The sequence below is a fragment of the Rhizobium aureum genome (genome assembly GCF_030182495.1).
GTDB lineage: Bacteria > Pseudomonadota > Alphaproteobacteria > Rhizobiales > Rhizobiaceae > Rhizobium > Rhizobium tropici_C.
The window spans coordinates 54,835-110,702 of record NZ_JAQJCI010000007.1 but is presented as its reverse complement, the minus strand read 5'-3'; the positions used below and the strand labels follow the sequence as shown (position 1 = coordinate 110,702).

Sequence of the window (55,868 nt, the reverse complement as noted above, 5' to 3'; positions counted from 1 at the left end):
GGCGAAGGCAAGAAGTCCATCGCCATCGAAGTGCAGATCCAGCCGGCCGAGCGTACGCTGACCGACGAGGATTTCGAGGCTTTGACCCAGAAGATCGTGTCGAACGTCACGAAGTCGACGGGTGGGGTGCTGAGAGGGTAATCGCCGGCTTTCGAGTTCGCGGAGGGTGCGGCCACCCCCCCTCTGTCCCTGTCGGGACATCTCCCCCACAAGGGGGGAGATTGGTAACTCGCGGAATCCTTCCTGCCTCAATCAAATATCGAAGCTGCAGACGCTGAAGCTTTTTAGGTTTGAATGAGCGTGCGACAAACTCCCAACAATCTCCCCCCTTGTGGGGGAGATGTCACGAAGTGACAGAGGGGGGTATCAGAGGCTCGGCATAGATGGAGCCGCCTCGAAACACATCATCGATGCAGATGATACACCTTGTTCACCACACTCCAGCGCCCATCGATCTTCACCAGCGATAGATAGTCCGAAAACCGCATCCCGGCGAATTCGTCGACGACCTTGACGCTGGCTGCATCGCCTTCGATATCGATCAGTTCGATTTCCATCAGCGGTATGGTTCCGGGCGGCGCACTGCCTTCCTCGACGATCGCGGCGATGAATTCATCCCGCGTCATCCATTCCACAGCGCCCTGGTAATTGCCGATGATCGCTGCTCGCGGATGGAAGGCCTTGCGCAGTGCCGGCTCGTTCGCGAATGCCATTCCATCGACATAGAGATGAACGACCGCACGGATTGCCTGCTCTTCCGACATCTCGTCATTCCTCGTTTGAGTTATGCCTAAGATATCATAGACGCCCGCGGCTGACAAAAATGCTGGCGGCGTGATCGCAATGATTTGACAGATATCACTCGACAAAAACCCGCACGCTTGCCGCGCGACCCGCGGCATCGATGACGGTCAGCGTCGAATAGCCGGCGCCATCGGGTGTCCATTGATTGGTGCGGCGGCGAGACATGTCGGGCAGCGGCTTGCCGTTGGCGAGCCAGCGGAACGGCGCCCGTCCACCCTGCAGCTTCAGCGCCAGCGGCATGATCTGGTCGTTGCCGCTGCTGGCGCCGAGATCGACGCGCGCGCCTTCCGGCGGGTAGACGATCTGCGGCGCAGGTTCGCGGCTGGAGGCGGCCAGCAGCCCGGCGGCGGTCACGGAAAAGCGCCGCTGGCTGATCGGCAGCTCGGTCGGCGCGATGCGCACGGCGCCCATGGGAGCGGCAGGGAAGGGAGTAATGGCAACGCCGGATTTCGCAAAGGCCTCGAACAGGATGGGTGCGGCGGAAACATAGCCCGCCAGCCCCGGCACGGCGCCATTGTCCGGACGGCCGACCCAGACGCCGAGCACGTGCGCACCGTCATAGCCGATCGACCAGGCATCGCGGTTGCCGTAGCTGGTGCCGGTCTTGTAGGCGATACCGAGCTGCTTGCTGCCGCGCGGCGCGATGATGTCGGAGAGGATGTCGGTGATGTTCCACACCGCGATCGGCTCCATCAGCGGCTCGCCGTCTATCGACCCCGGCTCGTCCTGAACGCCGTCGCCAATCCGCATCGCCTTGCCGCGATTGGCAAGCGCGGCATAAAGCTGCACGAGATCCTTCAGCGTCACGCCGACGCCGCCAAGCCCGATCGCAAGGCCGGGCGCCTCGTTCGGCGGCAGCTTCGGCTTTACTTCGGCGCGGCGGAAGCGCACCAGCAGCCGCGTGGGACCTACGGCATCGAGCAGCCGCACGGCCGGCACATTCAACGACAGCTGCAGCGCCTGGCGCACGCTGACATCGCCCTGGTAGCTCATGTCAAAATTGCGGGGGCGATAGCCATAGAAATCGGCGGGGCGATCCTCGATGATCGTTTCCTGCGCCACATAGCCCTGCTCGAAGGCAAGGCCGTAGATGAAGGGCTTCAATGTCGAGCCGGGCGAGCGCAGCACGCGGGTCATATCGACCCAGCCGGCGCGCGAGGAATCGAAGTAGTTGGCCGAGCCGACTTCGCCGATGATCTCGCCGGTCTTGGCATCGGCCATGATCATGGCGACCGATACCTTTGGCCCGAGCCGCTTCGCCGCTGCATCGGCAACCGCTTCGAGGCCCTGCTGCACATCACGCCGCAGCGTCGTCTTGTGCTTGATGATGCCGGGCTGCTTGCGCAGTGCCAATTCGGCGATGTGGGCGGCATAGGCCGGCAGCTGTCGCCGCACGGCTGGAATAGGGGAAAGCGAAGCCCGCTCCGCTTCGCCTTCACCGATCACTGTCGCCACGGCGGCGCGCTCGAGCACGCGATGGCGGGCAGCCTGCGCTGCGGCAAGATTGCGGTCCGGCCGGCGCTTTTCCGGCAACTGCGGCAGCGCCACAAGCAGGCCAGCCTGGGCGACTGTCAGGTGTCGGGGCTCCTTGCCGAAATAGGCAAGGCTCGCCGCGCGCACGCCTTCCAGGTTGCCGCCATAGGGTGCATGCGTCAGATAGAGATCGAGGATCTGTTCCTTGCTCAGCCGCCGCTCGATCTGGATGGCACGGACGACCTGCAGGAGCTTCGCCGTCATCGAGCGCTCGGTGCGTGGCTCGATCAGGCGCGCCACCTGCATGGAGAGCGTCGAGCCGCCAGAGACGATGCGGCCATGGGTGAGGAGCTGCAGGAAGGCACGGCCGATCGCCATCGGGTCGACGCCGTGGTGGTCGTAGAAGCGCCGGTCTTCATAGGCGACCAGCACGCGCAGATATTGCGGATCGACATCGGCAACGCCGGTCTTCAGCCGCCAGCGTCCCTCGGGCGTGGCGAAGGCGCGCAGGAGATCGCCATTGGCATCGAGCACCTCGGCCGAGACCACGCGGGCATTGTCCAGCGGCGGCGGATAGGCGCGGTCCGCGGCTTCCAGGCCGAAGACCAGAGCCACCACTGTTGCGGCAGTGGCTCCAAAGCCGATCGCAATCTTCCAACGCGCCTTCATGGCTGCTTCTTACTGCTGGGCGCCCAGCACCTCCATGCGGCCCATCGCCGTGCGGGCCGAGAACTGCGGACGATACATGTCCTCGACGCTTGCGGCCGGATGATCGTAGACGCCTGGGGTCACGGCGCGCACGACGTAGGCAAAGGTCATGTCACGGTCCGCTCCGGAGCCCTGGTCGAAGGCGGCGACAAAGCGATCGTTGCGGAATTCGACATGGGCGGGCTGAATGTCGCTGAGCCAGTCGAAGTTCGACAACTGGGCGCTGTTGACGATGCTCGGATTGTCGATCTCGAAGCCTGCCGGCAGGAGATCGGTCACGAGGATGCGCTGTGGCCAGTCATTGTCCTCGGTCACATGCAGCACGACGACGTAGCGTTCGTTCTGCTGTGCCTGGCTGACATTCGCCTCTTCGCCATCGAGCGTGTAGTACTTGCGCTCGATCTTGAAGCCGTTGCCACCGGCCGGCAATTGCGCGACCGGAGCGGCGACCGTGGTCACGGCAGCCGAGAGCGGCTGGCGCGTCGTGTTGGTCACGGTCAGCGGATGGCCCATCAGCGCATCGCCCGACATCTGCGCCATATAGGTTCCGCTATGGGCGGCGCCGTTGACGTCGAGCGTCAGGCCGTCATCGCCGTTCTGCAGGGCGCGGGCTGCCAGCAGCATCCAGGTCTGTTCCTGGGTGCTGGTATATTTCCGGCTCTGCCAATCCTTGGCGACGACGCTTGCGAGTTCCGGAATGATCGGCGGCACGGGACGGCTTTCGGCGGCCAGCGCCAGCACGGCGGCGCCGTCGCGCAACGACGAGCCGTAATCCGAGCGGACGAAGCTAACCTTGGTGACGGCCGCCTTCTGCGACATCTGCAGCGAGTCCACGAAGATGTTGCGCGAGCGCTGAGCATCCCCATAGAGCGCGAGAGCAGCGGCAAGATGCGCCTTGGAGAGCGGCGTCGGGAAGTCGTTCAGCATCGTGTCCGCATAGTAGCGCAGATCGCTGATCGAGGCCTTCTTGTTGCGCGCCAGCACGTAGAGCGCATAGGCGATCTCGTTGCCGTTATCCTTGACGTTGGTGTTGGCGCTCAGCGCATTCTGGAGGTTTTCGAGCCCCTGCACCATCGCCTGATCCGGCACGTTGTACTTCTGCTCGCGGGCGCGGGTCAGGAAGTCCATGACATAGGCGTCGAGCCAGAGATCGCCCGAGCCCGGGCTCCAGAGACCGAAGCTGCCGGTCGAGGACTGGTAGGACAGTTCGCGATAAATCGAGTCCTGCACGCGCTTCTGGATCTCGGCGTCATCGGCAAGGCCGTTCTTGACCGCCATGTCGCTGAAGTAGAGCAAGGGCATGGCGCTGCTCGCCGTCTGTTCCGCGCAGCCATAGGGGTAACGGCTGAGGCTCATCAGAAGCGCCGGCACATCGAAGGCGCTGGAGCGGCTGACATTGACGCTGACCGAGGCGCCGGGCAGCACACTATCGGCGAGAAGATCGGCATTGACTGTCAGGCTCTTGCCGGGTGCCAGCGCGATGACGCGCCGTTCGGTGACCGGCAGCTGCGACGGGCGAACCGGGATATCGACCGATTGATCGAGCGACATGCCCGAAGCATTCGAGAGCTTGATCGAAACGGTGCCGTCGCCCGGCTGTCCGCCGGTCAGCGGCAGCGTGATGGCATATTTGCCGCCCGTTTCGAGCTTGATCTTCTGCTGGTTGGCGCTTGCATCCACCGTCACGGCGTTATTGCCAGTCACGGCGAGCGTATATTCGCCGGCCGGCGCATCGGTGTTGGCGACATCGAGACGCAGGTTGGCCTTGTCTCCGGGCGCCAGGAACTTCGGCAGGCTGGCGGTGACGACGACGGGATCGCGGATGATGACATCCTGTGTCGCATGACCGACGCCGGCCTTCGACCAGGCGACCGCCATCAGCCGCGCCGTGCCGTTGAACTGCGGAATGTCGAAACTGACATTCGCCTTGCCATTGGCATCGAGCTTGATGGGACCGGAGAAGAAAGCGATCAGCTTTTCCTTTGGCGGGCTTGCTTGTAAAGCCGCCTGTCCGCCGTCGCCGCCGGTGCGCAGCTTGCCAGTCGCGCCGAGCGAGCCATCGATAAGGCGACCGTAGATATCGCGGATTTCGAGGCCGAGCTGGCGCTGGCCGTAATACCACTCATCCGGTGCCGGCGGCTGGTAGCGCGTGAGGTTGAGAATGCCGACATCGACGGCGGCGATCGTGACATAGGCGTCCTCATTGGCGCCCGCGCCGGCGACCTGAAGGCCGATATCAAGCGGCTGACGCGGCAGCGTCTTTTGCGGCGCGTCGATCTTGATCTGCAGCTTGCGCTCGCCCGGATCGACCGGTGCCCATTTGATACCGATGGCGCGCATCGGCATGCGGCTTTCCTGGGCGTCACCAGGGCGGAAGAGGGTAGCCGTCAGATAAGTGCCGGCACCCCAATCGGCCGTGACGGGAACGTCGACTTCGCCGCCCGTCGCGCCGATATCGGCATTGGTGACCGAGATCAGCGTTTCCGAACCGGCAGTCACCATCAGCTGGCCGGCATAGCGCGAGGTCACCTTCAGCTTGGCCGTATCGCCGACATGGTAACTTTCCTTGTCGAGCGCGATCTCGAGCGCGTCAGGCGTTTCCGTCGAGGTGGAAGCGACATACCAGCCGGCATTGAACTCGACGCTCGATTCCGGGCCGTTCGCATCGGCGGTGGAGACTTCGAGACGGTAGCGGCCCCAGGTGACGGGCATGGAAATCGCCGCGCCGTCGGTGGTGGTGTTGACCGTGCCGACTGCCACCTGCTTGGTGGACATGATCGGCTCGAACTTCCAGCTGCTGCCGTCGCGATACCATTGATAATTGCGCTCGACGCTCAGCAGCTTCCAGGTCAGGCCCTGCATGGCCTGCTTCTGGCCATCGGCGTCGACAACGATGACATGGAAGTTGCCGACGGAGTTTTCCCCCAGATCGCCGTCGAATTCCGGCTTGATGCCGATGCGCGGGCCGTCCGCCTTGACGGGCAGGGTCAGCGAGCGCTCGACGGCGCGGCCGCCGGCTTCCTGCATGCGCACGGTGATATTGGCGTTCAGGAGCTGCGTGGTCGAAGGCGTGTCGTTGATGGTGACGTTGAAGGTGGTTTTGCCGTTTTCGTCCAGCGCCTGCAGGTCTTCGAGCGGCACCTGCGTGCTCTCGGCCTTGCTGTCGCCGCCGCTGCTGTCCTCGTCGTCATTGTTGGCGTCTGCCTTGCCGGCACCTTCGTCGGCGAGGCCGAACTGATAGCCCTTGAAGGCATCGCTCTGGCGCGTCGGCTTCAGCGTCACTTCGCCTTCCAGATTGAGGCCGGCCGCCGGTGCGCCATAGAGATAGCGCCCATCGACATTGACGGGCGTCGGCTGGCCGACTTCGATCTCCTTGGCGTCGCTCTTCATGTCGAATTCGATGCGATCCGGCACGAAGTCGTCGACGAGGAAGGTCTGCGAGCCGATGGAGGAACCCTTCGGGTCGGTGTAGATGTTCATCGTCCAGGTGCCGCGCATCGAGGTCTGCTGCAGCGGCAGGTCGACATTATAGCCGCCGAGCTTGCCGCCGTCGGTGACGATGCGGCGGTCCTCGACGCCATCCGGGCGCAGGAAGACGAAGGTGAGCGGCAGGTTTTCGACCGCAGTCGAGCTGACGTCGCGGGCAAGTGCGGAGGCATGCACGGTCTCGCCGGCACGGTAGATGCCGCGCTCGGTCCAAGTCAGCAGATCGATCGCGCCCGGCGCTGTTCGGCCTGATACGCCGCGGTCGGAAAGATCGAAGCCGGCGCGCGTCATGTCGAGGAAGACATAATCCTGATCGCCATTCTCAGCGGTAATGACGGCCGGCGTCATGCCCGCCGTGCCGCGCATCAGGCCGGCGCTGAAGACGGCGCGGCCATTGTCGTCGGTCTTGGCGGTCCCGAGGATTTCATTGTTCTTGGCGAGCAGCTGCAGCTGGATGCCGGCCAGCGGCTTGGCGCTGCCGAGCGAGCGGGCAAAGACATTCAAGCCGTCGGTGCCGGCATAGGTGGTGACGCCGATGTCGGAAACGACGAACCATTGTGTCGCCTGCGGGTCCCATTCATGGCCGCCGCTCTCCGGTGCAACAGCCGTCAGCACATAGACGCCGGGCTTGCGCTTCGGCAGTGCCTCGTCCACAGGGAAGCTGGTCGCGACTTCCTTGTTGAGTTCCTGCTTGATCTCGATGGAGCCCTGCCAGACCAGCTCGCCATTGGTGTCCTGGATGGTCTGGGCGCTGTAGCTGTCCACCTGCGTCAGGAACTGCGAATTGTTCAGAAGCTGCGCGATATTGCGGTCGCCGATACGGTAGAGCTTGAGATTGGCCGTAGTGGCGTTGACCGAAACGATCGGGATGCCGCGGCGCGCGGTCGAAGGCAGGACGAAATTGTCGCCAGTGAAGCGCAGCGAAGCCGTGCGATCCTTGACGTAGATGTCGACATTGACCTGCGAGGCGAGGTTTTCATCCACCGAGGAGGGCAGGCCGGCGCGCAGCGAAATGCGGTAGTGCTGTCCGAATTCCAGACCTTCGACACAGATTTGGTTGTCCTTGGCATCGACACCCTTCGGCGCAGCGCCGTTGACAGTGACGAAGGGCGTATAGTCGGTGCCGCTCTTTACCAGCTTTTCGGAGAACTGCACGCAGGCGCGCGGCGATGCATTGTCGTTGTCGAGCGTATTGCCCGTCACGCGGAAGCCCTGGCGGGCCAGAAGATCGTTATAGGCTGCCTGGACGGCGGCCGAGCTAACGAGATTGAGGCTTGCCTTGTAGGCGCTGAGCGCCGGACGGTAGTTCTGCGCATTCTTCAGCGCTTCGGCGAGCACAGCCAGCGCATCGGCGCGGCTGCTCGTCGTGCGGGTCAGCTGGTAGCCGTTGAGCGCGGCATAGGCGGCCCGCGTGGCGACAGACGTGTCGTTCGTGATCGTATTGGCGGCGCGCGCCATTTCGATCCACAGATCGCCATTGTCGGGATTGATCGAGAGCGCGCCCTGGAAGGCGTTCAGGGCATCGTTGACATTGCCTGAGGTCAGCTCGATGCGGCCGAGCGCAATCAGGCTTTCGACGCCCTGGCCCTTCAGCTCGTTGCCGAGCGTCAGCGTGTTCTTTGCATCGCGCGCGCTCTGGACGAAATTGTCGGAAAGGAAGGAAAGGGCAGGGGCCGCGCCGATATCCGGCTCGCTGGTGGCGGCCGTTTCGACGATCTTGCCGGCGATCGCGCCGGGAAAGCTGTTGAGCTGGTTGAAGTCCGACTTCATGAAGCACCACTTCACCTTGGGATTGTAGGTGAAGGCCTTGCAGGACTTGTCGCCGATGCAGGAGGCGGAGCACTGATCCAGCGTCACATTCTGCTCGGTGCGCAGATCGAAGCCGAAGTAATCGCCATCCTTCGTGGTGACCACCTGGCGCTTGACGTCTGCGGCGGCCGAAGGGCTCAGAGATGCGAAAGTGGCGAGAAGAAAAGCAGAGAAGCCGATAAACGCGCGCTTAGACATAAGTCCCCCCAACGCTGCCCGTTTTTGATGGCGGCAATCTTCAAATTTCGGACCCGTTTGTCAACCGAGCGTGGAGCGTCAGCATGCGCTTTACGCCTATGACGTTTCGTCTAGATACTTGAAAGAGGCTGCAAATCAGGCGATTCGCATGTTCGGAGAGGCGTCGGTTGCGCTTCACTTTTCTTTTCAATTCCAAAATGACACTGGCCTCAACGGCCAGTGTCTTTGTGAAGGCGCCAGAAGCGGCTCGCTTGTCATATATTCGTCATCGCCAACGCGGCATCTGTATACCGCTTTCCGACGACGATCTCGGGCTTGATGATATCGCCGAGTTCCTTCACCTCTTGCGCGGAGAGGACGATATCGGCAGCCGCGGCGTTCTGCTCAAGATGGTGCAGCTTGCGTGCACCGGGGATCGGCACGATATCGTCGCCCTGATGCAGCACCCATGCGAGCGCCAGTTGTGCCGCAGTGACGTTCTTTTCTTCGGCAAGAGCTTGAAGCCTTGCGACCAGGGCGGCGTTGGCATCGAAATTCTCGCTCTGGAAGCGTGGCAGCGAGCGGCGGAAATCGTCGTCGGCGAGATCCTCCGTCTTGTGGATCGCTCCGGTCAGGAAGCCGCGGCCAAGCGGGCTGTAGGGCACGAAGCCGATGCCGAGTTCGCGGCAGGTGGCGAGCACGTCTTCCTCGGGATCGCGGCTCCAGAGCGAATATTCGCTCTGCACTGCAGCGATCGGATGTACCGCATGGGCGCGGCGGATGGTGGCAGAGCCGGCTTCGGATAGGCCGAGCGTGCGCACCTTGCCCTCTTTCACAAGCTCCGCCATGGCGCCGACCGTATCTTCGATCGGCACATTCGGGTCGACGCGATGCTGGTAGAAGAGGTCGATGACATCCGTGCCAAGTCGCTTGAGGGAAGCTTCGGCGACTTCCTTGACATGCTCGGGCCGGCTGTCGACGCCGATCATCGCCGCCGGGCCACTTTTCGTGAGATCGAGCTTGAAACCGAATTTGGTGGCGATGACAATGCGGTCACGCACGGACTTCAGCGTGCGGCCGAGCAGCTCTTCATTGGTGAAGGGGCCGTAGACCTCGGCGGTGTCGAAAAAGGTGACGCCGAGATCGACTGCGCGATGAAGCGTCTTGACGGATTCGGTCTCGTCGGTGGCGCCATAGGCAAAGCTCATGCCCATGCAGCCCAGCCCAACGGCGGAAACGGTGAGATCCTTACCTAGCCTGCGGGTTTTCATGATGTATTCCTTCTTGAGACGTATGGGAGCGACAGGGGCTCGTGTCCGCTGCCTACGAGTTCAAGTTAGGGTTCCGGACAATGAATGAAAATCCATGCAAATCCTTACAGGTTGTTCTATAATTTAGATCAATGAACAGAACACAACTCTCTCAGCTTGCGGTTTTTGCCGCCGTCGCCGCCCATCGCAGCTTCCGTGCTGCCGGCAAGGAATTGTCGATCGCGCCTTCGGCGGTTAGCCACGCCGTCTCCAGCCTTGAGGAAAGCCTCGGCGTGCGGCTGCTTGCCCGCACCACGCGCAGCGTGCTCCCGACCGAGGAGGGGCAGGCGCTATTGCAAAGGCTGGGGCCGGCACTGGAGGAAATCGATATCGCGCTGGAGGACACGCTTGCGACCCGCGGCCGTCCCGCGGGGACGCTGCGCATCACCGCCCCTCGCTTCGCTTCCGATCTGCTGATGGCCCCGCGTATCGGTGATTTCCTCAATACCTATCCCGATATCACGCTCGAAATCGCCAACGAGGACGGCTTCAGCAATATCGTCAAGGAAGGCTATGATGCCGGCATCCGGCTGGCGGAAAGCATCGAAGGCGACATGATCGCGGTGAAGATCTCGCCGGATATACGCACAGTCATTGCGGGGTCGCCTGCCTATTTCGAGAAGCATCCGAAGCCGCTGCATCCGCGCGATCTCGTCCATCACCGCTGCATCAAGCGGCGATTTACCGATGGCTCGATTTATCGCTGGGAGTTCGAGAAGGATGGGCGCGAGCTGGTCGTTGCCGTTGACGGTCCCCTGATCGTGATCGAGGATCGGCTCGGCGTTTTGGCTGCCCTCAATGGCGCCGGCCTTGCCTATCTCTTCGATATTCGCGTGCAGCAGGAACTGGCCGAAGGCAAGCTCATCCGCGTGCTCGAAGACTGGTGCCCGCCCTATCCGGGCTTCTGCATCTATTATCCGAGCCGCCGCCAGATGCGTCCGGCCCTCAGAGCCTTCATCGATTTCTTCAAATATACCGGGCCTTAGAGCGACTTCAGGAAAAGTGCGCAGCGGTTTTTCGTCCGGAATCGCGCAAAGCAAGGGAACGAAGCGACTGCTGACAGAAATCGGGTGGCGGCAATGCCATAACTCGTCTCGAGTGAATGATGATTTGAGAAGGGAAAAGCAGCGATGAGAAAACCGGGATCGATGAAGGGGCTTGAGGATCTCGGCCGCGTCAGGCTGTCGAAGAACTTCTTCTTTCGCGATTTCCTGCATTCGGAAATATCAGATTTCTATCGTATTCCCAACATTCCCGAGGATCCGGATCTCGCGATCGAGGCCGGTCGCCGGCTCTGCGAGGAATTGCTGGAGCCGCTGGAGGCGACCTTTGGCCGGCTACATATCCGTTCCGGCTATCGCTCACCCGAGGTCAATGCCTTCGGCAACAGGAATGGGTTGAACTGCTCGACCAATCCCCATACCGCCGCGCATCACATCTGGGATATGCGCGATCTCGACGGCTGCATGGGCGCGGCCGTCTGCATCGTCGTGCCTTGGCTGATCGATCATCACAGTCATGAGGGCGATTGGCAGAGGCTCGCCTGGTGGATCCACGACCATCTACCCTATGCATCGCTCTGCTTCTTCCCGAAGCTCTGGGCCTTCAACATCCAGTGGCACGAGCGGCCCAAGCGGACCATTCAGAGCTTTGTCAGCCCGCGCGGCATGCTGACCAAACCGGGCATGGCCAACTGGGAGGGCGACCATTCCGCCCATTACGAAGGCTTTCCGAAGCTTAGAAGCTGATGCGGTAGCGAATATGCCCGTCGCTCTCGACATAGCTGTCGTAAAGCTTGCGGGCGGTCGTATTGCCTTCTTCCGTGTGCCAATAGAGCCGCGCCCAGCCGTTTTTCTTGCAGAGCGCGACGAGATCGTCGAGCAGCGCCCGGCCGACGCCGTGGCCTCTGGCACTTTCATCGACGAACAGGTCTTCCAGATAGCAGTCGGGCGCGCGCACCCATGTGCCCTCATGCGTGAGGCTGAGGGTAAAGCCCTTCACTTCGCCATCGACCTCGGCCACGCGCATGAAGATCGCCGACGCCGGATCGAAGACCCGGCGCCACGTCGCATCGGTGATGTCTGGCGCGACGCTGACGCCGTAGAAGGCCAGATAGCCGTCCCACAGCGCACGCCAGCGCGCTTCGTCGTCGGGTCTGGCGTCTCGGATCGTCACGGTCATCGGCCAGCCTCCGTTTACTTGCCGGCTTCGTCGAGCAGGCGCATGGCATCATCGGAAAGCGAGAGCTTCGCCGAATTGATGAGCGCGTCAAGCTGGCTGAGGCTAGTGGCGCTGGCGATCGGAGCGGTGACGCCGCGTTTGCGCAAGAGCCAGGCAAGCGCGATCTCGGCGGGCTTGGCGCCGGTTTCAGCCGCGATCTTGTCGAGCGCTGCGAGAATCCGCAGGCCCTTGTCGTCGAGATAGGCGGCAACCCGATTCTCGCGTGCCCGTCCCTCCGTATCCGCCTTGGTGCGGTACTTGCCGGTCAGGAAGCCGGCCGCAAGGCTGAAATAGGTGATGACGCCGATCTCTTCCTTGAGGCAGAGATCCGCCAGCGGTCCTTCGAAACTGTCACGAGCGTAGAGATTATATTCGGGCTGCAGCACGTCGTAGCGCGGCAGGCCGGCCTTTGCAGCAGCACTGAGCGAAGCCTGGAGCTGCGTTGCATCAAGGTTCGAGCAGCCGACATGGCGGATCTTGCCCTGTTCCTTCAGCTTGGCATAGGCGGCGAGCGACTCCTCATGCGGCGTCTCGGGGTCCGGCCAGTGCGAGAGATAAAGGTCGATGTGATCGGTCTGCAGCCGCTTCAGCGAAGCCTCGGCCGCCTCGATGATATAGCCGGCCTTGAGGCCCTTCTTGCCTGGCCCCATCTCCGATCCGACCTTGGTGATGATGATGGCCTTGTCGCGCGAAACGCGGCCCTGCTTCAGCCACTTGCCGATAATCTCTTCGGAATCGCCGCCCTTATTGCCCGGAACCCAGCGGGAATAGACGTCGGCCGTGTCGATCGTGTTGAAGCCGGCGTCGAAGAAGGCGTCGAGCAGTGCATAGGAGGTTTTCTCATCGGCCGTCCAGCCGAACACGTTGCCGCCGAAAACGATTGGGGCGACAAACAGATCGGTTCGTCCAAGCTTGCGCGTGTCCATGCTATTTCTCCAGGTCATTTGAAAGATAGACCGGCGAGCGGACGCCGGAGGAAGGGACAAGGCAGGCTATCGGCCTTTCGCGGCGAAGACCACACACAATTTCTTTATTCCGCCGTTGAGCGCCGATAGTGGCTGGGCGGCAGCGCGTTGTATTTCGACCAGACGCGCCGCATATGCCGCGGCGAGGCGAAGCCGGATTTTTCCGCCACGCGCTCCATATCCAGCCGCGAATTGGCAAGCACGTCGCGCGCCAGCGTCACGCGCATCAGATTGACATAGGCCGTCACCGACAGGCCGGCATGCTCCTGGAACAGCCGCGAAATATGTCGTGCACTCATTGCGCCGATGCCGGTAAGCTCGGCAAGCGACCAGCCATGGGCCGGATCGGCCATGATCGCATCCTGAACGCGATGGATGGCAGGGTGAACATGGTTGCGGCCGCTGAGCCAGGGCGAAAGCTGCGGCTCGGCGCCGGTCCTGCGCATATAGACGACCATGTGCCGGGCAATGGTCAGAGCGGTCATCGGTGAAGTCAGCTTGGAGGCGAGGTGCAGCATCAGGTCGGTGCCTGTGGTGATGCCGGCGCTCGAATAGCGATCGCGGTCTTCGACGTAGAGCCGGTTGTCGAGAACCCTGGCCGTCGGAGCAAATTCCCTGACTTCGTCGAGACAGGCGGCATGTGTGGTGCAGGCATAGCCGTCCATCAGCCCGGCGCGGGCGGCGAGCACGGCTCCGGAGCAGATGGTGACGAGGGTGATGCCCGGACGGATCGCCCCGTTCAGCCAGGTCGCGAGCGTGGCGAGTTCCGGCTCTATATCCTCGGCATCGTCGGGCGGCGTGACGCTGCCGGACAGGATGACATAGGCGCCATCGGGAATGTGATCCGGCAATGGTTTGAGATCGGCAAGCGTCAGCCCGACCGAAGTCGTCTGCGATGGCTGGGCAGCGATGAATTGATAGTCGAACAGGACGTCGTCCTGTTCGATATTGGCACGGCGCAGCACCTCCACCGGTCCGGCTACGTCCATCAGCAGCGTATAGGGCGGCAGGAGGACGTAGACGGGAATGATCCGCCGATGGAGGTGCCGGTCGCTTTGGGTCATGCGGCATTCCGGATCGTTGCATCGGCGAGCGCCTCTTCGACCGTTGCGATACGGGCGAAACGGCCCGATAGCACCAGCTCGCTGCGCTTCTTGATATCGTCGGCGCTGAAGACCGTGCCCGAGGCATGCGTCATCGGAAAGGTCAGCGTCGCCTCGGTGACATAGTCGACCTCATAGCCGAGATCGGAGGCGTGCCGGGTCGTCGTCTCGCAGCACTGCTCGGTACGGATACCCGAGACGATCACCTTGCGGATGCCGTTTGCCACCAGCCAGACATCGAGGCCGGAGCCGACGAGTGCCGAATGGCGGCGTTTGTGGAAGACGGCATCGGCCTCGAGCGAGATCTCATCGAGCTTGCGCACATAGCCGCTGTTCAGGCTGAAATGCGCGTCGTTATCCTCGACATGGAAAATCTGGACGATGGGAATGCCTTTCGCCTTGGCGCCATTGATCAGCGCCTGCAGGCGGTCGGTAAAGACCGGCAGGTCGTCCGTTCTCCAGTAGGGACGCTGGCGAAAGGATTCCTGGACATCGATGACGAGCAGTGCGGTATCCGCATGGGACATTTTCGTATCTCCTGTGCTTGAAGGATAGCCGAGATTAGGCGTCGCTTGAAAGCTTCGAAAGCCATCTGGCAGACAGAAAAGGGACAAATACGGACACAGCCTGATGGTCCTTATGCCCTTGGGTTCGTGCCTGCGGGCCGCCTCGGGCGTTGCGCCTTTGGCAAGGGCCGAATAAGATTGGCGTCGATTTCGTCCAGAGCGGAATGCCCCGTTCCGCTTTACCCCACCGTGTTCACAAAGGATCCCGCCGGAAAGGCCGTGTTGCGATCATCGCCATGCGGCCGTCTGCTTCGGGACAATGCTTCAGGAGAGAGATCATGCTGCGTTTCGGAATTCTATCGACGGCCAAAATCGGCCGCGATCTGGTCGTCCCCGCCATTCAGGACGCGGAAAACTGCGTTGTGACGGCCATCGCCAGCCGTGATCTCGCCCGCGCCCGGCAGATGGCAGACCGCTTCTCCGTGCCGCATGCTTTCGGTTCCTATGAAGAGATGCTCGCCTCCGACACGATCGATGCCGTCTATATTCCCCTGCCGACTTCGCAACATGTCGAATGGACGGTCAAGGCTGCCGATGCCGGCAAGCATGTGCTGTGCGAAAAGCCGATCGCCCTCAAGGCGGATGAGATCGACAGCCTGATCGCCGCGCGTGATCGCAACAAGGTTCTGGTGACGGAAGCCTATATGGTCACCTATGCGCCGGTCTGGCGGAAGGTTCGCTCGCTGCTGGCGGACGGCGCCATCGGCCGGCTGCGTCACATCCAGGGCGCCTTCACCTATTTCAACCGCGATGCCGGCAACATGCGCAATATCCCCGCGCTTGGCGGCGGTGGCCTGCCGGATATCGGCGTCTATCCGACGATCAGCACCCGTTTCGTCACCGGCCGCGAACCGCTGCGCATCCAGGCGGTGACGGAGCGCGACCCTGAATTCGGCACTGACATCTACTCCAGCGTCAAGGCAGACTTCGGCGATTTCGAACTGACCTTCTATATCTCGACGCAGATGGCCAACCGGCAGGTCATGGTCTTCCACGGGACCGAGGGCTTCATCGAGGTGAAATCACCCTTCAATGCCGATCGTTACGGCGCGGAAGAGCTGGAGCTGACCAATCGCGGCCATTCGGAATCGCAGATTTTCCGTTTCCCAGACAGCCGCCAGTACAGGCGCGAGGCGGAGGCCTTCGCTTCTGCTGCGCTTGGTCAAGGCGCAGAGGTCGTGTCACTGGAAAGTTCGAAGCTCAACCAGAAGGTCATCGACGCCATCTACCGCGCCAGCGAGAAGGATGGCTGGGAGCCGATCTGAGGGCGGTCCTCATTTTCTGACGCAATTCCGCACGGAAAACCGCTGCGCACTTTTCCTGGAATTGCTTCAGGAATTTTGCCGGTGGCGGAAGACGAAGCGTGAATAGCCGAAGAAGCTGAACGCCGTTGCCGCCGCCGATGCCAGCGTCAGGGCGATGATCGGCCGCAGCGCCGGCTCTGCCATCAGCAACGAGCTGAACAGGGCATAGTTCAAGAGTGCCGAGGTCAGGCCGACCGAACCATAGCGGAAGCCTTCGGCTGCCAGCGACCGGTCGGACCGGCCGAAGGTGAAGTTGCGGTTGATAAACCAGGTGGCAAGCAGCGCACTCGGGATCGAAATGGCACGGCCGACGAAGGGGCCGAAGGGCGTGAACCACAGCAGCAGATGCAGCACGCCGGCGTCGACGATGAAGCCGACGCTGCCGGCGATCAGGAAGCGAAAGAGCTTCTTCATGCAGCCTTGGCCCTTTTCTTCCGGCTTGCCGGTTTTTCAAGCTCCGCCATATAGACCGTCCGGTCGTCGCCGTTTTCACGCGCGGCGGGCTTGGCGAGGCTCATATAGTGGATGCGCAGCTGCTCGGCGCGGGCGCGGGCGACCGAATCGAGGATCAGACCGGCCGTGAACAGCATGAAGGCGATCATTGTCAGTACCATGGAGAGTATCCAGGTCGGCACGCGCAATACCTGTCCGGTATCGAAATACTCGATGAAGACCGGTATGGAGAAGCCGATGCTGAGCTCCATGGCAACGGCGCTCAGGATGCCGAAGAAGGCGAATGGCCGCGTTTCCTTCATCAGCATCGCGAACATCCAGAGGATTTTCCAGCCGTCGCGGAAGGTGGAAAGCTTCGAATGCGAGCCTTCCGGCCGCCGGCCGTAGTCGAGCTCCAGTTCGCTGACGGGCAGCTTCAGCCGCGAGGCATGGACAGACATTTCGGTCTCGATCTCGAAACCGCCCGACACGGCCGGGAAACTCTTGATAAAGCGGCGCGAGAAGGCGCGGTAGCCGGAGAAAATATCGGTGAAGTCGGCACCGAAAATGCTGCGATAGAGCCAGTTGAAGATGCGGTTGCCGAAGGCATGGCCTTGACGCCCGGCATCGCTCTGAACGTTGCGACGGGTACCGACGACCATATCGGAGCCTTCCGTCAGCAGCGTGCGGATCAGCTCTTCGGCGTCCTCGGGCGCATAGGTGCCGTCGCCATCGGCCATGACATAGATGTCGGCCTCGATATCGGCGAACATGCGCCGCACCACATGTCCCTTGCCCTGGCGGCGCTCGCGCACGACGGTCGCGCCTGCGAGCATCGCATGCAATGCGGTGCCATCGGTCGAATTGTTGTCGTAGACGTAGACCGTCGCCTGCGGCAGCGCCTTGCGGAAACCGCGCACGACGTCGCCGATCGTCGCGGCCTCGTTATAGCAGGGCAGAAGAACAGCGATGCTCAGCTTCTCATTCCACATGGTCTTGGCCGGTTGTTCCTACGCGTAAAGTCAAGTTGAGGCCTGATGGACGATCCGGACGAGAGCTTATCCCGCTGGCTGTTAATAAGACCCTATGGTTGCGTAATAAAAATGGCGGCATCCCAGCTCTGCGAAAAACATTATCGTGATGAATTCGGCGGCTCACCGGCGCTTTACTGTTTTTTGATGTGCAGCCGCTAGCGTATCGCCTCGACTATAATTCCAGCATGGGGTTCATCGAGATGGCGCAGAGCTTGGCAATGCCGCCCGAAGCAGCCGGAGCGGCAGGGAAGGCGGTGCCACGGCACTGGTCCCATCCTGCCCTGGTTGCGCTCATCTATGCCGTCGTCGTCATCATCGCGCAGCTCGTCGTTCATCGTCACCTCACGGACTACGTCGGTCCCGACAACGACGATGCGATGCGCCTTGTCGAAGTGCGGGATTTCCTCGCCGGTCAGGGCTGGTTCGACATGATGCAATATCGTCTCGGCCTCGAAGGCGGGACACTGATGCACTGGTCGCGCTTCATCGACCTGCCGATTGCAAGCCTGATCCTCTTCTTCCGGATGTTCTTCTCTCCGGAAGGAGCCGAAGCGGCGGCGCTGACCGTCTGGCCGCTTGTGCTGATCCTGCCGCTGATGTTCTTCATGGGCCTTGCAGGCCGCCGCATCGCCGGCGTGGAAGGCATGCATTTCTCGCTGATCCTGACCTCGCTGTCCGTGCTCATCTCGCCGCGCTTCGTGCCGGGCTCCATCGATCACGACAATGTCCAGCTCGGCCTTGTCGCCCTCACGGTCGCCATGCTCACCGATGAGAGCTATCGGCCACGCAACTTCGCCATCGCCGCCATCGCTCTTGCGATCCAGCTCGGCATCGGTGCGGAAACCACACCCTTCGTCGCAGTCGCCTGCATGTCGGTCGCCTGCCTGTGGGCTTGGAAGGGCGAAGACTTCGCTCCTGCTGCCAAGGCCTTTGCTTTGACGCTGACGATTGCCGTCAGCGCCGCCTTTTTCTCGCTGGTGTCGCCGCGCCTCTATTCGACGATTACCTGCGACAATCTCTCGCTTGGCTTCTATGCCATCACCAGTGCCGGCTGCGTGGGGCTCCTCCTGTCGGCGCTCTTTGCCAGCCGTCTGCCCCGGCCATGGCGCATCGCGGTTTTGCTCGCCAACGGCGCGTTCGTGTTTGCCACCGCCATCGCGCTGGCGCCGCAATGCCTGCGCAATCCGCTTGCCGATCTGGACCCGATGCTGGTGGATCTCTGGCTCAGCAGGGTGACCGAAGCGCAATCGATCTTTTCGATGGCCCGCATTGAGCCGGATACGCTCGGCGTCTTCTATGCGACGGGCTTCCTGGCGATACTCGTGTGTGCATTCCGCATCTTGCGAGGCGACCGATCGGCTCTGCACGTGGTGCTGATGGCTCTGGTCGCCATCAACTGGGTGATTACGCTGGTACAGGTGCGGGGAGCCGAATTCGCCAATCTGCTCGCCATTCCGCCGCTCGTCCTTCTGCTTGCAGAATTGCGACAAAACTACATGGCCGACACAAGAAGCCTGCGTTCGGCGCTGCTTTATGTGATGGCGGTGTTGGCTTCGGTTCCGGCGGTCTGGGCCGTTGGCGGCGCCTTGGCAGGCAAGGGGGGCGTCCATGGTTTTACCGTCACTCAACCCACCAAAGCGGAGGAGACCGCCAACTGCGCCTCGAAGGAAGCGCTGGCGCCGATTGCCCATCTCGAGCCCGGTGTGATTGCCGCCGCCTCCAATATGGGCGCGCCGCTTCTGCGCTTCACGCCTCATCGCACCCTCTCCGGCCCCTATCATCGCGATCCCGACGGAATGCTGACCGAACTACATATCGGACTGGCGGAGCCACAGCAGGCGGAAGCGCTTCTGCGCAACGCAAAGGTAACGATCGTTGCCTTCTGCAAGGGTGATCCGCAGGTGGAGCTTGTGAGTGAGCGTGCTCCCAAGGGCCTCTATGCCCAGCTAAGCGCAGGTGATGTGCCGACCTATCTGGAACCCATTCCGGCACCAGCCAATTCCGACGTTAAGTTCTTTCGCGTCAAGCCGCAGAGCTGAGTGAAATTGAGAAATAGCCACGCGCTTCAGGCGCGGCGATGTTCCACCATGTCGATGGTGACGAGATAGCCGATGAAGCCGAGATTGTAGCCGCCGAGTGCGATGAACAGCGTCGTCAGCGGCGGCGGAACGATCGATGTGGCGACGGCGACCATGAAGGCGATGCTCACCAGTGCCACGCCGAGCAGCGCGCCGATCGTCGAGCGCTGCAGGCCGGCGGCTATTCCGATGATCGTGGCGGTCGCGAATATCATCGCTCCATATCCTCTTTACCAAGAACCAGTTTGCACAGGTTTACGCATGGATGGCTAAGAAAGCCTTTGCCAGTAAGGTTAACGCTTGATGAAGCGATAGGCTCCGCGACCTTTATGGGACACGCAAAGGCGGCGGCAACACCTCAAGTATGCGCACAATCCTGTCTTTCGATCGATTCAGACTTAAGCAGTACGCAGCAGGCTCCGCATTTACCGCGACATCGGGTAGAAGGAGGACATGAGCAGCTTTTTTGAGAATGATTCGCCTTCGAACCTGACGGAATACTCCGTCTCGGAACTATCCGGATCGATCAAACGCACGGTCGAGAATGCGTTCGACCAGGTGCGCGTGCGTGGAGAAATCTCCGGCTATCGCGGCCCGCATTCCTCTGGGCACGCCTATTTCTCCCTGAAGGATGACCGGGCGCGCATCGATGCCGTGATCTGGAAAGGCACATTTTCCAAGCTCAAATTCCGCCCCGAGGAGGGGATGGAAGTCATTGCGACCGGCAAGGTGACGACCTTCCCGGGCTCGTCGAAATACCAGATCGTCATCGAGACATTGGAGCCGGCCGGTGCGGGCGCACTGATGGCGCTTTTGGAAGAGCGCAAGCGCAAGCTGGGCGCCGAAGGCCTCTTCGATCCCGCGCGCAAGCGCAGGTTGCCCTTCCTGCCCAAGGTGATCGGCGTCGTCACCTCGCCGACGGGCGCGGTCATTCGCGATATTCTGCATCGCATCTCCGATCGCTTCCCCGTGCATGTGCTGGTCTGGCCGGTGAAGGTGCAGGGGGATGGCTCGGGCGACGAGGTGGCGAACGCCATTCGCGGCTTCAACGAGTTTGCGCCCGGTGGCCCGATCCCGCGTCCTGACGTGCTGATCGTTGCGCGCGGGGGCGGCAGTCTCGAGGATCTCTGGAGCTTCAACGACGAGGCTGTGGTGCGCGCCGCCGCCGCCAGCGATATCCCGCTGATCTCCGCCGTCGGCCACGAGACCGATTGGACGCTGATCGACTACGCCGCCGACGTGCGCGCTCCGACGCCGACGGGGGCTGCCGAAATGGCCGTTCCGGTCAAAGCCGAGCTGGACGCGCAGCTTGCCAGCCTTGCCGCCCGGCTGCAGGGCGGAATGACGAGACAGATGGACCAGCGACGGCAGGCCGTCCGCGCGCTGTTGCGCGCCCTGCCATCGCTCGACCAGATCCTGGCCCTGCCGCGCCGGCGCTTCGATGAGGCCGCCGCCGGCCTTGGCCGCGGATTGGAGTTGAACACGCTGAACAAGCGCCGCTCTTTCGAGCGCACGGCCTCGCACCTCCGCCCCGATATCCTGTCGAACCGGATCGCTGAGCGCCGCCAGCAATTGAGCGAACGAATGACCCGCGCGGAGCGGACCATCGAGCGCATGCTCGACCGTTCGCGTGCCCGTATCGAACGGGCCGATGCCGTCTTCGCCACGTTGCCATCGCGTCTCGAAGCGCAGACGGGCAGGGCTCGCGACCGCCTCGGCAATCTCGTTCGCCACGCCGATACCGCTATCCGCCATCAGCTGACCCGAGCGCGCAGCGAGCTTACGGCGCAGGAGCGGATCCTGCAGTCGCTCTCCTACAAGAATGTCCTGAAGCGCGGCTATGCCGTCGTGCGTGACGAAGATGACCGTCCGGTCTCGCTGGCGGCGGCCCTTTCGACGGGTGCAGCCATCTCGATCGAATTCGCGGATGGTCGCATCGCGGCGGTTACCGGCGATGATGCCTCCCCGCCGCTATCTTCATCAGCATCAGGCGCTCCGCCTGCGAAGAAGCGGGCGCCCAAGCCGACCGAGCCCGCTGTTCCGCCGAAACAGGGAAGCCTCTTCTGATGCGCATCCTGCTGGTGCTGGCCCATCCGCTGGAGGACAGCTTCGCCGCCGCCGTGGCGAAGGCTGCGCAGGAGACGCTTGCTGCCGGCGGGCACGAGGTCGATCTGCTCGATCTCTATCGCGAGGGCTTCGATCCGCGTCTGTCCGAAGCCGAGCGGCGCGGTTATTTCGACCAGCCCTATGATACCACCGGCGTCGATGCCATCGTCGCGCGGCTGAGAGCGGCCGAGGGGCTGATCCTCGTATTTCCACAATGGTGGTTCAATTTTCCGGCGATCCTCAAGGGCTTCTTCGATCGCGCCTTTGCGCCCGGCGTTGCCTTCACCCATGATCCCGCCGGCGGGCGCATCGTGCCGAAGCTCACCAATATCCGCCTGTTCTGGGCGCTGACGACGACCGGCTCGCCTTGGTGGATCGTGCATCTCTACATGGGCAATCCGGTGCGGCGCCTATTGAAGCGGGGCATTGCCGCCTTCTGTGCCAAGCGGCTGAATTTCCGTATACTGGCCCTGCACGACATGGACCGCGTGAGCGAAGCCGCACGCAAGACGCATCTCGCCCGTATCAGGAAGGCGCTGGCCGCGATCTGATCCACGTTTCCAGCCAAAAAAGATGCCGCGGCAGGGATACCGCGGCACGATTGCATTCAGAGTGTCGGGACCTCGTCAGGCCCACTCGCCCTTGCGCATGACGGGCACGCGCGAGCCATCCGCATTGATGCCATCAATATCGACCTTGTCGGAGCCGATCATCCAATCGATATGGATAAGGCTGGAATTGCCGCCCTGTGCCTTGATCTGTTCAGGGCTGAGCTTGGCGCCGTCGATGAAGCACTTGGAATAGCACTGGCCGAGCGCGATGTGGCAGGAGGCATTTTCGTCGAAGAGCGTGTTGTAGAACAGGATGCCGCTCGCTGAAATCGGCGAGGAATGCGGCACCAGCGCCACTTCGCCGAGCCGGCGGGCGCCTTCGTCGGTGTCGAGCACCTTGTTCAGCACTTCCTCGCCACGCGTCGCCTTGGCTTCGATGATCCGGCCGCCTTCGAAGCGCACCTGGATATTGTCGATGAGCGTGCCCTGATGCGACAGCGGCTTGGTGGAGGAAACATGGCCTTCGACGCGCAGCGCATGCGGCGTGGTGAAGACCTCTTCCGTCGGGATATTCGGGTTGCAGGTGATGCCGTTCTTGGCGGTGGAAGCGCCGCCGTGCCATTCATGGCCATCCGCCAGGCCGACGGTCAGATCCGTGCCCGGTCCCTGGAAATGCAGGGCGGAAAAGCGCTGGCCGTTCATCCATGCCGAACGCTTGTGCAGATTGGCATTGTGCTCCGCCCATGCCGCGATCGGATCTTCGACGTCGACACGCGAGGCCGAGAAGATCGCCTTGGCGAGCTTGGCGACTGCGATCGCTTCCGGATCATTCGGGAAGACCAGCTTCGCCCAGGAGACGTTCGGATAGGAGACGATGTTCCAGTTGGTGTCGAAATTCGAGATCTTTTCCAGCGCCGGCTTGTAGGCGGCCGAATTGGCGCGGTTTGCGCGTGCCACCTTGTTCGGGTCCTGGTTGGAAAGCAGCATCGGATTGTCGCCGGCGATGGCGAGGCGGGCCGTATTGTTGGAGAAAGCCTTGGCCATGCCCTCGTAAAGCCATGTCGCTGCGCGGTCGAAGCTTGCATCCTGGCCGTATTCGTAACGGGCAAGCGTCGTCTCTTCGTCCGAATAGAAGGTGGAGACGAGACCAGCGCCGGCCTTGTAGGCCTCACGCGTGATCAGCCGCACCAGCGGCATCGCCGCCACCGGCGCCGTCATCAGCAGCTCCTGACCTGCCTGCAGCTGCAACCCGACCCTTACGGCTACTTCCGCAAGCTTTTCCAGCTTGGCGTGATCGACGGGATATTGGTGGGGGGAGGCTGATGTCATGGCAGAACCTGCTTGGCTGATATCGAAAGAATGGTCTGAAGACTTAGACCGGTTTGCGGCAAAATTGAAGGCGCTTTGTCCGACCTTGGGAGATCGTCAGGCGATCAGCGGCGCAGCTTTGGCCTTCAGAGCAGCCAATGCATCCTGCGGACTGAGACGCACCTGCAGCCCGCGCTGGCCGCCGTTGATATAGACGTAGGCTTCGGTCATAGCCTGCGCCTCTATGGCCGTCGGCACAAGCTTCTTCTGGCCGAAGGGGCTGATGCCGCCGACATGATAGCCCGTCAGACGCTCGGCATCGGCGGGCTTCATCATGGCCGCCGACTTGCCGCCGAAGGCCGCGGCGAGCTTCTTCATGCTGACTTCGTGATCCGAGGGCACGACGGCGCAGACAGGCTTGCCGTCCACCTCCGCCATCAGCGTCTTCAGCACGCGATGTGGCTCCTCGCCCAGCGCCTCCGCCGCCTGCAGGCCGACACGCTCCGCATTCGGATCGTAGTCATAGGCATGCACGGTGAAGGCGACTTTCGCCTGGGCCAGCACTTGCGTGGCGCGGGTGGTTTTCGACATGAGGCAATATTTCCCGGCGTCCGGTTTTAAGTGCGTTGGGAATGAGCACGATCGAGCTTTTCGAGAATGTCTAAACCGCGAGCTTTGTCACCTTTGGCTGCCCTGAGCCGAAACCGTGTCTCGGCATCGAACTCTGTAAGTGCTTTTGTGGTCAGTTCTTCGAAAAGCTTGTTGAGACTCGTGCCGCGAGATGCCGCAAGAGCCTTCAGCCGTTCGTGCTGATCGTTTGGAAGGCGAATTGTCAGCGTGCTCATGTCAAAGCTTCCTTCGAATAAGGAATTCACCTGCTGTATGAATTTCCAACTGCGGAAATAGCAATTCCGCTTGAGCGAAATCTTTCTTGTTTGCTGTTATCAGCGCTGAAGCGCCGCCACCAACCGCGAGTTCAACCAAATGATTGTCTCCTTCGTCGCGCAAGTTTGGACGCCATAAGTAATATATGGGAGTCCACACGCAGCTTGAAAGGAACGCATCGAGCAGCGTGATGCGCTCTTCTTTTGAGATGAACCGATCATCGAAAAGAACATCTCTTCCGCAAACATCTTCGTATTCGACAAACAAAGCGTTGCTGATCAGCGGAACCAGGCGTTCTTCAAGACAGAGGCGGATGACCTGTCGCGGCGCGCCATCAGCGTTCATGATCGCAGAAACGAAAATGTTAGTGTCAATGACAACCTTCATGGGAATTTGATAGCATATACGCTATCAAATTCAAGGATGTGGCGGCTGATTATGCCTTGCCGAATGCGGCCGCATAAACATCCGGCTTGAAGCCGATGAGCAATTTGCCGTCAACCTCCAGCACTGGACGCTTGATCATCGAGGGCTGCGCCATCATCAACTGAATGGCCTTGTCCTTCGAAAGATCGGTGCGATCTGCTTCCGGCAGGGCCTTGAATGTCGTGCCGGCGCGGTTGAGGACGACTTCCCAACCGGCTTCCTTCGTCCAGCGCTCCAGATGATCCCTGTCGATGCCGGCGGCCTTGTAGTCGTGGAAATCATAGGCAATGCCATGGCTTTCGAGCCAAGTCCGGGCCTTCTTCATCGTGTCGCAGTTCTTGATGCCGTAAATGGTGATCGTCATGGCGAATCCGTCTTTTGCTGTCTGATAGCGCATAGCATGCGGATAAAGGCGGATGAAAGCCGCTCGGATGGGGAAGCGGTTCTCTCGCCCGTTGCAGTTGCCAGCGATAATCGCATAAATATGCAGCATGCATATTTATGGTGCGGGTTGGAAGCATGGCGACGGACAGGGAAATATTGCGGCTGGAAAACCTCTTTGGCGCCACGAGCCTTGCTCTGGTGGACAAGATGGAGAAGGCTTTTGCCGATGAAACCGGCCTTGGCCCAAGCGCGACGGCCGCAATCGTTCAAATCGGCACCGAGCCGGGTCTGACGATCGAGAGCCTGCGGCGGATGATCGCGCTCTCCCATTCCGCCACGGTGCGCCTGGTCGATCAGCTGGTGGCGTCCGGCCTCGTACTGCGGGGCGGCGGCGTCGAGGGAGACAAGCGAGCCCGCGCGCTGGAACTGACAGAAAAAGGCCACCTGCTCTTTGATAGATGCCTCTCCGCCCGCCGGGCCGTCATTCATCGGGCTTTTGGCGTTCTCAGTCCGGAGGAGACGGCCGAGTTCGGCCGCTTGGTCGAAAAGCTGCTTCCGGCCTTGGTCGATCTCGGCGATGACCAGGATGTGGTCTGCCGCGTTTGTGATCAAGGCGTTTGCGACCAGGATCGTTGCCCGATTGCCTTCATGACATAGGCCTGGGATCGGGGCATTGACATTTTCATCATATATATGCAGACTGCATACATATATTTCGAAGGAAGATAGTTGCTGCCTTCGGTGATCTGAACATTGCCTGCATCAACTCGATCGGAGGCATGATCGTGATGGAAAATCGTTCAATGTTTGCCCGGCTAACGAATATGGTACGTGCGTTCCTTGCTGGCGCGCGGTGTCACATTCGCTATTTGGGTGCACTTCTGCGGGAATCAGCGGCGATCGCCTTCACCGTGCGCTGCAAAGTGATCGATCGTCGCTAAAGGAAATCAATCCTCGAGTGTTCCCGGCTTGCGGGTGACGGAGCTTGGTCTGTCCGAGCCGATCTTCATCAGATCGCCGCGCCGACGCACCAGCCGGTCCGAAACACGGGTCACGATCAGGCCTGCCTGTGGCGCGCGGACATCGATAGTCCCGTCCGGCATGCCGGGCTTGGTGATGATGGTCGCCAGCAGGTCACCCTCTTCGACCCGCTCGCCGATATTGCGATGGAAAAGCACGGTGCCGGCTTGTGGTGCACGGATCATCTCGACATTGTCGAGCGGCACGGCCGGGCCATCGAACCCGGCGAGCGTCACGCTTTCGTCCTGCACTGCGCCGCGCGCGGCCAGGAAGCGCCAGAGCCCTGCGGCATCTTCCTTTGCCATCTCGGGATAGACATCGCGGGTGCCGCGCAACTCGACCGTCACCGAAAGCTTGCCCGGCAGTTTCACCTTCTTTTCACCGGGTACTTCATATTTCCACGCGAAACTGACCGCCTCTTCGAAGGCCGAGCTTTCGCCATCCGACAGCAGCACGGCATCCGTTTTCAAGGCGGTTGCAAGGTCTGCCGCCTCCGGCCAGAAGGCCTCGTCAATATAGGCATATTGCAGGGATTCATCGTCGCAATGCAGATCGATCACCAGATCGGCACCCAGCGCCATGTGGATCAGCTGGCGCTTCAGCCGGTCGACAGCGGGATAGCGTTCCAGATTCTCGATGAGGAGATCGCGGTCGCGCAGCGAAATCAGCGGGAAGTCGCGGTTGAAATTGGTGCGCGAGCCCAGGTCGAAGCGGCCCTGCATCTCGCCGAAATGCGATTGGGCCGCGCCGATCGGATTGGCATGCGGCACGACGATGATATCGCTTAGAATGGCGCCTTCGGCTTCCGCTTTCCGAAGCCGCTCACAGAGGAAATGAACCAGCGCCGTGCCGGGCAGCTCCCCGGCATGCAATGCCGCCTGAATGTAGGTTTTCGGCGCATCGGTCTTGCTGCCGGCAAAATGCAGAACCGGCAGGCGCCAGGCAATTCCTGGAGTGTCGCCTTCGATGACAATTTCGGTAACGTTCATGGGCGGTCCTCCTGCGCATTATCATTATAATGAGAGACGCATACCAAGCCTCGACCGCAAGCCGCAACCATTTGTCGTTACGCACGGGAATAAGCATTGGGACGAGCGGCGAAAATGGCGTCAGAGATTGCGATTTCTGCGCAGGCAGGAACTCAGGATCAGGCTGAGCAGGACCGCGCCGACCCCGAAGGAGAAGGGGGCGGCATAGCCGAGATGATCGGCGAACAGGCCGGCGATCGGGCCGGTGCTCCCAAGCGACACGTCGAGGAAGATCGAATAGAGCCCGAGCGCGACGCCGCGGTTCTGTGGTGGGATACGTTCCATGGCCTCGTTGCCGAGCGCTGGAAAGACGGGCGCGAAGCCGGCGCCGGCGAGAGCCGCGCCGATGATGGCAACGGTTGGGGAGGGCGCAAGGGCAAGCGCCGCCAAGCCGATGATCTCGATGACAAGCGAGATGCGCACCAGCGGCAGACCGCCGAAGCGGGCGACTGCCTGCGCAAGGCCCAGGCGCACGCCCATGAAGGCGATGCCGAAAGCACTAAGGGCGAACGAGGCGCCGTCCCAGTTGCGGCTATGGAAAAACAGCGCGACGAAGGCCATGACGACGCCAAAGCCGCTGGAGGCGAGCGCAAGCGCGACGCCGTATGGCGCCACACGGCTCAAGACTTGGCCGGTGCCGATGCCCTTTTCCTTCACGCCAGGAACGGGTGGGCGGGTCTGCGCCAGCAAGAACCCGGCAACCGCAAGGATGATGGTGACGGCACCGATGGCGAAGAAGCCGTATTGCCCCTGTAGCCAGGCGCCGAACGGAGCTGCGAGTGCAATGCCGCCATAGGTGGCGATGCCGTTCCAGGAGATGATGCGGACTGTTTCGCGCGATCCCATCAGGCCGATCGCCCAGGTGATCGCCGCGGTGCTCACCCAGCTTTCGCCGATGCCGAGCGCCAGCCGGCCGGCCAGCAGAAGGGCAAGGCTCGCCGTCGGAACATGGACAGTAAACGTAGAGGCGATCGTCAGTGCGCCGGAAAGCCCATAAGCGAGGAACCCGAGAAAGACCGAGCGGCGCGGTCCATATTGATCGCAGAGCCGTCCGACCTGCGCCCGGCTGACGATGGTCGCGACATATTGCGTACTGACGGCGATGCCGGCCCAGACGACGCCGAAACCGAGGCCGCTGTCGACATAGGTGGGCAGAACCGCAAGCGGAAGACCGATGGCGGCATAGCCGAAGAATGTCAGCGCGACGATCGAGAGGAGGGATAGGGTGGAGGTGGACCGGATGGTCTCGGAGGCAGTGTTCACGGGATATCGCCTGCGGACATCGATGACGATGTCCATGCTGTTTGCCACGAAGGAACGGGTTTGGTATCGGATAGCCATGACGGTGGCGGCCGGAGGGCCATGCATCGCCACGGATCACCGGTATCAGGCAAAAGCAGCCGCGGTCAACGAATTGCTGCCTTGCAGCAAAAGCGATTGACGGGATGAATTGATTGTGCGTGCGAGCCGAAGCCAAGCATTGCGTAAGCGGGGCCGGTTTGCAGGCCCCGCTTGAAAGGCTTCACATCGTCAAGACGACACTCGCCGTCGTTCGCCCCGCCTCGAGATCGGCATGGGCTCTTGCCGCATCCTTCAGCTCGTATTCGGCGCCGATCGGGTTGATGAGCCCGTCCTGCAGCGCCGCCATCAGCGCGGTTGTGCCCTGGCGGTAGAGCTCGGGATCGTTGGCATAGGTCAATACGCTCGGGCGAGATAGGCCAATGGCTCTGGGCGCCGTCAGCTCCTCTATCTGGATCGGCGGAATGGGGCCGGCCGCCTGGCCGAGGCTTGCGACCATTCCGAAAGGACGGACGGCGGCAAGCGTCTGCGACAGCATGGTGCCGCCGATGCCGTCGACGGCGAGATGCACGCCGCGGCGATCGGCGATGCGGCGAGTTTCCTCAACCCAATCCTCTGATGTGTGCAGGAGAACCACATCGGCGCCTGCTTCGTAGGCGAAGCCGGCCTTGGCTTCGGAGCCGACCGTTGCGATGACATTCGCGCCAAGTCGCTTGGCAAGGCGCGTGACGAGCTGGCCGAGACCGCCCGCTCCGGCGTGGACCAGCACCCATTCGCCGGCTTTCACGGGATAGGCCTTCTGCAGCACCATTTGCGCCGTCAGGCCGCGCAGCATCGTGCTGCCGGCAACCCGCTCGCTGACGCCATCGGGCAATTTCACCAGCCGCGTTGCCGAAAGCGTGCGCACCTCGGCATAGCTGCCGAGCGGATGGCCAATATAAGCGATGTGGTCGCCCACCTTCAGGTCGCTGACGCCGGGGCCTAGCGCCTCGACGACGCCCGCGCCCTCGAAACCGAGCACGCTCTGGCCGGGCGGCAGCGGATAGAGCCCGGACCGGACATAGATATCGACGAAATTCACGCCTGAGATGCTTTGGCGGATCCGAGCCTGGCCGGGGCCTGGTTCGGTGACGGGGAGATCGACGGCTTTCATGGCTTCGGGGCCGCCGGGGCCGGTAATGGCAATCGCTAGGGGCATGCGGAAGTCTCCTTTCGGGAGATCTTTGACCACAAACATCGGCCTGAATAAATTCGGTATGAACTCACCGCATCTGTGCAATAATGCACCGATGATCGACTGGCAGGACCTTCTTCATTTCGCCGCCCTGGCACGAACCGGTTCGCTTTCCGCTGCGGCGCGGGAGCTTGGGGTGGATCATGCAACGGTTGGTCGCCGTATTGCCGCGTTGGAGCGTTCGCTCGATCTGCGCCTGATCGATCGGCGGCCGCGCACCTCGCCGCTGACGGCCGATGGCCGCGCCATTGCCGAACTGGTGACGGGAATGGAGGAGAATGTCGAAGCGATCAGGCGCTATTCGAAGAGCGCCGTTGCCGGGCTCTCCGCTGCGGTCAAGGTCAGCGCGCCGCCGTCCATCGCCGCCCATCTTCTCGCGCCGAAATCGGCCCTCTTTCGTGAAGAGCATCCGGACATCACCTTGACGATTGCCGGCGTCACCCGCCGCGCCGCGCTCAACTACGGAGAGGCTGATATCGCCGTGCGCATGACGCGGCCGGAGGAGAGCGATCTCCTGGTCCGCCGTATCGGAGTCATGCGCTTCGGCCTCTACGCCATCCCGGCCGTCGCACAAAGACCCGAGGAGGAGTGGGTTTTCATCGGTTACGATGCGGCGATGGAGCATCTGACGCAGCAGACCTGGCTTCGAAGTCTGCTGGATGGCCGCCCGATCGTGTTTCGCGCCACCGATGTCTTCGGCCAGCTCGAGGCGGCCCGCGCCGGCCTCGGCGTCGTGGCGCTTCCAGCCTTTCTGGGTGATAGCGAAGCGGGGCTGACGCGCCTGCCGGTCGCGGTTCCCTCACCGACGCGGGACCTCTGGCTCGTGACCTATCCTGATCTGCGCCGTTCGCCGGCCATTCGCGCAGTAATGGATTTCGTCAGCGACATCATCGGCCGAAGCTGCCCGTTACGTGGCGGTGCGGAGACAGCCGGCTAAGGCCAGGTTTAGACTGCATTTTCCTATTGCAGGCCGGCGGCGAATCTCTATCCATTAGATAGGTGGGTCATACCTACGGTCGGTGATCGATGACGAAGCTGGGCAGTTGGTTCGTGATGGGCAGGGTGGATCTCGTCGCGGGCATATCGGTTGCAGGCCTGATGCTGCCTGAAGCGGTTGCTTATGCGGGCATTGCCGGCTTGCCGCCGCATCGGGCCATTCTGGCCGGCATTGCCGGATGCCTGGTCTATGCCATATTCGGCCGCAGCCGCTTTGCCATCGTCTCCCCCACATCCTCGTCGGCTGCCATTCTTGCCGCCACCTTGGCGGTGGTGCCGGGCGATGCCACGATCAAGGCGGGCCTTGCCACGGTTGCCGTGGCGCTTGCCGGCATTCTGTTCGCCGTTGCCGGCACCTTGCGCCTCGGCGGCATCACCGGTTTCATCTCGCGGCCGGTCCTGCGCGGCTTCGCGCTCGGGCTGGCGATCACCATCATCCTGCATCAGCTGCCGATCATGGTCGGCGTGCCCGTGCAAGGTTCGAACATTCTCACCTATGCCGCAGCACTCTTCGGCGCGATCCTGCAATGGAATCCACTCAGCCTTGCCGTCGGCGTTGTTGCGCTGGCGGCATTGCTGCTGCTGAAACGGCTGCCGGGCGTTCCCGGCGCCTTCCTCGTGCTCGCCGCCGGTATCCTCGCCTCCCACCTCTTTGGCCTTGAGGGCTACGGCGTCAAGCTGGTCGGCCCTATCGAGATCCTGCCGCAATGGCCGTCGCTGCCGGATGCTGGCTGGGCCGCCTATTCGCGTCTGGTGCAGTTCACCGTGCCGCTCGTCCTCATCCTCTTTGCCGAATCCTGGGGCACGATGCGAGCCTTGGCGCTGCGCTACGGCGAGACGCTGGAAGTCAACCGTGAGCTTCGTGCGCTCGGCGCCGCCAACATCGCCAGCGCCGTTGTCCAGGGCATGCCGGTTGGTGCGGGCTTTTCCGCCGGTTTTGCCAGCGAGGCGGCCGGGGCGAAGACGCGGGCGACCACCGTCTTTGCCGCGATCGGTCTTGCGATCCTGATTGCCTGTGCCGGGCCGCTCGTTGCGCTTCTGCCTGAGCCGGTGCTGGCCGCCGTCGTGATCGCGGCCCTGACGCATGCGCTCGACCCCAGTCCGATCCTGCGCCTGCGCCGCCTGCATCGCGATTTCTACGTGGCGCTGGGCGCGGCCGTCGGCGTGCTGGCCTTCGGCGTCCTCAACGGCATGCTGCTGGCGATCGCCCTTTCGCTCGCCGCCATGATGCATCGCCTGGCCTCGCCTTATATCGCGCGCCTAGGCCGGCTGGACGACAGCCATGACTTCGTCGATATCGGCAGGCATGACGATGCCTCGGAGATACCGGGCATTGCCATCTGGCGCCCCGGTGAGACCCTGTTTTTCGGCAACGCCGATACGATCTTCGGCGAGATCCTGTCGGGCACCGGCGGTGAAACCGGTTTGCGGGCGGTTATCCTCAGCCTGGAGGAAAGCTCCGATATCGACAGTACGGCGATGGACGCCCTCATGGAATTCGACAGCGCCATGCAGCGCAGGGGTCTGCGTGTCCAGTTTGCCCGCGTGCATGACCGCGTCCGCGATCTGATGACGGCCGCCGGTGTTGCCGACGTCGAGCACCGCTGCAGCTTCAGTGTCGATGATGCGGTGGCTGCGGTGATGGCGTCTTCGGCAACCGTTGAACCTGTTCCAAAACCGTAAGCGCCAGATTTAGAACAATGGCCAGTGCCAGACATGGCCGTGTTCGCCGGCGCCCTGGAAGCTGTTGACCAGCGTGAACGTTTTCACTGTCCAGGCGACGGGCTTGTCTAACCTCACTTCGGGAAGAATGCGGTCGCAATAGAACAGCGTCATATGGGGTTGGAACGAGCTGGATATGCGGCTTTCAAAGCCCATGCTTTGCATGGCAGCATCCAATTCCCGACGAAGTGTCGTTAGCCCCTCATTTCCTTCCCTGCACCAGAGTACATATTGACGATTGTTGCCGTTGCCGAATGTGCCCGCCCGATCGAATATCAAGGGAAACGATTTTAGGCAGATGGTTGACCCGGCCTCCAATGCAGCGAAGGTGGCTTCCTCTTGTGAGCGGGAGACAATATCGATGGCATAGATGGTAGCATGGTAGAGATCATGCTTTCTCGCTATGCGCGTCAACCCGTTTCGACGACTTTGGTCGACGGTCATTTCAGCAGTCAATTTAGCGATTTCCGGGTCCGGCAATGCCGCAAAGTAGAGAGCTTGCCGGCGCTTTGGCGGGCTTTTGCCCTTGCGATTAATTGGCGGTTTGCCGAGATCAAATGACAACTGATCCATGTGTTGCATGGCTTCATTCAAAGCTGGCTTGGCTTTGCCTCCTTTTGTTTTCCGATCTCGAAAGCATATGACTCGATGGCTACGATTTCAAGAACAAAACAAGAACATATGGCGGAATCGCAATTCCAAAATTCTGCAATCCTCACGTTAAAAATGCGGATCGAATAAAATGCAGGCCTGATCTGTTCATTCCAAGCGAGGCTTATTCTCCATTCTCTCCAACAGGGAATGACCGTCCATGTTTACCAGAGCCATCTTTTCAGCCTTATTTCTCGCCGTCATCGGGCTCGGCATTTCCGCTTGCTCCACGTCGGGCGATCATAATTCCGGCGGCGGCATGACGCTGAACGCGCCTCCGACTGGCGGTGGATATTGATCCTTCAGCTCGCAATCGCCTTGAAGCCACCCCGCTGTCGCTAAAACAGTGGCAATTGCCGATCTTCGCAAGAATCGGGTTGAATTCGACGCCTCCGAGGACGATTTTCATGACAAGTGGAAACACAGGAGCTTTCGTCATGAATGAGACAAGGCAGAATTACCTGATCTTCGAAACCGCCGGCGGCTTTTGCGGCATCGCCTGGAATGATGTCGGCGTGCTGCGCTTTCAATTGCCGACGAAGGATGCGGCGGCAACCGAACGCCTGCTGCGCCGGCGCCTGTCGAATGCGCAGCCCGGCACGCCGACGCCGGAGATTGCGGGAGTGGTCGCCAAGGTGAAGCGCTATTTTGCCGGTGAGAAGATCGACTTTTCCGATGTCACGCTCGACCTCGGCGATCAGGACGCTTTTTTCACGCAGATCTACGCCGCCGCCCGGCAGGTCGGCTGGGGTCACACGACAACCTATGGAAGTTTGGCCAAGCAGCTTGGCGCAGGGCCGGAAGCCGCGCGCGATGTCGGGCAAGCCATGGCCAAGAACCCGGTGGCGCTGATCATCCCCTGCCATCGCGTTCTGGCTGCGGGCGGCAAGATCGGCGGCTTTTCCGCGCCGGGCGGCTCCAACTCCAAGGCTCGCATGCTGGAGTTGGAAGGCGTCCAGCTGGCACCGCCGAAGCCGGTGCAGCAGTCGCTGGCGTTTTGAGCCGGACGATCGGGTGTACGGCTAAAGCTGCTCGCCTTATTCCTTCGGCCCCTGACGGGCTCGGGAAAACAACAGCGTCTGCTTGTCATTGAGGCGCATTGGCATCGGATCGCCATAGCCGACTTTTTCGGCGACTCGGATCGAGGCCCTGTTATCGGGCGAAATCAGACAGACGCTGCGCTCGAACCGCGGCTGCTCGTCGAGCCAGGCGAGGGCGGCGGCAAGCGCCTCCGTGGCAAAGCCCTTGCCGTGCGCCCATGCCGCCAAAGCCCAGCCGGCCTCGGGAATACCCTTGATCGGCGGCTCCATCACCCGATGAAAATCGGCAAAACCGAGATCGCCTGCATATCGGCCTGACGATTTCTCACGGATTGCCCAGTAGCCATGTCCCAGCAGCGGCCAGAGGCCGTGATAGGACAGCATCCGCATCCATGACTCCCTGGAGGTGGATACGACATTGCCGAAAATATGCTTCACGACCAGAGGGTCGCTCCACATGCCGGCAAGCGGTTCGAAATCATCGAGCGTATGACCCGTGAGAATGAGCCGTTCGGTTTCCAGTCGCGGCGGCGAGAGCGTGGGTTTCATTCAGGTCACTCTTTGGGTTCGGCATCGGGAAATCTGCTGCAGGCGTCCGGCCAGACCTTGCGTCGGTTATTTTTACTCATACACGAAATCATGCCGCTCGTTCCAATGCTCTCTTCCGCCATAGAATTGTGAAGGCGAGACCATGGTTGACAAGCAGCAATGGCACGAAAAGCGCGGGTATATAAATGCCGGCGCCAAAGAGGCCGGGATTTCCGACCCTCGTTATGCCCATGTAGTAGGCGTTCAGAAGATCCATGGTTCCCCAGACATTGAATATCCAGACAATAGGAATAGCGATCGGCCACCGCCAGGAAAGTGCGGCCATTGAAACAAGCGCGAGAACGGCTGCGATGAAATCACCCCATCCGACCTGATAGGCGAAATCTGAACTCAACTCCGAAGATACGAATCCGGATACCAGAAAGTTCATCCCCAGGAACCTGAACGCATGGAAAGCCGCGAGAAGTCTCAACGCCTCATAGCGCGGCACTGCACGTATCGCAGGCCAGACATAGACGTAAGCCACAACCGAACTCGTCAGGAAGGCGCCGGCAACGCTGAGAACGAATGGAAGATTGAAGTCCGGTGGCATGCTGGGATTCCTTTATGTTTGCGGACATGTTTCGACATCTGCGGGTGCTCAGGGATTGGCCATGAGCAGGCGCAGCGGCAAAAGCGGGCCGATTGCGATGTATTCGTGATCCATGAGATTTTGCCTGGCTAAGGGCAGGTCCTCCATGATTGCCTGCGCCTCGGCGACGTCCCTGGAATTCAGCAGGAAGATGGCTCCACGTCCGTCGCCCCGCGAATACCATTCACGAATCTTCCCGCTGAGATAGAGCAGGACCGTCTGCCGGATTTCAGCCGGCATGACGCTCATGACTTGTTCGCGTGTGACGCCCGCCTTCACGGTAAGGATGATCATTACCCCTGTGGTTGCCGGCGAGACGGCCTGTGCCAGGTCAGCGGTTGGATGGGTCATGGAAGCAGCTCCTGTGAGAGTGAGTCAGGAAGCGGCTACAGATCGCTTTCACGGTCTCGTTTCGGCGACGTCCTGAACATAACGCAAACATAAGTCCGCTTTTCACGAGCGACTATTCTCGATAATGTCGACGAGTTATGAAGCAGAACTTCACAGTCAGACAGGGAGCCCTCGATGGCGTCGAGGCCTTCCTGAGTGTCGCCCAGCACCGCAGTTTTCGCAAAGCAGCCGTAGCGCTCGGGGTAACCCCATCGGCGATCAGCCAGGCGGTGCGGGCGCTCGAGGCGCGCATCGGCGCGGCACTTTTCATCCGCACGACGCGCAGTGTCAGCCTAAGCGAGGCCGGCGAGCGATTTCACGCCCGCGCAAAGCCGGCTTTCGAGGAGCTCATTGCCGCCAGCCATGGCGCGCGCGACCTTGGACAGCGACCCGCCGGACTGTTGCGCCTCACGGTGCCGCAGGCGGTGGTGCCGATCCTGCTGGAGCCGCTGATCGCATCCTTTTGCCAAGTCTACCCCGAGATCGAGGTGGAGATCGCCGCCAGCGCGGACCTTGTCGATATCGCCGCCGAAGGGTTCGATGCGGGCATCCGGTTCGGCCAGTTCATCGCCGCGGATATGGTTGCGGTTCGGCTGACGCCGCCTTTCCCCTTCGTGGTCGTCGGCAGCCCCGAATATCTGCGCCGGCAGGGAAGGCCGGAGCGTATCGACGATCTGCGTCAGCATGCCTGTCTGCGCATGCGCCGCTCAAACGCGTCGATCGCGCCCTGGTCCTTTGTCGACAACAACAAGTCGATCGAAGCGATCGTCTCCGGTCCGCTGATCGCCCACGATTTTCCCACCATTCTTGGTGCGGCAGCGGAAGATATGGGGCTCGCGCAAGTGCCCGAGCCGATCGCGGCGAGCCTGGTCAAAGCAGGCAAGCTCGTGCGTGTTCTGGAGCCATTCGCACCCACGGTGCCGGGCATGTTTCTGTACTATCCCAGCCGCCATCAAATGATGCCGAAACTGCGAGCCTTCGTTGACCACATCAAGCGCCGAAAACCTTAGGTTGTGCGGCATCGAGAAAGGAAGACGTCATGCAATATCCGTGGTCTTCCTGGATGGAAGGTAGCGCCATCCCTCACCTTTCCTTCCGGCTATTTGGATAGGTTCTAACGCTTTGTTATTGCCTTGCTTCGGAACTAAAGGTCGTGCGAGATCGTTTATCTTGAACTTTGATGCGACGTTGACGTCGTACCCGGCCGGCTGGGTTAAGCGGCGCTCTTGAGGAGTATCTCACTATGAAGATTTCGTCCGGATTTCGTTCAGTCGCGGTGGCCGCCATTGCCGCTGCGGGAATTGGCTTTGCCAGCGCTGCGCATGCCGACAGCGGCACGATCCGTTTTGCCGTCTACAAGGCGGCTTTCTTCGTCGGTGGTTCCGGAGGGGAGGGCACGCTGACCTTCCATGGCCGGCGCTATCCCATCTCGATCGGCGGCATCTCGGGCGGCCTCGCCTTTGGTGCTTCCAAGACCTATTTCAGCGGTACCGTGCGCCACATTCGCCGCGCCCAGGATGTCAGCGGCGTCTATGGTGCAGCGGGCGGCGGCGGCGCCGTCGGCAAGGGCGCCCAGATGATCGTCATGACCAATGATAAGGGTGCCCAGCTCGAACTGACAGGCCGGCAGGTCGGCCTGCAAGTCAACGCCGATATCAGCGGCATGAGCATCCGGGTAAAGTAAGGGCCACTTAGCTCGCCACTCCCCTGGACGGGCCCGATTTGCTGAATTGGCGATCGGCACGTCCAGGAAAATTACGTGCGGAGCGCTGGTCGTGCTCTATTCCCGTCCCATTGTTTCTTGGCCTCAGAACGCATCGAAATCCAACCGACCTTGCCTCGCGCTCGATATGCCTTGGTTTTGATCAGCGCAGATGTAACGCCGGCAGTTCCGGCGTCGGTGTCTGCGCCGATCATTTCGTCTTGACAGTGAGCTCATTACCGCGTCCCGGATCGAGCGACAGCGAGAGTGAGAGATAACCGTTCCGAGGATCGCGGACATAGTCGATGTAGCCACCCGCCTCCGCGAACGCATTTTCGCCGATGATGATAGCGCCAGGTTTCAGATGAGGCTCCAGCAGCTTCAAGATCGGAAGATAGAGGGTGAAGGCGCCATCGAGCAGTACCATGTCAATGTCGCCGCCGACGCTGGGCTTCAAGGTTTCCCGCGCATCGCCGATCCGAAACTCGACCAGGTCGGCCAGCCCCGCGGCCATGAGGTTCGCCTTTGCCCGCTCGCCCTTGCTGGGTTCGAGCTCGGTGCCGATAAGGGCACCGCCGCCCATATCATGCAGCGCTGCCGCCATATAGATGGCCGAAATTCCCATCGAGGAGCCGAATTCCACGATGCGCTTCGCTTTGCAGCTTCGTGCGGACATATAGAGAAAGTGCCCGAACTCCGGGGAGACGCTAAGGAAATTATCGGCGTAACCGTGATAGAGCCCCGCCATATCCCTGGTTTCCGCCTCGATAACCTGGGTCATCGCCTGTTCGACAGTGCTGGCGTTGCTCTCGAAGGTCTGCATCAACGGAGCATCCGCCGCGTCCGCTTCCTGATGAAGACGTTGAAGAACGTCCGCGATCGGGCCGTTGCTGAGTGAATCCATGTTTCGGGCTCCTTTGAAATGCGCAGCCGAGGCATCGGCGCTGTGTCTCGGAGCCAGCATACGAAATCATCGCCTGACCGCATTCCGCAAACAGGACAATATATTGCGATTTCTGGTCAATCCCTGGGATGGTACGAAGACAGCGATCAGGAGGCGATGCGGCGGTCCGCCAGATACCGCGCGGGCGGCTTGCCCAGGGTCTTGCGGAACATGGTGACGAAGGCGCTGGCGCCTTCGTAGCCGAGATCAAGCGCCACGGTCTGGACCGACGCGCCCTGGTCGAGCCATTGCAGGGCAAGAAGGATGTGGAGCTGCTGGCGCCAACGGCCGAAGCTCATGCCGGTTTCGCGTTTCAGGGTACGGGTCAAGGTCCGCGGGGCGACGGTCATGCGCTGAGCCCACTCCTCGATCGTCGCGCGCTCGGAGGGATCGGTCATCATCGCGGCGGCAATCTTCCGCAGCTTCGCATCTGCGGGCATCGGGAAGTTCAGCTTCTCGACGGGCGCCAGTGACAATTGATCGAGAAGCACGGTGGCGATGCGGCCGTCGGCACCGTCGATATCGTACAGCACAGGCATCTCGGTGACATGCAGCAGCAAACGCTCCAGCAATGGCGAGATCGACAGCGTGCAGCAATGCCGGGGCAGCGCCGGCACCGCACCCGTTTCGACATAAAGGACGTAGACCTCGACATTTCCGGCCATGATCACGCTGTGTGAGACGTTGTCGGGAATCCACACCGCACAACGCGGCGGCACGATCCAGACGCCCTGATCGGCTTCGCATCTGACAACGCCCCGCAAGGTCAAAATAAGCTCGGCTTTCCGATGCTTGTGCATGGCCAACTCCATGCTCTTCGTGACCATGTAGCCGCCGAGGGCGACGACCGCGCGGGGAACATCATCGGGAGCGAAATCGACACCATCGGCAAAGTCGAGGTCGTTTTCCTTGGCACGATAGAATGGCATGTGCGTGACAATCGATTCGAGGGAAGTTGGCTGGATTGGACAATATCAGTCTGCAATTGCGATTTTCAATGCGGGCAGATCCGAGCGCGACGGCTCAAACCACCGCGATCCGTCAGGAATTCGCACGCTTGAATTCCAAGCAGAATTTTGTCGATTCAGAATCGGCCAAGTTTCAGGTACTATCCCCGCCAATCGGTCGGTTCTTGCTGTCTCCACGAGGAAGGGTCGAGACATCCGGGTCGGGAAAAGACCACCAGTCGTGCCTTCAACCCCGACTATATGACCCGGCTGGATAAAAAATCCGCCGCCGGTTAGTATGCAGCTCTCGCCGAATGAGTGGTCAGTTTTCATGCGCGCAATCGCCTTGGCCTGCCTCATCATTATGTTTGTATCGCCGCAAGCCGCAGCAGACCCTGGACGGTTGGTCGAAGCCAAACCCGCTTCAGACGCACCTGCGGGCGCGATAGCCTGGCGCATCCTGTACGAGACAAGCGACAAGGATGGCCGCCCCACGCAATCGACCGCGCTTCTCATCGCCCCCAATACCCCTGCACCACCCGGTGCAGGCCAGTCGTTGCCTGGGCCCATGGGACCACCGGTATCGCGGAAGAATGTGCACCCTCGCTCGGCCCGCATGCCTTTTCATCAATACCCGGGCTTACGCTGATGCTGCACGAGGGCTGGGTGGTCGTCGCCACCGACTATCCCGGCCTCGGGACATCCGGTCCTCACGCTTATCTGGTCGGCAATGCCGCTGGATATGCTGTCCTGGATGCGGTTCGCGCAGCGCAGGGCGTGCCGCGCGTCGGCGCCGGATCGCGCTTTGCCGTATGGGGCTTGTCACAGGGGGCGCACGCGGCCCTTCTTACCGGGCAAGTCGCCGGACGGTACGCGCCTGACCTGCAGCTCGCAGGTGTGATTGCCGCGGCGCCGTCCGCCAATCAGGCATCGAGCTGGATGAAGGACCGGTTTGCGGGCATACCGGCAAAGACGACGTGCCGGGGTCATTGACCAAGCGAGCGCGCCGCGTGCGGTTCGCCAATACCCCTACCCCACTCTATTGTTCAAAACCCAGGTCGATCATTGAATTGGTTTGGCTTTTCTTACCTTCGACGCCGAAAATCGACCCTTGGCACGGTACGCGACTCAACAGCTGCTGTTTGCGCTGAGGGCTTTAGATAAGCACAGCACCGCCATCTACGACTACGGATTGGCCGGTGGCATAGGCATTGCGCATGAACGACAGGTACGCTTCAGCGATATCCGAAGGCTCGCCGATACGTCCCACGGGCAGCTTCCCGGCTGCCGAGCGGAAGATCTGGTCCCGTGCCTCGGATGGAATACCGGACCACAGATCGGTGGCAACCATCCCGGGCGTCACAACGTTGACGCGCAGAGGCGCGAGCTCGAGGGCGAGCGCGCGGGTCAATGATTCGATCGCGCCGCAAATGCTTGCCGCGAAGGCAAAACCTGCCGGCGGCCGCCGGGCCGAGGTTCCGCTCGTCAACACGATGGACCCGCCATCGCGCATGTGTGGCCGCGCCGCCTTCACGGCAGCGACCGCACCCCAATAACGCAATTCAAAAAAGCTGCGCGCAGTTGTCAGATCGATTTCGGCGACGGGCTTGCCGAACGGCAAAGGCTCGCCGGCGGTGAAGACCAGATGGTCGAACGCGCCGAGTGTCGTGAAGAATGCCGAGAGGGACTCCATCGACCTCACATCGACGACCGCACCTGTGGCGGCCCCTTCCGGTAAACGCGTGATGGCGCTCGCGACATTCTCTTGTTGGCTGGAGGCGATGATGACATGAGCCCCTTCATGGACGGCTCCTTGAGCGACCGCAAAGCCGATCCCCCGCGATCCGCCAAGGATCGCGACCCGCTTGTTGTGCAACATGACTTTTCCTTTCGCAGATGCGGATGGATTGCCCGCCAGATGCGGCCCGCCTCTTGAAGGAAAGACTACTTCGATCTAATCATTCGATCGATAATGTATCTTCCATATTAATTTATCAATCGGCCAAAAATTTGGATCCGTTTCTCGACCTCATCCACCTGCTTCGCCCAAGCGCCACGCTCTGGGGCGGAATCGAGGGCTATGGCCGATGGGCCGTGTCGTTCCGCAAACGGGACGACCTGTTGTTCTGCTGGCTGGAGCGCGGCGCCTGCCATTTGATCCGAGCCGATAAGGAACCGCTCCTGCTGCAGGAAGGCGACTTCGTCCTCATCAGAACCGACAAAAGCTTTGTCCTTGCCTCGGACGTCCAAGCTGTTGCTCAGGACAGCGAGGCGATGGTCGCAACCACAGGTAAAACGCTTCTGAGGATGGGTGCAGGCTCGGAAGCGCCTGTGGTATTACGTGGCGGGCGGTTTGTCTTCGACACGGCGAACGAGGGCCTCCTCACCTGGCTAATGCCATCCTTTGTCCATGTCATGCGTGATGACGTCTCCTCTTGGCGTGTTCGCAGTTTGCTGAGTTTGAACCTGTCGGAGTCATCGCAACCGAGAGCCGGTAGCGACTTCGTCATTACGCGTTTGATGGAATTGACATTTGTCGAGATTCTTCGTGGCGCCGTCCCTGACGCAACCCGGGAGCACAGGGGCTTGCTCGCCGGATTGAACGATCCCGTGATAGCCCGGGCGCTGACGGCACTACACGAAGACGCCGCGAAAGACTGGACGCTGGCAGACTTGGCGCGGCTCTGCGGCGTTTCCCGATCCAGCCTTTCCAGCCGGTTCCGCAGCGTCGTCGGCATGGCGCCGATCGGCTATCTTCAGCACTGGCGCATGGCCGTTGCGAAGGATGCGTTGCGTCGCGGTGACAAAACTATTGGGGAGATCGGGCTCGCCATAGGCTTCCTGTCACCAAGCGCCTTTAGCACCGCCTTCACCCGATTTGTCGGCGTCTCGCCCAAGACGTTCGCCGCACGAGAGCGCCAAGCCCCATCCCCCGTCATTCCCACTCGATCGTGCCGGGCGGCTTCGATGTGACGTCGTAGACCACGCGGTTGATGCCGCGGACTTCGTTGATGATGCGGGTCGCGGCGCGGCCGAGGAATTCCATGTCGTAGTGATAGAAATCCGCGGTCATGCCGTCGACCGAGGTGACGGCGCGCAGCGCGCAGACGAATTCGTAGGTGCGGCCGTCGCCCATGACGCCGACGGTCTGGACCGGCAGCAGCACGGCGAAGGCCTGCCAGATGGCGTCGTAGAGGCCGGCCTTGCGGATCTCGTCGAGATAGATGGCATCGGCTTCGCGCAGGATTTCCAGCTTCTCGCGGGTGATGCCGCCTGGGCAGCGGATGGCGAGGCCCGGGCCGGGGAAGGGATGACGGCCGATGAAGCTGTCCGGCAGGCCGAGCTCCTTGCCGAGCACGCGTACTTCGTCCTTGAACAGTTCGCGCAGCGGTTCGACGAGCTGCATCTTCATGCGCTCCGGCAGGCCGCCCACATTGTGGTGCGACTTGATGGTGACCGAGGGGCCGCCGGTGAAGGAAACGCTCTCGATGACATCGGGATAGAGCGTGCCCTGGCCGAGGAAATCGGCGCCGCCGAGCTTCTTGGCTTCATCCTCGAAGGTTTCGATGAAGAGCCGGCCGATGATCTTGCGCTTGGTCTCGGGGTCGGAAACGCCTTCGAGCTCGCCGATGAAGCGGTCGGAGGCATCGACATGGATCAGATGCAGATTGTAGTGCTCGCGGAACATGGCGACGACGTTTGCCGCCTCGTCCTTGCGCATCAGGCCGTGGTCGACGAGGATGCAGGTCAGCTGGTCGCCAACGGCCTCGTGGATCAGTAGCGCGGCAACGGAGGAATCGACGCCGCCGGAAAGCGCGCAGATGACGCGCTTGTCGCCGACCTGATCGCGGATCGCCTGCACCGCCTTGGCGCGATAGGCCGACATCGACCAGTCGCCCTTGATGCCGGCAATGTTATGGATGAAGTTGCCGATCAGCTTGGCGCCATCGGGCGTATGCACGACTTCCGGATGGAACTGCACGCCGTAATATTTGCGCTTCTCGTCGGCGATGAAGGCATAAGGCGCGTTCGAGGACGTCGCGACCACTTCGAAGCCTTCCGGCAGCGCGGTGACACGGTCGCCGTGGCTCATCCATACCTGATGGCGCGAACCGTTCGACCACAGCCCTTCGAAGAGGGCGCAATCCTTGTCGACTTCGAGGAAGGCGCGGCCGAATTCGCGATGGTGGCCGCTCTCGACCTTGCCGCCGAGCTGCATGCACATGGTCTGCTGGCCGTAGCAGATGCCGAAGACCGGAATGCCGCTGTCGAAGATGATCTGCGGCGCCCGCGGCGAGCCTTCGTCCACGGTCGAGGCCGGGCTGCCTGACAGAATTACGGCTTTCGGCTGCAGCCGCTTGAAGCCGGCTTCGGCGGATTGGAAGGGAACGATTTCGCAGTAGACGCCCGCTTCGCGCACACGCCGTGCGATGAGCTGCGTCACCTGGCTGCCAAAATCGACGATGAGAACGGTGTCTGGATGTGCTGTCTGGGTCATGGCGAGCCTTTAATGAAAAGCGCTTTCCCTGGCAATCGGGCAAATCACGCGAGCGGCGATTTTATTGTCCCGATTGTCCTTAATTCTCGTCGTTTCCGGCCTTTAGAACCAGAATACGCCGTCTTCCAGCGCCGTAAACAGCCCATCGACGGCGTAGGATAGTTTGCGGTCGATCACATGCAGATATTCCGTCCAGTCGGAAATGTGCTGCAGATCGACCTTGCCGTCGGAAATGCCCCGCAGGCCGATCAGCGGCAGATCATAGGTCTGGCAGGCGCGCAGTACTGCGAAGGTTTCCATGTCGACCATATCGGTGCCGATGCGTTCATAAGCTTCCGAGCCCGAGACAATATTGGCACCTGTCGAAAGGCTGCCCTCGGCAATGGTCGGGATGCGCAAGGGCAGCTCGATCGTCGCTGGCAGATCGAGGAAAGGCGTGCGGCCTTTTTCGAAGCCGAGCGGCGAGGCATCCATGTCGCGATAGGAAACCGAGGTGATCTGGTAGACCTCCGTCTGCTCCAACTTGGCGGAGCCCGCCGAACCGAGCGACACCACGAGATCGGGCAGGTCACCCTGCGCCTCGAGCTGCGCAAAGGCGCGGGTGAGCGCGATCGCAGCCTCGACCGGGCCGACGCCCGTCATCAGCGGATCGATGCGCGAGCGCAGGAAGGGCCCGTATTCAGCCTCGGCCGCCATGACGAACAGGATCGATTTGCCCGATACCCGCTTCAATTCGAATTTCATCCGCTAATTCCCTCTCTGCCCCGGATGACCATCATCGTTCCCGTCATCGAGGCAATCAGCTTGGCCGGCCCATCACCGATGGCATAGCCGCGCCCGTCGGCGACGATGATCGTCGTGCCGGGCTTGGTGACATCGCCGCGAAACAGGAAGCGCTCGCCGCGCCCGGGCGACATCAGGTTGACCTTGAATTCGATCGTCAGGATCGATGCCGAGGGGTCGATGACGCTGTAGGCGGCAAAGCCGCAGGCCGAATCCAGCGCGGCGGCGATGATGCCGGCGTGCAGTATGCCGTGCTGTTGCGTCAGCTTCATATCGAACGGCAGCTCGATTTCCACCGTGCCATGCTCCACGCGCGTCAACTCCGCGCCGATCGTCGCCATCGCCGCCTGCCGTTCGAAGCTCGTTCGGATGCGCGTTCGAAAATCGCCGCTGGTCCCCGTGTCGTCTGGCCGTGTCATGCCGTCCCCTTTCGCGGGTGCGAAATTGGCACGGAGAGGCCGTTTGGACAAGGGTTATCCGGTGGAAAAGCGGAGGCGTCCCGGCCTGCCGTGCCGACATCGAATTTCCACGATCGGATCGCCATGCTATCCGGAACTGGGATGCTGACGGCGAGGGCGAAGATGACGACGATCCTGCAATCGGTAGCGGCTTATGAAACCTGGATGCGGGCGCAGCTCGGCGCCGATCTGGTGGAAGCGGGGCTGGCGAAGAAGCATAAGCTGATGAAGGCCGACAGCTTCTCTTTCCTGCGCGGAACCTATTGGCGCTGGGCGGAGACCATCCTCGACATTTGCCCCGACCTCAGGAATGCCCCGCAGCTATTGGCGATCGGCGACACGCATCTCGAAAATTTCGGCACCTGGCGCGATGATGAGGGAAGGCTCGTCTGGGGCGCCAATGATTTCGACGAGGCTGCTGTCATGCCCTTTGCGCTGGACCTCGTGCGCCTCGCGACGAGTGCCATCCTGGCGCGCGGCGAAGACGGCCCGACGCCGCGCGTCGTTGCCGACAGCATACTGGCGGGCTATCGCCGCGGCTTGCGGCAACCGTCTCCCGTCGTTCTCGAGCGCGATTACAAATGGCTGCGCAATGCCGTGCTGCTGCCGAATGCCGAGCGCAAGGCTTTCTGGGAAAAATATCGCAATCTGCCGCCAGCGACGGATCCCGTGGCGGAGCGCTATCTCAAGGCACTGCACGAGGCATTGCCGGATCCGGTGACGGCATTCGAACCGAAGCCGCGTCTGGCCGGCACCGGCAGCCTGGGCCGTCCGCGTTTCGTCGCCTATGTCGAATGGCGCGGCGGGCCGGTATTGCGCGAGGTCAAGGCACTGCTGCAATCCGGCTGGTCGTTGAAGCACGATGCATCGGATAGGAATATCCGCACCGGGATCATCGCCGGCGGCCGGGCGCGTTCGCCTGATCCGCGTTATCAGGTCGCCGGAACCCTGCTGGTGCGCCGCCTGTCGCCCAACAGCCGCAAGATCGAAGTCGAAGGCGACGCGCAGGTGCTGCTGTCGCCCGAGATGCTGGATCTCATGGGCTTCGAGATCGCCAACTGCCATGCCAATGATGCGTCGCTCATCCCGGGCGTTCTGGCTGATCTCGATGCGCGTGGTTCGGATTGGTTGCGTGCGGCGGCCAAGGCGGCCACCGTCGCGGTCGGTGCGGAACAAGCCGAATTTGCCAGGAAGGGCTAGGCCGGTAAAAAGATCGATCAATGCCCGGCGGCTTCCACAATCAGATGGGCGATCGTATCGGGATGCGAGATCAGCGAGAGATGGCTGGCCTTCACTTCGATGGTCTTGGCGCCCATGCGCTTGGCCATGAAGCGTTCCAGATCCGGATTGATCGTCCTGTCTTCGGTGGAAACGGCATACCAGCTTGGCTTGCTGCGCCAGGCGGCCTGGGTGGTCTTGCCCGTCAGCAAAGCCTTATGGAAAGGCTCTTGCACGGCGTAAAGCACCTCTGCCTTGGCCTTGGGCAGGTCGCCGGCGAAGTCGCGCAGGAAAGCTTCCTCGGTCAGCCGTCCTTCATCGCCATCGAAGACGATGCCGGCTGATGCCGGTGGTGTCGGATATGTCTTGGCGAGCGCCGTATAATCTTCACCGGCATCCGGTGCGCGGGCTGCGACATAGACGAGCGCCGAAACCTTCGGATGAACGCCGGCTTCGGTGACGAGCATGCCGGAGAAGGAATGGCCGACGAGAACGGTCGGACCGTCCTGGCGATCGAGCACGCGCTGCACCGATGCGACCGCTTCGGGAAGCGTCGTCAACGGGTTCTGCACTGCTGTGCAGTTCAGCCCCTTGGCCTGCAGCCGGGCAATGACCTCGGTCCAGCAGGAGCCGTCCGCGAAAAGCCCATGCGCCAGCACGACGTTGCGAGCCTTCAATGGCACGGACTTAGCCGCGCCGGAGGCCGCAGCCGGATTGCTGGCGGCCATGCCGTGCGTGGAAATGAGGGAGGCGGCGGCGCCGGCAACAATGGCGGTCGAGAAATTCCGTCTGGTCATCATCATGATCGTGATCCTTATGGTGTTGAGATAAATGGGCACCAGAAAGCCGTCCGCGCCGAATGTCGGAACGGTGAAGCTTCTGAAATCTTGTATGTCTCGGAGCGGCATATGACCGAACGCGTGGGTCGAATTTGCCCCATCCTGTATTCCGGTTCAGCGTCGAGCTTTCCTTGTGTACGCAAAAGCGAGGCTGTTGATCGTTTTGTATTCCAAATAGCGTCGTTAGTCAATTATTGGATGCGTAACTGTTGCGTGATTGGTTATTTGTATGCGTAAGCGGTGAAGGCGGATGCTTTTGCATACGGCGCAGGTCGATCTTGGGAAACTCGGAGTGGTGGATGGGCTGCGTGACGCGGCTGGGGATCGCGAGTTGCTGCCCGCCGTATGCGCAGCATGAAACGGCCATCATGCAGGCCATCGCGAAAGGAGGAGGATATGACGTCAGGCGCATGCGAGCGCCCATGCTCAATGCAGCGACGGCGTTGCGGCGCTTCATCGAGGCCGGCGAGCTCGCTTAGGGCAGTTCAGCCACCGATCAGCCGCGGGCGATGCGCACGATGTGCTGGTCCCAGGCGACATCGCTGTGCTCGCCGAGGAAATCGCCTCCATAGGAGGAAACGGCAAAGCCATGGCGGGTCGGCGCGATGCCGGCCGCATCGGCGATGCTCTCCACCCTTAGCACCTTGCCGGTCTTCGCATCGAGCGTCACCGAAGTCCCTTCGATCGGTGAAGTGACGCCAACGAGATTCTCGGTGCGATTGACCGCGATGGCTCCGACATAATTGCCAAGAGCCCGGGTCGTCTCGTCGGGCAGGGCAACGAAGGTCAGGTCCTCGCCCCTCGCGAAATGGCCGACAAGCGGCGGCAGGTCGTTGCGGTGGCCTTCATACTGGCAGGCGAACCAGACCCGGCCGCTGGCATCGATGTCGACATGACGGGTCGAGACCTGGGCATATTGCGACGGTAGCGTGTGCTTCTCGATCAGCCGGCCGCTCGCGGCGTCGATCAGCGTCAGCGACGGTTCCATATGGTCGAGATTGAGCTTGGTGCGGCCGAAATCCGGATGGGTCTCGATGCCGCCATTGGCGACGACCAGGAACCTGCCATCGTCCGAAACCGTCATGTCGTGTGGGCCGACGCCATAGGTCTCGTATTCGCCGATGCGGGCAAAGCGGTTGTTGCTGTCGTAGAGCCCGATGATACCGCGATTATTGTCGAAATCATTCTCGCTGGCATAGAGCAGCCTGCCATCGGGCGAAAACGTGCCGTGGCCGTAGAAATGCCGGCCTTCTCTAGCGGAAATGACGATCGGCTCGGCCTTGTTCCAGGGATCGAAGATCATCGCATAGGTACCGGGCCGGCGCGCAAAAGCGACGGTCTTGCCGGTCGCCTTCGAAAAGGCCATGCCGTGGGCGCGGGCGGGTAGCGCCACCTGATCGATGATACGCCCCTGTTCGGTCACCGTCGCTACGGCAAAGGAGCCGTCAGTGGCGCGGATGCCGGAGGCGTACACCGCATCGGCTCGTTCCAACGCCATCAAGGCCCCCGGCTTCAACGCTGCGAGGAAGGTCAGCCCTGCCGCCTTGACGAAGGTTCTCCGATCGATCATGCTGCTACGCATCGCCTTCAGTCTCCATCTGCGAAGGAAAAGCCGGCTGAAAGGCCGATGGCGCCGCCATACTCGTCGCTGAAGCTGGTGGCGAGATCGCGGCTGACGGAGAGCAGCTTGTCGATCTTGGCGCGTTCCGCATCGTTGCCGATGGCTGCCTCGATATCCGGATTGATCGTCGGTGCTGTAGCCGCGAGTTCGTTCAGCAGTCCGTCGATCTTGGTGGCGACGGCGCGCTTGTCCGATGGCAGCAGGTTTGCCATGTCGGCATTTTCCCAAAGCGTCTTCAGGCCTTCGATGTTACCGGTAAACGAGGCCCAGGTGTTGGCCGAGCGCCAGTAGATCGCCATCTTCGGCCGGGCCGCCGCCGCATCGCCCTTGTAGAAGGTTTCCAGCCGCTGGTCGCGGACATTGGCCGCGCCATGCACGAGGATGCCCAGCAACGCCGTCACGGCCTCCTTGTTGTCCATGAAATCGTCACTGGACTTGCCAGGAAACTTCCAGGATTTCTGCACGCCGTCGGGCGCATCCCATTCGTCGGCGATTTCCTTGGCCGTATTTTCGATATTGCCGGCGACCGCCGCGCCATAGCGGCAGCGGAAACTCTGCTTGTCCTTGCCGAGAATGTCGGAACCGTTGCCGAAGAGCACATATTCCAGCGCCGTCATGCTCATCAGCGCCACGCTCTTGCCGGCGACGGCCTCGACGGTGGTGTCCTGCTCGTCCGCCCTGGCGATCAGCGCCTGCACCTGCCTGAGACCGACGCCCTTGCGATCGGGATAGAAGAGGATGTGCTCGAAGCGGTTCTGTTCGATGATCGGGCCGGTATCGACGATCTCGATGCGCGACCAGTCCTTCACCGTATCGCCGAAGGCGGCTTTAGCGCCGGAAAGCGTCGCGTTCGTGGGGTCGGCGCAAAGCGCCTTCATTGCCGCCGTCAGCTTCGATGCGGAGTCGTGCATGGCGCGGTAGCCTGGGCGGATGACGTCGTCCACCGCCTTCTGCAGAGTGGCCGGCACCGCCGCCTCGTTCAGGCCGGCGCCAGCGGTCGCCGCGTCCTCGGCATGGGCAGGCAGGGCTGCAACGGTAAGCAGAAGGCTGGCGGCCAGAGCAATTCCAGCAAAAATGCGCAGCGGTTTTGCGTCCGGAATTGCGTGAAAACAATGGGACGGAACATTTCGGTGACTCCGTTCAGAGCGGAAATGCTCCGGGCGTTTCCAATGGCGCATCAAAGGGACTCCAGAAAGTTGACGAGGGCTTGCCGGTCGTCCTTCGAAAGACCGGCGAATGCGTTGCGGGCTTTTTCCGCCTCTCCTCCGTGCCAGAGGATGGCTTCGGTCAGCGTGGCGGCGCGGCCGTCATGCAAGTAGGCCTGCCGGCCGCTCACCGTCTGCGTCAGGCCTATACCCCAGAGCGGCGGCGTGCGCCAATCGCGACCGGATGCCACGCCCACCTGCTGCCCATCCGAAAGACCTTCGCCCATGTCGTGCAGCAGGAAATCGGAATAGGGCCAGATCAGTTGGAAGGCCTGCGGGGAGTCCTTGCCATCGCTGCCCTTGAGGTCGTCGCGGGTCACGAATTTCGGCGTGTGACAGGCCGCACAGCCGGCGCTGTAAAATAGTTCCTTGCCATGCAGCACATCGGGAAAGCTCGCCTTGCGGCGAGCCGGCACGGCGAGATTTTCGGAATAGAAGGTGACGAGGGGAAGGACGGGATCCGACGCTTCCGTATCGCCCAGCCGCTTCTGGATGCCGTTCGGCATGACCAGGCAGCGCGGCTCCCTGGACGTGCAATCGCCATAGGCGTCCGGCCGGTCTGGCGTCGAAATGCCGATATCGGCCGAGAAGGCATCCGCCACCTGGTCGCGCACGGTGGCATTCTGCGCCTTCCAGCCAAATCGGCCGAGCGCGATTTCACCTGTGCGATGATCGCGGACGATGGCGGGGCGGCCGCGAATGCCGGTGCCTTTCCTGTCGTCAGGGTCGGCATTGGCAAGGATATCGGCATCCGCAATGGCCTCGATCAAGCCGAGGCCGATCATCGGCGGCGCGATACGCGCTGAAATCGTTGTCGTAGTGTCGAGCGGTCCATAGGCAAGATCGCTCATGCCGTATGTCGGCTTGCGCAACGTCACTGTCTCACCGCCCGCAAGCGTCACCGTCTCCTCGCTATAGCTGAGCGTCACCTTGCCTTCGGCGGCAAGTCCGGGCACGGCGAGATCCTGCAGTTGCGCCCCATAGGTGGAGTCCGGAAAATTCAGCGCGCGGAAGTCCCTGACCGCCTGCTCCTCTTCCGGCGTGACGGCGGTCCGTGCCAGGCGCAGGACCATCGAGGTCGCAGCCGTTCCGGCGGCATCCGGCGCATGGCCGCGGCCGTCCCGGATGTGGCAGCTCTGGCAGGAGCGGGCATTGAACAGCGGCCCCAGCCCATCGGAGGCCTGTGTCGAAGAGGGAGCCGAAACCCAGAGCTTGCGGAAGAGGGCGTTGCCGAGATGGAAATCCTGTCCGCGCTCCGAGCTCAGATTGGCCGAGGGCTGCGAGAAGATATCGCGGCTGACAGGATCGATCGAGGTCAGCGCACCGCCCTGCATCGCTTCATAGGGCTCGGCCTTGGAGAAATCCGTAGTCGCGCGGGTGACGTCGCGCACCCGCTTCAGCTGTTCGGGTGCAAGATCGGTGCGGGTCGCCGGAAAGTCGAGAATGCCGGCGGTGGCCAGCGTGATCGAAAAAACCAAAAAACCCGCAGCGAAGGCGGGCAGCAGGGCGCGGTTGGCCGGAATGCTTGTCATGGGTGTCGGGGTGGCAGCGCGGTGCGCGCTGCCACCGTCCCTATTACTTCTTGAAGACGGCGTTAGGATTGTCCAGGCTGTCCGAACCTTCAAGCTTGATCGTGCCGAGGTCGAGAGCGGCGATGACGCGCTGGATGCTCTTCGTCTGGTCGAGCAGGCCGTCGATGGCCTTCTGAACCGTCGCGTTGCCTTCCTTGTTGCCCTCGCCGATCATCTGGTCGTATTTTTCGACCGTTTCGCCGCGATGCACCAGCGCCTTCATGGCCGCAAGCGTCGTGTCGAGCTTGCCTTCCATTTCCTTGTCGAGCGCCGGATCCTTGGCCTTGACCAGATCGTGCAGCGACGGACCCTTCATCTTGGTGCCGTCGGCGCGGGTGTAGGTGCCGGTATAGGCGGAGGCGATGCCGATCGCGTCGCCATTGTGCTCGTTATAGGTATTGTCGGAGAAGCAATCCTGCTCTTCTTCCGGATCGTGCAGAAGCAGGCCGAGCTTCATGCGCTCGCCGGCAAGTTCGCCGTAGGAGAGCGAGCCCATGCCGGTCAGGATGGCGGTGAGGCCAGCCTTCGGATCCGCTTCGAGATGCTTGGTGGCTTCGCCGTCCGGCTCCCACTTGTCCGTCATGTCCTGCAGGTCGGCAACGAGCAGCGTCGAGGCGGATTTCAGATATTCGGCGCGGCGGTCGCAATTGCCGTGCGTGCAATTCTTCAGATCGTAATCGGTTGCCGGGCGTTCGCCGGCGCCCGCCTTGGTGCCGTGCAGGTCCTGACCCCAGAGCAGGAATTCGATAGCGTGGTAGCCGGTCGCGACATTGGCCTCGACACCGCCCGCCTGATGCAGTGTGCCCGACAGGAATTCCGGCGTCAGATGCGAGGCATCGACATCCTTGCCGTTGATCTTGATCGTCTTGTTGGCGATGACATTGGCGACATAGAGCGCGTTCTCGTCGCTTTCCGTGCCATAGGAGGCGTCGACATAGTCGATCAGGCCTTCGTCCAGCGGCCAGGAATTCACCTTGCCTTCCCAGTCGTCGACGATCGGGTTGCCGAAGCGGTAGACTTCCGTCTGCGCATAGGGAACGCGAGCCTTGATCCAGGCTGCGCGCGCCGCCTTCAGCGTCTTGTCGCCGGGATTGGCGAGCAGGGCATCGATCGCCTTGTCGAGCGCCTTCGCCGTCGTCAGCGAGTCCTGATATTTGGCATGGGCAAGCTCTGCATAATGCTTGAGAACGGCAGCCGGTTCAGGGGCAGCAGCGAGGGCGGGCAGGCCGGATGCGGCAGATGTGGCAACGGCCACCGCAAGCACGGCGCCAAAATTGATCTTAAATTTCATGTTCCTCTCCTGGTGACGGTGGGGGCACCGTCAAAAACTTGGCGTTTTGTGTCATGTATGAAAAATAAACTTGTGTCAAACGCTCTAGTTTAGAATGGTTTTAAGCCGAACCTTGCGGGTTCGGCCTTAAAAACAGAGTGGATTGTTGAGAAGAAGAGGCGTCCGCTCGCCGTCCATCGCGGGCGGATGGATTGAGCCTCATCCCTTCCGCTGCAGGCGGCAGAAGAAGAAGCCATCCGTATCGGTGGAGGCGGGCGTCAGCGTGATAGTCCGGCCGTCGGAAGAATGGGGCCGCGGCATCTCCTTGCCGAACAGCTTTTCCCAGGAATTCAAGGCTTCGACGACCTCGAAATCCGGATTGAGGCTGGCGAAGCGGTTGACCTGCGCCTCGTTCTCCTCGGGCAGGACCGAGCAGGTGACATAGAGCAGCGAGCCGCCGGGGCGGACGAATTCGCCGGCCTGGGCGAGAGCTTCCTGCTGCTGGCTGGTGCGCTCGTCGAGATTCTTCTGCGTGAGCCGCCATTTCGTGTCGGGCCGACGTCGCCAGGTGCCGGTACCGGTGCAGGGCGCATCGACGAGAACCTTGTCGAACTTGCCGCGCAGAGGAAGCAACCCGTTGCGTTCGTCATGCACTTGAACATTGCGGGTCCCGGCCCGCTTCAGCCGCTCGATGATCGGTGCCAGCCGCCGGCGATCGGTATCATAGGCGTGGACCTGGCCCTTATTGTGCATTGCCGCCGACATGGCGAGCGTCTTGCCGCCGCCGCCGGCGCAATAGTCGAGTACTTGGTCGCCTTCCTCCGGCAGGACGAGATCGGCGACGATCTGCGAGCCCTCATCCTGCACCTCGAACCAACCCTTCTGGAAGGAGAGCTCGGCGGTAACGTTCGGCAGGCGCGATGCGCCTTCGCCAGCGGGAATGCGGATGCCGAAGCGGGCGATCTTCGATGCCTGCGCGCCTGCGCGTTCCAGCGCCTTCACGACTTTGGCGCGGTCTGCTTTCAGGGCATTGGCACGAAGGTCGAGCGTGGGGCGTTCGGAAAGAGCCTTCGCCTCGGCAAGCCAGCCGTCGCCGAAGGCGTGCTGGAATGAAGGCTCGACCCATTCGGGGATATCGCCCTGGATGTGAAGCGGCGCGTCTTCGAGCTTGCGGGCCGCAAAGGCGGCCAGATTTTCGGCGCTCGGCGCTTCGGGAGCGAATTTATCGCCCTCAAGCTCGGCGGCCAGCGCCTCGGGTGTCAGTCCCCATTGGCGAAAGAGTACGGCATGTGCAAGCGCCGAGGGGCTGTCGTCACCCATCAGCCAGGCATGGGAAAGCCGCATACGCAGGGCGTCGTAGACGATATTGCCGATTGCGGCCCTGTCGCCGGAACCGGCGAAGCGATGAGCAAGGCCCCAATCCTTCAGGGCGTCGGCCACCGGTCGCTTGCGCGCTTCGATATCGGCAAGAACTTCGATGGCCCCCTGCAATCGGCCGCCCAGACGCATTCACACTCTCCTGCTTGCGCACCGTCCCGAACTCAGCGGAGTTTACCGGGAAGCGTTGCGCCCTATCAAAATAGCCGACACCTCATCAATCCGCACGAAAAATGCACGTGGCGGCGGATTATTGAGACGTCCCAACCGCGTCGTAGCCGCGATTGACGGAGAGAGCAAGCGTCGCGCCGAAATGCCTGACGGATCCGGCTTGATCGAGCGATTACTTCGAGGCGACGACGTCGTAACAGACCTTGGCCGTACCGGAGGCGACCATGCCGATATTCTGTGCGGCGGCGCGGGAGAGATCGAGAACGCGGCCGCGAATGAAAGGTCCGCGGTCGTTGATGCGAACGACGACGCTGCGGCCGTTATGCTTGTTGGTGACCCGCAGGCGCGTGCCGAAGGCGAGCGAGCGATGGGCTGCGGTGAGATTTTTGGAACTCATACGTTCACCGGAAGCTGTTTTGGAACTTCCTCCGTACCATGAGGCGCCTCCGCATCCGGTGGATGCAGATGCCGGTGTCGAAACGACAATAATGGAGGCGGATATAGTTGCGGCGATTGCCAAAGAACGTGCGATTTTCTTCAAACCGATTTTTCCCTCAAGCTATTGAACTTGCGCCCTGGGTAGGCGGCGGGCTTAAATCAGGCCAAAAATGGCGAAAAAGTGCCACTATCGATCACGGAATGTTACAAGCTGTAACATTTGTGATTCAAGGCAAATACTGTGACTAATCAACGGCTTTGCTTGATTGTGGAAAAAACCTAATAAAATCAGTTAAAAATGGAATAAATTTTCCCATACGCGAGGCGCGTTGTCGGAGATCACGAAATTCGGAAAAATAATTTTCCGAATTTGCCATAATTGCTGCCTCATTTGTGCAATTTTAGAGGTCGTTAACCATAAATACGGAGTAAATTGAACTAGGTCAGCCGGCTAAGTAGGAATTTTCGTGCGATTTTTCTCCGCGCGGAGAAGGGCCTTTAGCCGCGCCACCGTCCAGACGACCAGAGCTCGGCAAGCGACATACGATATTCCGGATAGCGGAAGGCAAAGCCGAGTGAACGCAGCTTCTTGTTCGAGACCCGCTTGTTCTCGCCATAGAAGGAGCGTGCCATCGGCGTCAGCTCGGCTGTCTCGAAAGCCTGCTCCGGCGGTGGTTCGACACCCATGAGGCGGGCAGCCTCGGCGACTACATCCTGCGGAGGCGCGGGTTCGTCGTCGGTGACATTATATATGCCGCCTAGCTTGTGCTCGGACAGGAAGCGGGCGCAGGCGCCGATATCCTCGACGCGGATACGGTTGAAGACCTGGTTCGCCTTGATCAGCCGCCGTGCCGTGCCCTTTTCCAGGTTGCAGAAGGCGTTGCGGCCCGGGCCGTAAATGCCGGAAAGCCTGAGCACGGCAACGGGAAGATCGAGCCTGATGCCGACGCGCAGCCAGCCGTCTTCGGCCTCGACGCGCTCGACCGAACGATCCGCGATCGGATGCAGCGACGTCTGTTCGCTGACCCAGGCGCCCTTGTGGTCGCCATAGACGCCGACGGTCGAGAGATAGCAGATCCATTCCAGCTTCGGCATCAGCGCCTTGAGATCGAGCTGCGCCAGCCGCAGCAGCGGATCG

The 55,868-nt window shown here is 61.5% G+C and carries 54 protein-coding genes and 1 pseudogene (2 of these 55 only partly in view); 18 read left to right on the top strand and 37 right to left on the bottom strand.

Going from position 1 to position 55,868, the window contains the following annotated elements; translation table 11 throughout:
• A protein-coding gene (pheT, locus tag PH552_RS18320) for a phenylalanine--tRNA ligase subunit beta (RefSeq protein WP_183762253.1) crosses the window boundary here: on the top strand, positions 1–141 show its 3' portion. It extends 2,283 nt beyond the left edge of the window; only the last 141 of its 2,424 coding nucleotides appear in the window; its start codon lies beyond the left edge, outside the window; the stop codon is at positions 139–141.
• Positions 142–404: 263 nt separating this feature from the next.
• Here the strand turns inward: pheT and PH552_RS18315 are convergent, their stop codons facing one another.
• The 4 genes from PH552_RS18315 to PH552_RS18300 all read right to left on the bottom strand — a co-directional run bounded on the left by PH552_RS18315 (position 405) and on the right by PH552_RS18300 (position 9,728).
• Positions 405–764, bottom strand: a complete 360-nt coding sequence (locus PH552_RS18315) for a nuclear transport factor 2 family protein (protein WP_015338486.1) — start codon at positions 762–764, stop codon at positions 405–407.
• Positions 765–858: 94 nt separating this feature from the next.
• The gene (gene pbpC / locus PH552_RS18310; protein WP_113251303.1) at positions 859–2,946 is read right to left on the bottom strand and encodes a penicillin-binding protein 1C; all 2,088 of its coding nucleotides are present in this window, start codon (positions 2,944–2,946) and stop codon (positions 859–861) included.
• A gap of 9 nt (positions 2,947–2,955) precedes the next feature.
• Positions 2,956–8,478, bottom strand: coding sequence for an alpha-2-macroglobulin family protein (locus tag PH552_RS18305; RefSeq protein WP_113251304.1), 5,523 nt, complete (start codon positions 8,476–8,478; stop codon positions 2,956–2,958).
• A 254-nt stretch (positions 8,479–8,732) separates the two neighbouring features.
• A complete protein-coding gene (locus PH552_RS18300; RefSeq protein ID WP_113251305.1) occupies positions 8,733–9,728 on the bottom strand; it encodes an aldo/keto reductase in 996 nt (331 codons plus the stop codon).
• Positions 9,729–9,859: 131 nt separating this feature from the next.
• Between PH552_RS18300 and PH552_RS18295 the strand changes: the two genes are divergently transcribed.
• Positions 9,860–10,753: a LysR family transcriptional regulator gene (locus PH552_RS18295; RefSeq protein WP_095433686.1), complete on the top strand. Its 894-nt coding sequence runs from the start codon at positions 9,860–9,862 to the stop codon at positions 10,751–10,753.
• A 144-nt stretch (positions 10,754–10,897) separates the two neighbouring features.
• Positions 10,898–11,515 (top strand): hypothetical protein, encoded by a 618-nt coding sequence (locus PH552_RS18290; protein ID WP_113251306.1) that lies wholly within the window; start codon positions 10,898–10,900, stop codon positions 11,513–11,515.
• On the opposite strand, the gene PH552_RS18285 is transcribed toward PH552_RS18290, so the two are convergent.
• From PH552_RS18285 to PH552_RS18270, 4 genes are all read right to left on the bottom strand, one after another.
• Positions 11,505–11,948, bottom strand: coding sequence for a GNAT family N-acetyltransferase (locus tag PH552_RS18285; protein ID WP_112343546.1), 444 nt, complete (start codon positions 11,946–11,948; stop codon positions 11,505–11,507). The two genes, PH552_RS18290 and PH552_RS18285, sit on opposite strands and share 11 nt — an antisense overlap.
• A 14-nt stretch (positions 11,949–11,962) precedes the next feature.
• On the bottom strand, positions 11,963–12,913 hold the full coding sequence (locus PH552_RS18280; protein WP_112343547.1) for an aldo/keto reductase: 951 nt from the start codon (positions 12,911–12,913) through the stop codon (positions 11,963–11,965).
• A 104-nt stretch (positions 12,914–13,017) separates the two neighbouring features.
• The gene (locus PH552_RS18275) at positions 13,018–14,016 is read right to left on the bottom strand and encodes a GlxA family transcriptional regulator (protein ID WP_113251308.1); all 999 of its coding nucleotides are present in this window, start codon (positions 14,014–14,016) and stop codon (positions 13,018–13,020) included.
• Entirely contained in the window at positions 14,013–14,582 is a 570-nt protein-coding gene (locus PH552_RS18270; protein WP_112343549.1) for an isochorismatase family protein, read from the bottom strand. The genes PH552_RS18275 and PH552_RS18270 overlap by 4 nt, the downstream gene beginning before the upstream one ends.
• Before the next feature lie 317 nt (positions 14,583–14,899).
• Between PH552_RS18270 and PH552_RS18265 the strand changes: the two genes are divergently transcribed.
• Positions 14,900–15,886 carry a Gfo/Idh/MocA family protein gene (locus tag PH552_RS18265; protein ID WP_183762260.1) on the top strand — a complete coding sequence of 329 codons (987 nt, stop codon included), beginning with the start codon at positions 14,900–14,902 and terminating at the stop codon, positions 15,884–15,886.
• Between the two features lie 66 nt (positions 15,887–15,952).
• On the opposite strand, the gene PH552_RS18260 is transcribed toward PH552_RS18265, so the two are convergent.
• Positions 15,953–16,339 (bottom strand): GtrA family protein, encoded by a 387-nt coding sequence (locus PH552_RS18260; RefSeq protein WP_183762262.1) that lies wholly within the window; start codon positions 16,337–16,339, stop codon positions 15,953–15,955.
• Complete coding sequence (locus PH552_RS18255) at positions 16,336–17,349, bottom strand: glycosyltransferase (protein ID WP_183762265.1); 1,014 nt, start codon at positions 17,347–17,349, stop codon at positions 16,336–16,338. Before PH552_RS18255 ends, PH552_RS18260 begins: the two co-directional genes overlap by 4 nt.
• Positions 17,350–17,591: 242 nt before the next feature.
• Here PH552_RS18255 and PH552_RS18250 point away from each other — a divergent pair, with 242 nt between their 5' ends.
• Positions 17,592–19,430 carry a hypothetical protein gene (locus PH552_RS18250; protein ID WP_183762268.1) on the top strand — a complete coding sequence of 613 codons (1,839 nt, stop codon included), beginning with the start codon at positions 17,592–17,594 and terminating at the stop codon, positions 19,428–19,430.
• 26 nt (positions 19,431–19,456) lie between these two features.
• Here PH552_RS18250 and PH552_RS18245 read toward each other — a convergent pair whose 3' ends face one another.
• The gene (locus PH552_RS18245; RefSeq protein WP_112343553.1) at positions 19,457–19,684 is read right to left on the bottom strand and encodes a homogentisate export protein; all 228 of its coding nucleotides are present in this window, start codon (positions 19,682–19,684) and stop codon (positions 19,457–19,459) included.
• Between the two features lie 238 nt (positions 19,685–19,922).
• Here PH552_RS18245 and xseA point away from each other — a divergent pair, with 238 nt between their 5' ends.
• Both xseA and PH552_RS18235 read left to right on the top strand, forming a co-directional pair.
• Entirely contained in the window at positions 19,923–21,536 is a 1,614-nt protein-coding gene (gene xseA / locus PH552_RS18240) for an exodeoxyribonuclease VII large subunit (RefSeq protein WP_112343554.1), read from the top strand.
• Entirely contained in the window at positions 21,536–22,126 is a 591-nt protein-coding gene (locus tag PH552_RS18235) for an NAD(P)H-dependent oxidoreductase (RefSeq protein WP_183762271.1), read from the top strand. Before xseA ends, PH552_RS18235 begins: the two co-directional genes overlap by 1 nt.
• Before the next feature lie 75 nt (positions 22,127–22,201).
• On the opposite strand, the gene PH552_RS18230 is transcribed toward PH552_RS18235, so the two are convergent.
• The 5 genes from PH552_RS18230 to PH552_RS18210 all read right to left on the bottom strand — a co-directional run bounded on the left by PH552_RS18230 (position 22,202) and on the right by PH552_RS18210 (position 25,109).
• On the bottom strand, positions 22,202–23,455 hold the full coding sequence (locus PH552_RS18230) for an aminopeptidase (RefSeq protein ID WP_183762274.1): 1,254 nt from the start codon (positions 23,453–23,455) through the stop codon (positions 22,202–22,204).
• 96 nt (positions 23,456–23,551) lie between these two features.
• Positions 23,552–24,025, bottom strand: a complete 474-nt coding sequence (ybaK, locus tag PH552_RS18225) for a Cys-tRNA(Pro) deacylase (protein ID WP_112343557.1) — start codon at positions 24,023–24,025, stop codon at positions 23,552–23,554.
• 26 nt (positions 24,026–24,051) lie between these two features.
• Positions 24,052–24,279 carry a toxin-antitoxin system HicB family antitoxin gene (locus PH552_RS18220; protein ID WP_112343558.1) on the bottom strand — a complete coding sequence of 76 codons (228 nt, stop codon included), beginning with the start codon at positions 24,277–24,279 and terminating at the stop codon, positions 24,052–24,054.
• Between the two features lies 1 nt (position 24,280).
• Positions 24,281–24,706, bottom strand: a complete 426-nt coding sequence (locus PH552_RS18215; protein WP_183762277.1) for a putative toxin-antitoxin system toxin component, PIN family — start codon at positions 24,704–24,706, stop codon at positions 24,281–24,283.
• A gap of 49 nt (positions 24,707–24,755) precedes the next feature.
• Positions 24,756–25,109 carry an ArsC family reductase gene (locus PH552_RS18210; RefSeq protein ID WP_183762280.1) on the bottom strand — a complete coding sequence of 118 codons (354 nt, stop codon included), beginning with the start codon at positions 25,107–25,109 and terminating at the stop codon, positions 24,756–24,758.
• Positions 25,110–25,264: 155 nt separating this feature from the next.
• On the opposite strand from PH552_RS18210, the gene PH552_RS18205 reads away from it, so the two are divergent.
• Complete coding sequence (locus PH552_RS18205; RefSeq protein ID WP_183762284.1) at positions 25,265–25,786, top strand: MarR family winged helix-turn-helix transcriptional regulator; 522 nt, start codon at positions 25,265–25,267, stop codon at positions 25,784–25,786.
• Between the two features lie 290 nt (positions 25,787–26,076).
• On the opposite strand, the gene PH552_RS18200 is transcribed toward PH552_RS18205, so the two are convergent.
• The 3 genes from PH552_RS18200 to PH552_RS18190 all read right to left on the bottom strand — a co-directional run bounded on the left by PH552_RS18200 (position 26,077) and on the right by PH552_RS18190 (position 29,674).
• On the bottom strand, positions 26,077–27,138 hold the full coding sequence (locus PH552_RS18200; protein ID WP_183762287.1) for a M14 family metallopeptidase: 1,062 nt from the start codon (positions 27,136–27,138) through the stop codon (positions 26,077–26,079).
• A gap of 120 nt (positions 27,139–27,258) precedes the next feature.
• Positions 27,259–28,440 carry an MFS transporter gene (locus tag PH552_RS18195; protein WP_112343827.1) on the bottom strand — a complete coding sequence of 394 codons (1,182 nt, stop codon included), beginning with the start codon at positions 28,438–28,440 and terminating at the stop codon, positions 27,259–27,261.
• Positions 28,441–28,699: 259 nt separating this feature from the next.
• Positions 28,700–29,674: a quinone oxidoreductase family protein gene (locus PH552_RS18190; RefSeq protein ID WP_183762290.1), complete on the bottom strand. Its 975-nt coding sequence runs from the start codon at positions 29,672–29,674 to the stop codon at positions 28,700–28,702.
• 25 nt (positions 29,675–29,699) lie between these two features.
• Here PH552_RS18190 and PH552_RS18185 point away from each other — a divergent pair, with 25 nt between their 5' ends.
• Both PH552_RS18185 and PH552_RS18180 read left to right on the top strand, forming a co-directional pair.
• Positions 29,700–30,647 (top strand): LysR family transcriptional regulator, encoded by a 948-nt coding sequence (locus PH552_RS18185; RefSeq protein ID WP_245430414.1) that lies wholly within the window; start codon positions 29,700–29,702, stop codon positions 30,645–30,647.
• 89 nt (positions 30,648–30,736) lie between these two features.
• Positions 30,737–32,389, top strand: coding sequence for a SulP family inorganic anion transporter (locus PH552_RS18180; protein ID WP_183762293.1), 1,653 nt, complete (start codon positions 30,737–30,739; stop codon positions 32,387–32,389).
• A 9-nt stretch (positions 32,390–32,398) separates the two neighbouring features.
• On the opposite strand, the gene PH552_RS18175 is transcribed toward PH552_RS18180, so the two are convergent.
• Entirely contained in the window at positions 32,399–33,010 is a 612-nt protein-coding gene (locus PH552_RS18175; RefSeq protein ID WP_112343564.1) for a 2'-5' RNA ligase family protein, read from the bottom strand.
• Positions 33,011–33,239: 229 nt separating this feature from the next.
• On the opposite strand from PH552_RS18175, the gene PH552_RS18170 reads away from it, so the two are divergent.
• Positions 33,240–33,377 (top strand): hypothetical protein, encoded by a 138-nt coding sequence (locus PH552_RS18170; protein WP_162737052.1) that lies wholly within the window; start codon positions 33,240–33,242, stop codon positions 33,375–33,377.
• Positions 33,378–33,516: 139 nt separating this feature from the next.
• Positions 33,517–34,080: a methylated-DNA--[protein]-cysteine S-methyltransferase gene (locus PH552_RS18165; protein WP_183762295.1), complete on the top strand. Its 564-nt coding sequence runs from the start codon at positions 33,517–33,519 to the stop codon at positions 34,078–34,080.
• 36 nt (positions 34,081–34,116) lie between these two features.
• Here the strand turns inward: PH552_RS18165 and PH552_RS18160 are convergent, their stop codons facing one another.
• The 3 genes from PH552_RS18160 to PH552_RS18150 form a co-directional block, all read right to left on the bottom strand.
• A complete protein-coding gene (locus tag PH552_RS18160) occupies positions 34,117–34,668 on the bottom strand; it encodes a GNAT family N-acetyltransferase (protein ID WP_169644159.1) in 552 nt (183 codons plus the stop codon).
• 88 nt (positions 34,669–34,756) lie between these two features.
• Positions 34,757–35,260 (bottom strand): hypothetical protein, encoded by a 504-nt coding sequence (locus tag PH552_RS18155; RefSeq protein ID WP_285166207.1) that lies wholly within the window; start codon positions 35,258–35,260, stop codon positions 34,757–34,759.
• 48 nt (positions 35,261–35,308) lie between these two features.
• On the bottom strand, positions 35,309–35,650 hold the full coding sequence (locus tag PH552_RS18150) for a hypothetical protein (RefSeq protein ID WP_183762301.1): 342 nt from the start codon (positions 35,648–35,650) through the stop codon (positions 35,309–35,311).
• Between the two features lie 137 nt (positions 35,651–35,787).
• Here PH552_RS18150 and PH552_RS18145 point away from each other — a divergent pair, with 137 nt between their 5' ends.
• Positions 35,788–36,699 carry a LysR family transcriptional regulator gene (locus PH552_RS18145; RefSeq protein WP_183762304.1) on the top strand — a complete coding sequence of 304 codons (912 nt, stop codon included), beginning with the start codon at positions 35,788–35,790 and terminating at the stop codon, positions 36,697–36,699.
• A gap of 233 nt (positions 36,700–36,932) precedes the next feature.
• Positions 36,933–37,373 carry a lipid-binding SYLF domain-containing protein gene (locus PH552_RS18140; protein ID WP_112343568.1) on the top strand — a complete coding sequence of 147 codons (441 nt, stop codon included), beginning with the start codon at positions 36,933–36,935 and terminating at the stop codon, positions 37,371–37,373.
• A gap of 229 nt (positions 37,374–37,602) precedes the next feature.
• Here the strand turns inward: PH552_RS18140 and PH552_RS18135 are convergent, their stop codons facing one another.
• Positions 37,603–38,295 (bottom strand): O-methyltransferase, encoded by a 693-nt coding sequence (locus PH552_RS18135; protein ID WP_183762307.1) that lies wholly within the window; start codon positions 38,293–38,295, stop codon positions 37,603–37,605.
• Positions 38,296–38,441: 146 nt separating this feature from the next.
• The gene (locus tag PH552_RS18130; protein WP_183762310.1) at positions 38,442–39,263 is read right to left on the bottom strand and encodes an AraC family transcriptional regulator; all 822 of its coding nucleotides are present in this window, start codon (positions 39,261–39,263) and stop codon (positions 38,442–38,444) included.
• A 666-nt stretch (positions 39,264–39,929) separates the two neighbouring features.
• Here PH552_RS18130 and PH552_RS18125 point away from each other — a divergent pair.
• On the top strand, positions 39,930–40,274 hold the full coding sequence (locus tag PH552_RS18125; RefSeq protein WP_183762313.1) for a lipase family protein: 345 nt from the start codon (positions 39,930–39,932) through the stop codon (positions 40,272–40,274).
• Positions 40,275–40,437: 163 nt separating this feature from the next.
• Here PH552_RS18125 and PH552_RS18120 read toward each other — a convergent pair whose 3' ends face one another.
• Positions 40,438–41,160 carry an SDR family oxidoreductase gene (locus PH552_RS18120; protein WP_285166205.1) on the bottom strand — a complete coding sequence of 241 codons (723 nt, stop codon included), beginning with the start codon at positions 41,158–41,160 and terminating at the stop codon, positions 40,438–40,440.
• Positions 41,161–41,183: 23 nt separating this feature from the next.
• Between PH552_RS18120 and PH552_RS18115 the strand changes: the two genes are divergently transcribed.
• Positions 41,184–42,254, top strand: a complete 1,071-nt coding sequence (locus PH552_RS18115; RefSeq protein ID WP_246698526.1) for an AraC family transcriptional regulator — start codon at positions 41,184–41,186, stop codon at positions 42,252–42,254.
• On the opposite strand, the gene guaA is transcribed toward PH552_RS18115, so the two are convergent.
• From guaA to PH552_RS18100, 3 genes are all read right to left on the bottom strand, one after another.
• Complete coding sequence (guaA, locus tag PH552_RS18110) at positions 42,217–43,779, bottom strand: glutamine-hydrolyzing GMP synthase (protein ID WP_069611063.1); 1,563 nt, start codon at positions 43,777–43,779, stop codon at positions 42,217–42,219. The two genes, PH552_RS18115 and guaA, sit on opposite strands and share 38 nt — an antisense overlap.
• A gap of 102 nt (positions 43,780–43,881) precedes the next feature.
• Positions 43,882–44,523, bottom strand: coding sequence for a 5'-methylthioadenosine/S-adenosylhomocysteine nucleosidase (locus PH552_RS18105; RefSeq protein ID WP_183762316.1), 642 nt, complete (start codon positions 44,521–44,523; stop codon positions 43,882–43,884).
• Positions 44,520–44,981, bottom strand: a complete 462-nt coding sequence (locus PH552_RS18100; protein WP_112343573.1) for a PaaI family thioesterase — start codon at positions 44,979–44,981, stop codon at positions 44,520–44,522. The genes PH552_RS18105 and PH552_RS18100 overlap by 4 nt, the downstream gene beginning before the upstream one ends.
• Positions 44,982–45,143: 162 nt before the next feature.
• On the opposite strand from PH552_RS18100, the gene PH552_RS18095 reads away from it, so the two are divergent.
• The gene (locus PH552_RS18095; RefSeq protein ID WP_112343833.1) at positions 45,144–46,220 is read left to right on the top strand and encodes a DUF2252 family protein; all 1,077 of its coding nucleotides are present in this window, start codon (positions 45,144–45,146) and stop codon (positions 46,218–46,220) included.
• A gap of 17 nt (positions 46,221–46,237) precedes the next feature.
• Here PH552_RS18095 and PH552_RS18090 read toward each other — a convergent pair whose 3' ends face one another.
• Entirely contained in the window at positions 46,238–47,041 is an 804-nt protein-coding gene (locus tag PH552_RS18090; protein WP_112343574.1) for an alpha/beta hydrolase, read from the bottom strand.
• A gap of 386 nt (positions 47,042–47,427) precedes the next feature.
• On the opposite strand from PH552_RS18090, the pseudogene PH552_RS18085 reads away from it, so the two are divergent.
• Positions 47,428–47,556: pseudogene (locus PH552_RS18085) on the top strand (GntR family transcriptional regulator); the annotation flags it as partial.
• Positions 47,557–47,573: 17 nt separating this feature from the next.
• Here the strand turns inward: PH552_RS18085 and PH552_RS18080 are convergent.
• The 7 genes from PH552_RS18080 to PH552_RS18050 all read right to left on the bottom strand — a co-directional run.
• A complete protein-coding gene (locus tag PH552_RS18080) occupies positions 47,574–48,659 on the bottom strand; it encodes a DUF1513 domain-containing protein (RefSeq protein WP_183762319.1) in 1,086 nt (361 codons plus the stop codon).
• Positions 48,660–48,664: 5 nt separating this feature from the next.
• Positions 48,665–49,876, bottom strand: a complete 1,212-nt coding sequence (locus PH552_RS18075) for an imelysin family protein (RefSeq protein WP_246698527.1) — start codon at positions 49,874–49,876, stop codon at positions 48,665–48,667.
• Positions 49,876–51,435, bottom strand: coding sequence for a di-heme oxidoreductase family protein (locus PH552_RS18070; RefSeq protein WP_183762322.1), 1,560 nt, complete (start codon positions 51,433–51,435; stop codon positions 49,876–49,878). Before PH552_RS18070 ends, PH552_RS18075 begins: the two co-directional genes overlap by 1 nt.
• A 43-nt stretch (positions 51,436–51,478) precedes the next feature.
• Positions 51,479–52,765 (bottom strand): imelysin family protein, encoded by a 1,287-nt coding sequence (locus PH552_RS18065; RefSeq protein WP_112343578.1) that lies wholly within the window; start codon positions 52,763–52,765, stop codon positions 51,479–51,481.
• Positions 52,766–52,963: 198 nt separating this feature from the next.
• Positions 52,964–54,253, bottom strand: a complete 1,290-nt coding sequence (locus PH552_RS18060) for an RsmB/NOP family class I SAM-dependent RNA methyltransferase (RefSeq protein ID WP_112343579.1) — start codon at positions 54,251–54,253, stop codon at positions 52,964–52,966.
• Between the two features lie 211 nt (positions 54,254–54,464).
• Positions 54,465–54,833: a septal ring lytic transglycosylase RlpA family protein gene (locus PH552_RS18055; RefSeq protein WP_169644179.1), complete on the bottom strand. Its 369-nt coding sequence runs from the start codon at positions 54,831–54,833 to the stop codon at positions 54,465–54,467.
• Positions 54,834–55,228: 395 nt separating this feature from the next.
• A protein-coding gene (locus PH552_RS18050) for an SDR family oxidoreductase (protein ID WP_112343581.1) crosses the window boundary here: on the bottom strand, positions 55,229–55,868 show its 3' portion. Its footprint extends 233 nt past the window's final position; only the last 640 of its 873 coding nucleotides appear in the window; its start codon lies beyond the right edge, outside the window; its stop codon occupies positions 55,229–55,231.

Coding starts and splice junctions, on each gene's coding strand:
- PH552_RS18315 (WP_015338486.1), bottom strand. CDS start 764: ATGTCGGAAGAGCAGGCAATCCGTGCGGTCGTTCATCTCTATGTCGAT.
- pbpC (WP_113251303.1), bottom strand. CDS start 2,946: ATGAAGGCGCGTTGGAAGATTGCGATCGGCTTTGGAGCCACTGCCGCA.
- PH552_RS18305 (WP_113251304.1), bottom strand. CDS start 8,478: ATGTCTAAGCGCGCGTTTATCGGCTTCTCTGCTTTTCTTCTCGCCACT.
- PH552_RS18300 (WP_113251305.1), bottom strand. CDS start 9,728: ATGAAAACCCGCAGGCTAGGTAAGGATCTCACCGTTTCCGCCGTTGGG.
- PH552_RS18295 (WP_095433686.1), top strand. CDS start 9,860: ATGAACAGAACACAACTCTCTCAGCTTGCGGTTTTTGCCGCCGTCGCC.
- PH552_RS18290 (WP_113251306.1), top strand. CDS start 10,898: ATGAGAAAACCGGGATCGATGAAGGGGCTTGAGGATCTCGGCCGCGTC.
- PH552_RS18285 (WP_112343546.1), bottom strand. CDS start 11,948: ATGACCGTGACGATCCGAGACGCCAGACCCGACGACGAAGCGCGCTGG.
- PH552_RS18280 (WP_112343547.1), bottom strand. CDS start 12,913: ATGGACACGCGCAAGCTTGGACGAACCGATCTGTTTGTCGCCCCAATC.
- PH552_RS18275 (WP_113251308.1), bottom strand. CDS start 14,016: ATGACCCAAAGCGACCGGCACCTCCATCGGCGGATCATTCCCGTCTAC.
- PH552_RS18270 (WP_112343549.1), bottom strand. CDS start 14,582: ATGTCCCATGCGGATACCGCACTGCTCGTCATCGATGTCCAGGAATCC.
- PH552_RS18265 (WP_183762260.1), top strand. CDS start 14,900: ATGCTGCGTTTCGGAATTCTATCGACGGCCAAAATCGGCCGCGATCTG.
- PH552_RS18260 (WP_183762262.1), bottom strand. CDS start 16,339: ATGAAGAAGCTCTTTCGCTTCCTGATCGCCGGCAGCGTCGGCTTCATC.
- PH552_RS18255 (WP_183762265.1), bottom strand. CDS start 17,349: ATGTGGAATGAGAAGCTGAGCATCGCTGTTCTTCTGCCCTGCTATAAC.
- PH552_RS18250 (WP_183762268.1), top strand. CDS start 17,592: ATGGCGCAGAGCTTGGCAATGCCGCCCGAAGCAGCCGGAGCGGCAGGG.
- PH552_RS18245 (WP_112343553.1), bottom strand. CDS start 19,684: ATGATATTCGCGACCGCCACGATCATCGGAATAGCCGCCGGCCTGCAG.
- xseA (WP_112343554.1), top strand. CDS start 19,923: ATGAGCAGCTTTTTTGAGAATGATTCGCCTTCGAACCTGACGGAATAC.
- PH552_RS18235 (WP_183762271.1), top strand. CDS start 21,536: ATGCGCATCCTGCTGGTGCTGGCCCATCCGCTGGAGGACAGCTTCGCC.
- PH552_RS18230 (WP_183762274.1), bottom strand. CDS start 23,455: ATGACATCAGCCTCCCCCCACCAATATCCCGTCGATCACGCCAAGCTG.
- ybaK (WP_112343557.1), bottom strand. CDS start 24,025: ATGTCGAAAACCACCCGCGCCACGCAAGTGCTGGCCCAGGCGAAAGTC.
- PH552_RS18220 (WP_112343558.1), bottom strand. CDS start 24,279: ATGAGCACGCTGACAATTCGCCTTCCAAACGATCAGCACGAACGGCTG.
- PH552_RS18215 (WP_183762277.1), bottom strand. CDS start 24,706: ATGAAGGTTGTCATTGACACTAACATTTTCGTTTCTGCGATCATGAAC.
- PH552_RS18210 (WP_183762280.1), bottom strand. CDS start 25,109: ATGACGATCACCATTTACGGCATCAAGAACTGCGACACGATGAAGAAG.
- PH552_RS18205 (WP_183762284.1), top strand. CDS start 25,265: ATGGCGACGGACAGGGAAATATTGCGGCTGGAAAACCTCTTTGGCGCC.
- PH552_RS18200 (WP_183762287.1), bottom strand. CDS start 27,138: ATGAACGTTACCGAAATTGTCATCGAAGGCGACACTCCAGGAATTGCC.
- PH552_RS18190 (WP_183762290.1), bottom strand. CDS start 29,674: ATGCCCCTAGCGATTGCCATTACCGGCCCCGGCGGCCCCGAAGCCATG.
- PH552_RS18180 (WP_183762293.1), top strand. CDS start 30,737: ATGACGAAGCTGGGCAGTTGGTTCGTGATGGGCAGGGTGGATCTCGTC.
- PH552_RS18175 (WP_112343564.1), bottom strand. CDS start 33,010: ATGCAACACATGGATCAGTTGTCATTTGATCTCGGCAAACCGCCAATT.
- PH552_RS18170 (WP_162737052.1), top strand. CDS start 33,240: ATGTTTACCAGAGCCATCTTTTCAGCCTTATTTCTCGCCGTCATCGGG.
- PH552_RS18165 (WP_183762295.1), top strand. CDS start 33,517: ATGAATGAGACAAGGCAGAATTACCTGATCTTCGAAACCGCCGGCGGC.
- PH552_RS18160 (WP_169644159.1), bottom strand. CDS start 34,668: ATGAAACCCACGCTCTCGCCGCCGCGACTGGAAACCGAACGGCTCATT.
- PH552_RS18155 (WP_285166207.1), bottom strand. CDS start 35,260: ATGCCACCGGACTTCAATCTTCCATTCGTTCTCAGCGTTGCCGGCGCC.
- PH552_RS18150 (WP_183762301.1), bottom strand. CDS start 35,650: ATGACCCATCCAACCGCTGACCTGGCACAGGCCGTCTCGCCGGCAACC.
- PH552_RS18145 (WP_183762304.1), top strand. CDS start 35,788: ATGAAGCAGAACTTCACAGTCAGACAGGGAGCCCTCGATGGCGTCGAG.
- PH552_RS18140 (WP_112343568.1), top strand. CDS start 36,933: ATGAAGATTTCGTCCGGATTTCGTTCAGTCGCGGTGGCCGCCATTGCC.
- PH552_RS18135 (WP_183762307.1), bottom strand. CDS start 38,295: ATGGATTCACTCAGCAACGGCCCGATCGCGGACGTTCTTCAACGTCTT.
- PH552_RS18130 (WP_183762310.1), bottom strand. CDS start 39,263: ATGCCATTCTATCGTGCCAAGGAAAACGACCTCGACTTTGCCGATGGT.
- PH552_RS18125 (WP_183762313.1), top strand. CDS start 39,930: ATGCTGCACGAGGGCTGGGTGGTCGTCGCCACCGACTATCCCGGCCTC.
- PH552_RS18120 (WP_285166205.1), bottom strand. CDS start 41,160: ATGTTGCACAACAAGCGGGTCGCGATCCTTGGCGGATCGCGGGGGATC.
- PH552_RS18115 (WP_246698526.1), top strand. CDS start 41,184: ATGGATTGCCCGCCAGATGCGGCCCGCCTCTTGAAGGAAAGACTACTT.
- guaA (WP_069611063.1), bottom strand. CDS start 43,779: ATGACCCAGACAGCACATCCAGACACCGTTCTCATCGTCGATTTTGGC.
- PH552_RS18105 (WP_183762316.1), bottom strand. CDS start 44,523: ATGAAATTCGAATTGAAGCGGGTATCGGGCAAATCGATCCTGTTCGTC.
- PH552_RS18100 (WP_112343573.1), bottom strand. CDS start 44,981: ATGACACGGCCAGACGACACGGGGACCAGCGGCGATTTTCGAACGCGC.
- PH552_RS18095 (WP_112343833.1), top strand. CDS start 45,144: ATGACGACGATCCTGCAATCGGTAGCGGCTTATGAAACCTGGATGCGG.
- PH552_RS18090 (WP_112343574.1), bottom strand. CDS start 47,041: ATGATGATGACCAGACGGAATTTCTCGACCGCCATTGTTGCCGGCGCC.
- PH552_RS18080 (WP_183762319.1), bottom strand. CDS start 48,659: ATGCGTAGCAGCATGATCGATCGGAGAACCTTCGTCAAGGCGGCAGGG.
- PH552_RS18075 (WP_246698527.1), bottom strand. CDS start 49,876: ATGCGCCATTGGAAACGCCCGGAGCATTTCCGCTCTGAACGGAGTCAC.
- PH552_RS18070 (WP_183762322.1), bottom strand. CDS start 51,435: ATGACAAGCATTCCGGCCAACCGCGCCCTGCTGCCCGCCTTCGCTGCG.
- PH552_RS18065 (WP_112343578.1), bottom strand. CDS start 52,765: ATGAAATTTAAGATCAATTTTGGCGCCGTGCTTGCGGTGGCCGTTGCC.
- PH552_RS18060 (WP_112343579.1), bottom strand. CDS start 54,253: ATGCGTCTGGGCGGCCGATTGCAGGGGGCCATCGAAGTTCTTGCCGAT.